Here is a 57,671-nt window from a genome sequence, read left to right on the forward strand (position 1 = left end):
AATCCTCTATACTCCTATCAGTCAGCGTGCCCGATTCTGCCCTCACCACATTTGTAAACCATACTTCATTCGTAATGAATATACAAATCATTAAACATAAAATACTTTTGCATATTATCGATGCTTTTTGCCTATTCTTCATTTGCTTCACCCTCTTTTCAGAATATTCTACCCATAAATCAGAGTATCCCATTCTAATATCCCGTTCTACCGATTTTTATTACTTAACCTTACAAAATTGTAATAAAAATCAAAGATCTACTATTGTCCTTTATCCGAGGGCAATGAAATTCATTAACAAGATTGATATGAAGTTATATGTATTGTTTCAGTTAATCCCCCTAAAATACTAGTTCGGTTAATCAATTGGATATATTCCACACTACAAATATTCATTTTATAAAAAGAAGAACCCAAACATTTTGATTAAAATGTTTGGGTTCTTTTGGCTTCCTTAAGTTTTTATGAAAAAGATTAATTATTTTATGCAGTCTGCTTAAGTAAACGTAACTATTCGTTTAACTATATTCCTTCATGTTTAACATAGAGATTTCTCTTTTTAAAAAATACATTTTGTTCAATCAGCTAACAGAACAAGATTAAACACTTAACTCGTATTAGTAATTTTTACTGTTTCTGTTGATAAATATAAAAATACTGCCTAACACACTTAATGAAAGTGCAAAATATAATAACAAATCAGGTAGAAATTTCAAAGGAATAATATCAATTAATTGTAAAACAATAATGGCAAGGATACCTAAATATAGAATATTGTACAAAGCATTATTTGTTTTATATAGAATTTCTCTTCCTCTTTCGTCATTTGCTTCATCACTTGATTGAAATTTTATTACATACATCTTACTGATCACTATTAAAACAAATAATAAAATTTTTAATAAAAACATATGTATCACTCCTCTAGATAATCAAATACGTCGGTTAACGGCTTTTCAAATGCATTTGCGATTTTAAAGGCAAGAATTAGAGAAGGGTTATATTTATTCTTTTCAAGAGTAGCGATAGTTTGACGACTAACTCCCACTCTTGTTGCCAGTTCTTCTTGAGTCCAACCTTTTTCTGCTCGACAAACTACAATTTTATTATGTAACAATAGTAACACCTCTTTAGATAATTGTAATTTATTTTTTACAAATTGTAAATTATTTCTTACAATATATTTTAAAAATTAAAAATCCTCATAAAAAAGGACATAAAGATTTCTCTCCATGCCTATTAATCTTCTACTTCTTTACTGTATGTACATAATGGGCTGTTTCAAAAACATAATAAAAAAGAGAACTACTCTTCAAGCACTTCTCTCTTTCATCCAAACGATAAATATAAAATAAATTATAAAAAATATACTATATAAATTCCATAACGTGGGTATTGCAGCTACACTAAAATAAAGAGTTCCTGGTAACAAGCAATCATAAAAGTCTTTTTGTTTAAAAGCGATGTTTTTTTGCCATCGGTTCTATATATGTATTTAATATCCACATTAATACTTTCCATACCTTTTGTTGGCTAGGTGGGAGATGAGCGTTATACACATAACTGTATTCAATTTGCTGTGTTGCACCACGATTTCGTTTGAACTCTCCAGCCCCAGCACTACAATGACAAATTAAATCTTTTTCGATAGAATCCATTGTAATAAGGAGGGAAAGTATACGGTATAAACCTTGTTGCTGATCAGAGTTTGTATGATAGCCAAGGATTGGCGTTGTCATAACTCCATCCCGAATAAAATAAGCAATGACACCATCAATTGTATCCCCTTTTTTTATGGCCTTTATCTCAAATAAACGATGCTGAAGAGCATTCCATAAATAAGCGGGTGTAAACATTGGGTTATGGGCGGAATATTTTTCAATATATAGTTGGTTGTATAGCTGGTAAATTTGTAAAATATCATCTTTTGTTAATTCTTCATTCGTAATGATTTCATAATTGCTTTTCTCTAATAAACTTTTATCATTTAATAAGTCTTTTCGTTTTTTTCTATTCATTTTTTTATAGTGTTTCGGATCAAATAAGTATATAGAACGAGACATAATTTTATTATAACCGACTGTAGCTAGTGCTTCTGTCGTTGCGGGATATAATTTGTTATTTAAAGAGCGAAATAGAATGGTATGCTCTGGAAATTTTCCAACTAATAATTTCGTTATTTGTTCGATTTGTTGTTCGTTGATAGAGTGATAAAGATTTGTTGAAAGCATCCAATTATTTACGACAATGACTTTATTTATATTCGTTCGTCTTAGCCAATTTCCCATAAGATGAATCGGATAGGTTAATAGCTTCTCTAGCCATGGTTTTTTCAACTCCCATAGTTCTTCTAACGCATAAGATACGTAATGCGTATAAGGAGAACATACATATGAATTTTCGAACTCTGCGTTATTAAGAGTAACTGGCAAGATGAGATCATCAATCTCTAATAGAAAGAGCTCCGTGTTAACATTTTTAATAAATGCTGTAACGCCCTTTTGAAAAAGAGGCAGGAAACTATCTCGCACATATGCTCCATCTTTTTTTGATTCCCAATCAATACTATGCAAGGAATGAACATCATGTAACTGAATCATTTATGTTCACCACGTCTTACAAGGCTTTCTATTCTTTTTAATTTTTTATCATATACTTGAATATCGTAATGCGAAAAGAAGAACTGTGGTATCGTACACTTTTTAGTAGACCATAGTGTATGTAATTCTTGCATTACCTTTGATTGACATAATTCGAGATTTTCAGGTAGTGCTTTAAGTTTAATTTCAATTTTGTCTACGCTATGTTGTATTACTTTAAATTCTTGAATGTCACTAGATGCAAACAAAATTGCTCTTCTAATGAAATCTGGAAAAATAAATATTTCACTATTATCCAATTCACTTATTCCAATAAATATATCATCGCATCGACCATCAATTCGTTCTAATGCTAAGAAAGGTGAGCCGCAGCTGCACGGCGTTTTTTCCTCAATTAATATGTCATTGAGACGATAGCGTATAATCGGCTGTGTTTTCCTCATGAAATCAGTAATAATGGGAACGAATATCCCCTTCTCTTGATCTAAGTATTCTTTTTCAATATGAACGAGATCTTCATTCATGTGTAATGTCCCCTGCTCGCAGGTGGTAGCAAGAAAACCTTCTGTACATTGGTAAACTTGGTGTACTGTCTGCTTGAAAGTTGCACGAATAAAGTCTCTATCAATATCTTCAAGCACTTCTGCTACAGAGATAATTTTCTTTGGACAAATTGTAATCAGTCCTTCTTGCTGCCAGTAAGCGATTTTCCGTAACATAGACGGAGGTGCAATTAAAATAGATGGCTGTATTTCATTTAATCGCGTGATATGCTGCTGAAACGAATCTAGTAAATCAAAAAAATGAAATGAGATTCGCTTATTTTTTGTCGCTTCATATAAATTGCTATTTGCACGTAAGAAAAAAGCAATCGTGTGTTTATGTAGAATGCTAGAAGGAAGCACCTTTCCAATAATCGAGCCAGCCCACAACGTTTGTTCTTCCTCGGAAACGAGAAAAACCCCACGATTTCCACTAGTGCCTGATGATAAACCGACAGTTATATTACGAATGGTTGGTGAGAAATTCCGGGTCTTTTCTGCTTCAAATGCTACATGAAACGCTTCTTCCTTTGAAATATGTACTGTATTTAATGTATCAAAATGTTCCATCATTACTTCTTTATCAATAATCGGGAGTGCAGCCAAATTCCCCTTTTGAATTTCATGTAAAAACGGCGTATATAACTGGCGATAAAAAGGCGACGCCTCTATCGTGAACAAAAGTTGTTTTTCTATTTGTTGTTTATGAAACTGTTCCAACTGTTTACGATTTGAAAATCTCGAGCCATATTTTGTTTTCAAGTATTGCTTGAGAATTCGTAGTTTATTCATAGTACACCCCTGCTTTAATTTTATCCCATGTATGTTCACAATGAGTTGGTACAATTTCAATCTCAGGTGATGTTTGTGATAAATGGTGTAGCTTCTCGATATTCTTTCGGTAAGATTTTGGATCGCTCGTTAAAAGGTTGGCAATCTTACTAGGAAATACAAGGTTTTGATACGTTTTACTTAGCCACACTGCGTCTGCACAAAGAAAGACAATTTTATTACTCTGTAAATGAACGAATAAACCAAATTGTCCCGTTGCGTGTCCTGTTAAATCAACAGCAAATAATGAGCCATCCTCAAATACATCATACCCCTCTTCAAACTTTCCATATGTAGAAGGTAAGTTAAGGGATGGAGTTTGATCAATGAATGACATTCTTTTCTCTAAATCCATCGGCAGTGTATCTTTTAGACACCCTTTTAATAGAGCACCAAATTTACTTCTCTTTTTAATATCCTCATAAGCTTTTGCGAAGGTTAGTATTTTCGCTTTTGGAAAGTCAGGTAAACCAGCAGTATGATCGCCATGAAAATGAGAAAGAATAATATATTTAATTTCTTCTGGCTGAATACCATCAAGAAGAAGTTGCTGTTTAATCGATTGCTCTTCCGTGAAATGAACAGGCGTAAGTTTTGCATATACAGAGTAAGGAAATCTTTTTGTCGCCTCTTTAAAATGTCCTGCATATCCAGTATCAAATAAAATATATCCTAATACTGGATGCTCGAGTAACCCTACTGTAGCAGGAAAGCATATTTGTTTCCAACTGCCCTTGGAGTATGCGATTTTTTCTGGATGTGTGCAATATCCTGTATCATATAGCTTTAAAGATTTGATTTTCATTGTATTTTCCACCAGTCTACAAATTTTGTAATTCCTTCTTCTATACTGATCTTTGGAGCATATCCTAGTTCTTCTTTAGCTTTATCAATATTTAATGTCTGGCTTTTTGAAAGGACACTAACAGTATACTTTGTAAGAATAGGTTCTTTTCCGAATAAAATAGTTTTTGAGATTCCTTCTAGTATAGCAGCTAGTGAAAAAGCGGTTTTGTAGGAAATTTTTTTATATTTTACTTCCTTATCAAGACGCTTCATTACATTTTCTATGACCTCATATAAATTTACACGTTCGTCATTTGTTATATTGTACTTTTGACCTAATGTATGTTTTGGGGAATGCATACAAAGAAGTAAAGCATCTACAACATTCTCAACATACGTAATATCAACAAGAACATTTTCAGTACCAATTCTCGGTAAAGCACCCTTTTCACATACTTTAATAAGACGCGGAAGAATCGCGTTATCTCCTGGTCCGAATAAAGCGCGCGGACGTATTGTGATAACTGGTAAACCATGCATGAAAGCTTGATCAATAGCTTGTTCAGCCATGTGCTTCGTTGTTGCATAATGATTTACAAATGTAGCAGGAAGTTTCGCGTTTTCTACTACATTTTGTCTCTCATCATAATAGAAATAAATACTTGGTGTTGATACGTGGATCAGGCGTTTTATACCGTACTTTTGACTTCCCTCGATAATATGTTTCGTTCCTAACACATTCGCATTATAAAAATCTTCATATTTGCCCCAAGGGGAAGAAAGTGCGCCGCTATGAAAGATATAATCTTTATCTTTACAAACTTGTAGCACACGATCCCTATCTTCAAGAGGACAATAAACAAACTCGATTCCATTTTGTTCTAATACCTTACCGATTGTTTTATTTCTTCCCGTTGCCGTTACTTCATAGCCCATATTTTTCAGTCGAAAGGCGAGTTTTTGTCCTAGAAAGCCCGTTCCACCAGTTACTAGCATTTTCATAAATCTTCACCATCCCACGATATGTCATATGTTGTTTGCTCTAAAATAGTCCGTTCATTTTTATGACTTTCACGCCATAATTTATACATGCTAAAAAACTGATAAAAAAATGGTTTCCAATCATTGTGACGATAAACGATATCTGGATAAGAGCATAGAACTTTTAACCATCGCTTACGTTTTTGTTTACTTTTTAAATAAGGAAGTCCATATAAAAACATCGCTAACCGAATTGCGCACTCAGAGTTTGGTCTTGGAATACGTGTATTGTTTACTGTTTCATGAAAGAAAGCCGGCAATATTTCCTCATCGAATAAATGTAATCCACTTGTAGTACGTGGATTACATTCAATCGGAATTGCATCTCCATCCTCTGTAACGATAAAATCAAAAGCAATTTGCCCTGAGAAATTCAGCTCTTTTACAATATGTCTCACAAACTGATCAATTTTAGGATGATTCATATGCTGAAACGCAATGGTAGCACCTAAGCCTGCCGTAAATTCCGTTTTATACGTAGAGTTAGCTAACACTTCCCCAGATTGTGCAATACTGTAGGAACAATGCTGCGTCCCTTGTATAAACTCTTGCATAATATAATTCGACTTATGTATCATGCTTTCTTTTAGAGCATCCTCTTTTGTAATAAATTCCACTTTATCAGAAAACCGGGAGTAAATCGGCTTTAATACAAAAGGAGTATGTGCTGTTGTTTTGTGCATCATTGACCTTATCGCTTCTTTATCATCTATTCTATATGTTGCAGGTACTTGCCACCCTAAATTCGCTACGAACTGAATAAATTCCCACTTATTATGCAGTAGTGAAAGTTTTTGAAAATCATCTACTAATACATGACAAAATGCACTTAATTCCTCTCTATATTTAGATATATAAAATACTTCTTCACAAGTAGGAATAAGCAAATCTACATTGTGACGTTGAATAATGGATAGTAGCGCACGAATACTTTCATTTGTTTTCCACTTTGGAGATGGGATTTCATAAAAGTAATCCGTACTTTTTGAAACTTTACTTAACGGATACGGAATACTATCTGTAACAATAACGGTATGTCCGGCGTTATGAAACAGTCTGCATAAATGCAAAGTTGCTGGTGCACGTGCCCCTGTAATTAATACTGTTTTTTTAGTATTCAAGAAGGATGCCCCCGATAGAAAGTCCTGCAGAAGTACCTAATAATAATATTTTATTTCCGCGTTGCACTTTCTTTTGCTTAATGGCTTCAAAAAGAGCGATTGGAATAGATGCGGAAATCATATTACCGTAGTCTTCAAAAATGGTCATAAAGCGCTCCTCATCTACCCCTAATTTTTTACGAATAAGTCTCATAGCTGGTCCACTTGCTTGGTGAGGAACAATTAAATCAATATCGGCTAGAGAATAACCAGTATCCATAAGGAGCTTGTCGATAAACTTCATTAAATACTTAGAAGATAGTTTAAAAATGGCTCTTCCATTCATATCGAACAAGAAGTCTTCTTTTCGTTCCTCACTATACTCCCTAGGATGAATCATCGTTCCACCGCCACGAATTTCTGATAAATGCGCACCAGAGCTATATGTTTCCATATGGGAAGCAATAATAGAAGATGAATGATCGCCTTTTGTTATGACAACAGCTGCTGCACCGTCACCGAATAAAATACTGCTTTCATTTTGTCCCCAATTTAATCCAACAGAAGAAATTTCAGAAGAAATAATAACAACATTTTTGTATCTCCCGCATTCAATTGCGTATGAAATTGTATCAAGTGCTGTTATGAAACTTAAACATGTTGAATTGATATCAAAACATGGAATACCAGAATGCTGTAGCCCGAGCTGTTCTTGAATAAGTGATGCAGTAGAAGGAATCGCCTGTTGAATCGTTCCGCTTCCGCAAATAATACAATCGATATCATCCCAAGTTAACTTCGCATCTTCTACAGCTTTTTTTGCAGCTTCCGCCCCCATATAAGAAGACGTTTCTCCATCAACAAAATATCTTGTTTTCACCCCAGCTTTTTTTAACGTCCAGCCTTCTGGTACGTGTAACATACGATCTACTTCAAAAGAATCTACCTTTCGTTTTGGAAGATAGGTGCCAATGCCTTTTATACTAATATATCTTTTCATTTTCTATCGCCTCTTAATCTTTTTATAAATTTTAAAATTCCGTCATATTTAAATACTGTTGTGGATACATACAGATTTTTTTATAAAATTCTGCTATCCCATTATGTACATATAATCCTACCTCTCTTCAACAAAGAGCCAGTTCTCTACTTGAGAACTGGCTCTTTTTGCATGAGAATTCTTCAAATACATAATCTAGAAAAAACTTTTATATCAATTTAACTATATTATAACAATTATCCGAAAATAATTAATAGTATTTTTTTGTAAATAAAAGTGAATATGTGGTACAAACTTATGTGAGATGATAGTTTATTGAATAGCAAATATAAATATATGGAGCGTATATACATGTAATTTAAACATCTTCTATTTTCTCTTTTGATTCCACAAAAGTTACTGTAATTTAAAACCTAAAGTATGTATCTCCATATCTTTTTTACCTATTTACTATTCTATCGAGATTGAAATATGATACATCCAACATTTGTTTCTAACTCTTTGAATCTATTACCATAATATTTTGTAGCTTTTTCTACCTTTTCTTCTTGAGTCATATTGTCCGTCGCCCCTGTTATATCGCATCCATCTAAATCTATAAAAATGCTATTGAATTTACCTAAAATGCCTAAATCAACAGTTTTACTCCAGTAGCCTTCACCATCATTATCGATTATTATCAAAGTATCCTCCATTCTACTTTGTTCGTTGCATAAGAAAAAGTGAGTCTTTCTTAACAAGAATCACTTCCATTATTATACAAATCATCTCTCATTAATCCTCAATTTCAATTCCAGCTTGTTTAAATGGTTCTAATACTTTTGGGTAACACATTGAAATATATTCCACTGTTTTTAGATTTTTTAAATTTTGAAATCCTTCAACAGATATTACATCAAATAAACTGTCTTCACCATCCCAATCTGGCTTTAAGATATGATAAATTTCATTTCCTCCATCAAAGCAAAGGGATTCAATCTTTTCCAAATCACTTGTTTCCAAAATTAACTCTTCTAAAAAATCTCTAATTTCAACAATTGGGCCAGCTCCTGAATACCATTCGAAATTATTCGTATACTTATCTATTAAGTCTTTTAATCCTTTTAAAAATAATGGCTCTTTATCTAATAAAGCTTCAATTACTACTAATTTAAAATTAAAGTCCTGAAACATCTCACTCTTCCCCATTTTAAATTCCTCCAATGTTATAACATCCTTATCCAAATTATTATAAGTAAAACATATCCAATTGCAGCTTCTTTATTTCTTTCAATATCACATTAAAAAGGGATATGCTTAATTGCATGTCCACAATCGAGAAAAGATACATTATACATATTTTCTTACTACTTATATTCTTTATATACTTACCTTCGCTTCTCTATCATCCTGTTTCTTAATTAAGTCTAAGTAAAAATGCGAGACAGTTGTGTTGTAATAAGGGGAAATGAATATGAATGATAGATTAAATGTAAATATGCCTATAAATGCAGTTAATAAAAACCAACCAATAAAAGATAACCAAAGAACAAATAACTTGAACTTATGTCCTTTCATTATTCTTTTACTCTCCCTTAATGCTTCACTTGCTGTATAATCCGGATTCTCTATTAAAATGTAATATGCCATTGAATAAGAAAAATATTTAATACTACCTGGAACAATTAATAACAGACTCCATAAAAATAGAAAAATAGCCTGCAATACTCCTAATTTCATTGATCTAAACAAATTGTTCTTCCTAAACCCTACAAATACATCGTCCACCTTAGCATCTTCATTTTTACCTAAGCGTAAGGTGAAAACAGAATACCCATAATTAAAGATACCTTGTATGACACTGTAAATAAAAAAACAAATCAGTCCTATAAAAAAATAACTTAGAATAAGTAAAACTAGTGCTGTTGGATCTACTTGCGGCTGCCCACCAATTGAATAAATAAAGAAAACATCCAAACCAATTACCCCAATAAACAGGCCAAATATTAAATATATAAAACTAGCGATTGCTGATGTACTTAAAGTTGGTACAAAATAGTATAACGCCGATCCCCCTATACTTACTCCCCATTTCCCATCTAACGAATTAAGTACTGCTTTCTTTAAATTTCTTATCAAACTTACATCCTCCCTTTTCCCATATTTTATCCAATATAAATTTTACAAATAAAAGAACTTGTAGCAAGCCCCACTACAAGTTCTTTTAGCTAAACATTTTAGCTTATCCAAACAGAATATAATTTCTACACAATCGGGGTTAATTTCTAAAATATGGTTTATTAAAATCATTATATAACATAATTATTAATTTTGTTGAATATTCTGTTTCTTTATATAAATACACCCCACATTCTTCCTGATATTTATTTAGATGTAGTAACTCATGTAGCAATATACCTATCATTATCTTTTTCAATAAATCCCATCCTTTTGTTTTCCACAAAAAAAGACACAGAGATTCCTCCCCATGCCTACTAATTCCTTACTTCTTTACCGCATGCACATAATGTACCGTCTCAAAAGCTTTTAAATAATCGTTTCGTCCTTCAAAATATAATGTATGAATATCATCTGGCGATAAATGTTCATAAATGAGTAAGCCCGCCTTCTCTAACAGTGCTTCCATTTCGGCATAAGAAAAACATGATTTCATCGGTTCTCCGCCTACTGCAGCCATTTTCACCATATTTTCCACTCGATTAGATAATCCTTTTTCCGTAAACAAGTTTTCATCTGAATAATCGAAAACGATAGAACTTCCTTCTGGAACCATCGCAAATAGACATTCTATTAAACTAGAAAGTTCCTCTTTCGTTAAATAGTACGAAACACCTAAAAGGCTAAAGAAAGTCTTTTTATTTTCAAATCCTTCATTCTGTAACTGTTCACTGGAAAATCCTTTCGTGAAGTCCATCGAAACAAAATGAAGGTTGTTTGGAATTTCAAACTCTGCTTCTTTTATTCTTTCCTTCTTAAACTGCTGCGTAGAAGGATGATCCACTTCAAATATTTCTATTTTATTCTCTAACTCTCGGTTTCTAAAGCTGAACGTGTCTAAGCCTGCACCGAGTATGACGTATTGTTTCGCTCCCAATGTAATTTCATGTAGTAATACTCTTTCACAATATGCCGCACGCGCTAAAGGTGTTGGTGATAATTGAACTTGCGTAATCCATTTTAATATTTCTTTCGGATTATCTTGAAACTGCTCTGCAATGTCTGTATTGAAAAAATGTATTCCTTGAACCATGTTCGTTTCAATGTCGTTACGTTCTTTTTGTGAAATGAACTCTTTAGCTACATAATCATCAAAGATTTTCGGACTATCAAATTCACTGTGATATGCCCTTCCGAAAGCCGATACTAGCGACGTTATACTTGCTTCACCTTTTTTCACGCACATACACTCCTTCATTTTGACAATAAAAATAGGGTTCCCCTGGCCAGGAGAACCCTATTATACACTTTATTTTCGTATTGGTAAATTATAGCATAAATAAGTTTTTTTGTCAAGTTTCCAGCCTGCTATCACTCCGACACTTTATATATTCTCTGGCAGGAAAATTGTCAATCTACATTGAATATTCCAGATTATAACAACACACATGGAGGCCAATATGAAACGATTCGTCATTATTACAGTAGGAAAAACACACAGCGGAAAAACTACATTTGCAAGAGCATTAGAAAAAGAGTTATCCCATTCTTTCGTTATGGATCAAGATAACCAAGCTGAATTTATTAACACGCATTACGAAAAGTTACAACCGGCTGAAGGTGCTAATACTTTTAAGCACGGTCTTTCTAAATTCATTGTTGATTATGCAAAAGAACATACAAATTTACACCTTATTATTAGTAACTCCAATCGCAGTAAAAATGGAAGGCTATATTTACTAAACGAGTTATTTCCACAAAATGGATATGTACGCATACTCGTTCACTTTGACATTCCAGATAATGTACTTTATGAGAGAGTAGCTCGAAGCACGCGAAGTACGAATATTTTTAGAGGTGGATATTCTAGTTTCAAAGAAGTACTTGAACGACAACAAACTGAATCACTTCACGATGATGTGGTAGATCCTATAGAAAACGAGGCTGATTATTTGTTTGTTATTCGCAATAGTAAGGATGTAAACTCTACTATAGAAGAAATTGTTCATCTTTCTAAAGACTTGTCCCCTACCCCAAAATAAGAGACTATAAGAATTACATAATGATAGATTATTATGCAAATACTTCCTCTAGACATCGTACATGGTATATAATGATAAGATAATCTACTTCTATATGCTCATTTTTACACAAAACAGTTCATGCATATGAAAGAAAAGAGGTACAAAAATATGAAAACAAAACAAACAATTGCTGCGTCTACACTAGCTTTAGCAATGATTGCTGGCGCAAACTCTGCTCATGCAGAAGTAACTGATGCTACTCCTCAGCAAAATACTGGAGATCGATTAGCTGAAATTAAGCAACATAAACAAGAGTTAGATGCGAAATTGCAACAACACAAAGAAAACGTGGATCAAACATTGAATGAACTTAACAAGGTTAAGGAAAATGTTGATACGAAGGTGAATGAACTACATGAACGCAAACAAGTTGCTGATGAAAAAATCAACGAAATGAAACAACATAAACAAGAGTTAGATGCAAAACTTCAGCAAGACAAACAAATCGCCGAGGATAAAATCGCTGAAATTAAAGAGCATAAAAAACAAGTAGATGACAAAGTTGCTGAAATAAAAGAACATAAGGAAAATATTGATACAAAGGTTAATGAGATTAAAGAACATAAACAAACTGTCGATGAAACAGTAAATGAAATTAAGCAACATAAAGAAAACATCGATCAGAAGGTTAATGAACTTAAGGAAGTTAAAAAACAAGTAGATGAAAAATTAGCTGAGTTAAAGAAAGCGAAACAAACTGCTGAGGATAAACTTGCTGAGCTAAAAGAAAATAAGCCGAATACTGATAACACGTTAGAAGAACTTAAGAAAATTAAAGGAAACTTAGATAGTCTTTCTGCTAACTTAGAACTAGCTAAACAAGATGTGAAAAATAAGCTAGCTGAATTACAAAAGGCTAGACAAGACTTACTAAATAAAATTAACGAAATTAAACAAGCGAAACAAACTGTTTCAGACGATTTAACAAAGAAAAAACAAGACTTAGATATTAAAATCAACGACTTTAAACATACTGAGAAAAAAATTGACGACAAATTAGCTGAGTTACATACAACGAAGCAAAATGTTGATAACAAAATTAATGAAATATCACAATCGAAACAAACGCAAGCAAATAATAGCACTAAAAACAATAACGCTAGAGAACTTCCTAACGCTGGTAGTGAGCAATCAAATAATATGGCTTTAGGTATGTTATCTGTATTAGGCAGCGTTTTATTAGTAACACGAAATAAAATTAAAACGTTATTCTCAAAATAAAGCCATTATACTTATTAAAAACAATTATACAAAGGCCAACCGCATGTGCGGTTGGCCTTTTTCTTTATATTAACTGTCCATCTCTAAGCGTCAATATACGATCACATACATCAAGCATTCTTTCATCATGTGTAATCATAATAGCTGCTTTTTGGCTCTCTTTCACTTCACGTTTCATCATTTCAACGACTTCACGTGCACGTTTTGAGTCTAAGCTTGCCGTTGGTTCATCTGCTAGTATTAAATCTGGGTTGTTCATGAACGCACGAGCGATTGCCACCCTTTGTTTTTCTCCACCAGATAGTTGATTTGGATAATGATTTTTTCTTTCTCCTAATCCAAATGCCGCTAATAGGTGATCCGCACGCTTTTCAGACTCTTGTTTGTTGTCTTTTTTCAGCTTTGCAATATAAAGTAACTGTTCTTTCACATTTAAATACGGAACAAGGTTTGCGAACTGGAAAATGAAACCGATCTTTTTCAAACGTATATCTGTCATTTCCTTTTCGGATAACTGCGTAATATTTTGTTCACGAATGTATATATCCCCTTTTGACGGCGATAATAAAGCACCCGCAATTGATAATAACGTACTTTTCCCTGATCCAGAAGGACCGACGATTCCGATAAATTCTCCAGCTTTCACATCAAGCGATATCGGATGAAGGGCTGTTACTTCTGTATTCCCTTCTCCGTACACTTTACTTACTTTGTCTAATTTTAATAATGAAGTCATTACATCCCGCCTCCAATCGCTTCTAATGCATCAACTTTTAATACTTGATATAACGAAATAAGTGTTCCTAAAATACTAATGACGATAAAGATTGCTGCATATTGTGCAATCATCGGTGTTGTTAATAAGAACGGCATACCTGCTGGTAAAATTTGTTCTAATCCTTGTACAAGAACAATACTGATTACCATCGCAACGACTGATAAGAATAACGCCTGCACGACTAAGCTATTTGCTAAATACGAGTTCTTAGTACCAATTGCTTTTAATACGCCTAATTGCTGTGTTTTTTGCAACGTAATGACGTAGAAGAATACACCGATTAATAACGCAGCGATAACAAGTAAGAATGCAATGATCATCGTTAATGTTCCTTGCTCTTCTTTAAATCCTGGAATACTTTGCAGTACTTCTTTTTTATCGATAACGTGAGCATTTTTAATCTCTTTATCTGTATTCAGCGCAATTGCACTATAATCTTTTTGGTTTGGTTGTGAAATAGATCCCCATACATCTTCATTTACATATACAACTGGTGTATGGCTAAACATTTGGTCTTTCGTAAATCCAACGATTGTAAATTCTTTCTTTGAAACAGGATCGATAATTGTATCCCCAATATCGATTCCTTTTTCTTTAATGGATTCGTCAGCAACCATTTCATTGTTCGCTGTACCTAATTTCTCCCCCTCTACAATGTTCGGTTCTAAAAATGTATCACGTTCACTTGAGAAAATGGCGATATCAACCTTTTTCGAACTATCTTTCTTTTCATACGTTGAAACTTTCACACGAAACGGAACTGCCTCTTTCTCGCCTACTTGATTTACTACGTTATCTACATCATCTTTCTTAATTTGTGAACGAAGTAATTTATTTTCCGCATCATCTGCTAAAACGAACTTATTTGCCTCCATATTTTGAATCGATGACGCATTATCATATGATAATCCATTTGCTAATCCTGAAATAACAAGGACTAAAAATGATAATAACACCATAATCAGTCCGATTAATCCGTATCTTAATTTTGATTGTTTCAATTCACGCAGAGCTAAAAACATTTCGCTCGCTCCTTCCTCTTTCTTTCTATGCACTTATCATAAAAAAGAAATATGAACGGAATATGAACAGAAGATTACAGAGATTAAGATTTAATTTTCAGAAAGTATTGAAAATATTTGGAATCCTTGATACAATTCAGTCAAATAATCTTGACCGAGTAATTTTATTAAAGGAGTTGATCATTTTGAAGCCCGTATTAACACTCACTACTTATAGCCAACTAAAAGCATTAAGCGATCCACTACGTGCCGAAATGATGATACGTCTATGCGAACGTCCTTATACTGGACAATTACTATCTGAGAAATTCGGCATTTCAAGGGCGAAAATTCATTATCATTTAAAAGAATTAGAAAAGAATGGTCTTATAGAGATTGTTTATACAGAAGAAAAGAATGGCATTGTTCAAAAGTTTTATCAATCTGTCGCTAAAGGCTTCACCCCTGCCACAGATCTATTACCTCATTTAGAAATATTAAGCGAATCAGGTCGCCAAATCTTTTTACAAATGATAGAAAGAACGAAAAGCCAAATTCTCGCTGCACCAGAGGAAGCTTTTACATTACGAAATGCAAGTGAAGACCCAGCTAAGTGGAATTACGTTTCATCTTGCTGGGAATTTGATGCTACGCCAGAACAATTTCAAGTGTGGGTAAAAAAGTTTTATGAATTGATGGCTGAATTAAGCGAAATTACAAAAAGTGCAGATAAAGATCCGAATAGTAAACCTTATTATATTTCTACTACTGCACTTCAAATTGCTGAGAGAACAATGCACCAATTTATTAAAGAAGAAGAAAAATCGTAATACGATTTTTTTTACTGAGACGGTCAAATTTATTTTACCGAATAAATTTATTATAAAGGAGTAGATTAAATGGACATATTAAAAAACCGGAATTTCCTCTTATTATTTTTAGGGAGAATTTTTATAAACATAGGAGATAGCTTGTATTATGTAGCAGCGATGTGGCTCGTATATAGGCTAAGTGGCAATCCTTTTTATTCTGGATTAGCTGGTTTCCTTACGTTATTACCTTCTGCATTACAATTTCTTACCGGTCCATTCGTTGATAGATGGTCAATAAAAAACACCCTCGTCATCACACAAGTTTTGCAATGCATTCTTATTTTAATCATTCCTATTACACACTACTTCGACCTATTAACAGTCCAATTACTACTCATCATCATGCCCATCGTAGCCTTTATCGAACAATTCGCCTATCCCGCACAATCGAAAGCTTTACCACTTCTACTGAATAAAACACAATTATTAAAAGGAAATTCACTCTTCTCATTTGCGTATCAAGGCATCGATTTAATTTGTACAACTCTTTCTGGCATATTAGTAGCACTACTAGGTGCCATTACTTTATATGTGATCGACTCTCTTACATTCGCGATTACTGCCCTTTTATTTTTTTCATTAAAAATGCCAAAACAAACCGAAACGGGCACATCACTATCAACTAAGCAATATTTCTCTGATTTAAAAGAAGGTTTTTCAATCGTCTTCCGTTCATTAATGAGCGTATTCTTAATCGGTTCAGTAGTCGCTAATTTTTCAATCGGTATGACGATGGCCATACTCCCTTCTTTCGCTGATTCTTTAGGAGGCGTGAAATCATATGGCTTCTTCTTAGCTGCTATATCAGCAGGTAGTCTCATTGGTGCATTATTCAGTTCCTGGGTTGGCAAACGTAATGTTGGCCATGTCTCTATTATTGGCTTTGCGACTGGCGCTATATTTTGGTTTCTCTCTACAATCGTACCGTTTCAATGGCTATCTATTCTCTTATTCGGCCTAGCTTGGATTCCAATTGGAGCCACGAACATATTATTCGCGACAATTAGTCAAATTGTAATTCCAAATCAATATATTGGACGTATCAATTCAGTGATGCGAAGTATGGGCACAATCGCTATGCCGTTCGGTTCTCTAATTGGTGGATATACGGCAAATGTATTTAGTAGCCAACTCATTTTCGCACTCGCTAGTATCGGAATTTTATTCATTTCTCTTGTATGGCTGCTTCATCCGAAATTACGGGCTTTGCCGAGAGCTGATGAGATTACAACGGATACTTTTGGGGTTCGGTTTAAGGAAGAGCGCGGGAAAGGTGCGGCTTTATAGCAAACCAAACATAACCCCGTTCTAAATTGGGGACGGGGTTAAAAATATAGTTATTTCATTTTGGATGTAAAATACTTCACTAAAAATATAACAATAAAGTCGTTTGAATATCTAAATTTTATTCAACAATAGCACCAACTTAAAACGGCAGTTAACGCTTTGATGGCCAAGCACTCTGCATTTTCCTTAATTGAATAATTTGTCCTGTATGATAAGCATCGTGAAGCATAATATCCAGTAACTTACCCTCAAGTGAATTTTGTTCAAGTTCTTTTTCAGAAATTGCACTTAATACCTGTCTTAAATTACATTGAGCATTTTCAGAACGTTCAACGACCTCCTTCCATTCCTTATCACCACTAGATTGCTTAGTAAGATAAAAGGTTTCATCACCGTCGAGATTATGTGTCCATTCACGGCCTTCCAAGTTTGCAGCAAGTCTCTCTTTGTAATAAATAAGATGATTAACGTTCTCCCAAATGGTTTTCATTCCCTCTCCAGATGGTTTCCACATAGCCTGTTCGGCTGTAAGTCCTTCTATAGCATGTTTAAACGGTGCATACCAACTCTCTTTATCGAATGTTGAATCTAGTACGTTTAAAAACAAGTCAACTCGTTTCAAAGTAATTTCCTCCCTAAATAGTTAAAGTTTCAATAAAATCCTTATAACTCTGTAGAGATTCTACATTTTTAAATAAACTTCCTCCTAATCTTATTCCACAAACAAGTCCAATTATAGAATAGGATTACTCGTATTTTTTCACTTTACATGTAGAATAACGGACAAAAAAAGAAGAGGCGTTCGCAAACAGCCTCTTCCATCTATTTCGGAAGTTCAACCCGAACAGTCGTCCCTTCCCCTTTCGTACTATACACCGAAACTGCCCCTTTATGCAGTTCAACAATTTTCTGCACGATTGATAATCCTAAGCCACTACCTTCTACGTTTCTTGCCCTTGCCGTATCTACTTTATAAAAACGATCAAAAATACGGTCCATTTCTTCTTTTTCCATACCGATTCCGTTATCGGATATAGAGATAATGACACTAGATTCTAACTCTTCGACAAAAAATTCAATCGTCCCACCATCATTTGAAAACTTAATGCTATTCGTAAAAATGTTACTCCAAACTTGATGTAGTAAGTTTTCATCACCTTTTATAGTAATGTCCGGCACATCAAATTCAACAGCGATATCTTTCTCACGCCATTTCCATTCGAGCATAAAAATGACGTCTTTAATTTGCTTTTGTAGATTGAATTCTTTTATTTGTAATACTTTTTCTTCTTTATCTAAAGAAGCTAGCGTAAGTAACTGTTTACATAAACTAGACATTCGCTTACTTTCGCCCTCGATAATTTGTAAGTAATGGTTTCTTTCTTCTTCACTCATCTTTTCTGTTTGCAATGTTTTCGAAAATCCTTGTATGGAAGAAAGCGGCGATTGAAATTCATGCGAAACGTTCGAAACGAATTCTTGTCTCATTTCATCTAATTCTTTTATACTTTTCGTCATCTTTTGGAAGCTTGTAGATAACGTTCCTATTTCATCTTTTCGTTTTACGTCTAATTCAATTTCATATTCACCACTTGCAATTTTTTGCGTAGCTTTCGTAAATTTACGAATTGGGCGAACGATATATCCTGCTGCAATCGCAATAAAAATAATACTTAATAGAACGATAAACCCAAGCAATACCGCTAAGAAAATTCGCATCTCACCAAATTGGTTCTGAATGTCAGGACGAATAAATAAAGCATATTGTTTATCACCGTGTTGCACTGGTACACCGACACTATTAATTAATTCATTATCGAAAAAACCTGTAATAAAGAGGCGTGTTGGATATGTGGAAACGCCGTTAAACGTTTCCCCTTGCAATACTTTATGAACGGTATCATCACTAATTGACGTTTTACGGAACGCATTACCGATACGCTTTCCATTCTTTTGATCATCAACAATATAAATTTCATATCCTAATTTCGCAATAGAATGCAAGTACGCCTCTTGATTTCCTTCACTTTGCTTTTCATATAATGACTTAACTTCTTTTGCATACGTTAAAATCTTTTCACTATTATACGGTTTTAACTTCACTTGATAATATACGTTCGTTAATAAAAAACCGATAATACTACTAAGAAGCATAATACCGACTGTCATAAAAACAAATCTAGAATATAGTGATTTCATCTTATCTCAGCTCCAACTTATAGCCGAGTCCGCGCACTGTCGTAATTTGAAAATCATCTGTTCTTTTTGAGAAACGATCTCGTAGTCTCTTCACATGAACGTCAACCGTTCGTTCGTCCCCTTCGAAATCCATTCCCCATACTAATTCAATTAACTCTTCTCTTGAAAATGTTCTTCCAGGATAACTAGCTAATTGCGATAATAATTCAAATTCCTTCAGCGGAAGCAAAATCGTTTGACCGTTACACTTTACTTCAACACCTTTACGATCAATTGTCGTCCCGTGAAGTGTAATAATGTCTGCACTCAACATTTGATAACGGCGCAACAAAGCTTTCATTCGAAAAATGACTTCAGCTGGCTCAAACGGTTTTACAATATAATCGTCCGTACCAGAAATGAATCCTTTTTCTTTATCAACTAACTGATCTTTCGCAGTTAATAAAATAACCGGTATATCATGATACTTCCGGATTTCTTCACATAACGTATAGCCATCAACAAACGGCATCATAATGTCTACTATCGCAAGATGAATATTTTCCTTCTCTAAAACGTCTTGCGCTACCTTTCCATCTTCCGCTTCAAAAACTTTAAACCCCTCTTTTTGTAAATGGTAATGCAATAATTCTCTAATATGCTTATCATCATCAGCTAATAAAATATGTATCATCTTCATTAAACCCTCTCTCGTTCATCCTTCTACATCCTTACATTAAGAAACAATTGGATTTTTTGCAAGAAAAAGAAAAACAAACCAACATTTTAAGATAAATAAAAAAGAATCTATTTTGAAAAAAGATTATTCAAAATAAATTCTTACGTTTTAGTATTAAGATTATTTTAATGAAAAGTAATTTCTATGCTTTAGAAATATCAACAAATCCTTCTCCGAACACATCACGAACATCGTGTATAGCGATGAACGCAGCCGGATCTGTAGTTTGAACAATCCGTTTTAGCTTCACTACTTCTTGCTTATTAATAACAACATAAAGAATTTCCTTCGGAGTTTTCGTGTAATAGCCATGACCTGAGTACACAGTAACCCCTCTGCCCATTAAGGTAGTTACCTTCCCGGCAATTTCATTCGGGTTATCAGAAATAATCGTAATGGCTTTCTTCGGATTTAAACCTTCAATTACAAACTCCATCACTTTCGTTGCTACATATAGCATAATAATTGTTATCATCAGTTTTTCTGCACCAATGATGAAATAAGATGAAAACGCAACAATTAAATCGAAGAACAGTAAACCATAGCTAATGCTCCATCCTAAATATTTATGCGTCATCCTTGCTAAGATAGTAGTACCTGCAGTTGTTCCGCCAACGCGAATAATAAGGCCAATCCCGCACCCAATAAATATTCCTCCGAAAATGGCATTTACGAGCATTTCATCAGAAGCAATCGTCCAACCTTCTGTTAAATGAAGAAATAGCGAGTTCGTAACTACAGCGATAATCGTATAAATTGTTGTGATCTTGTTTAAAAATTTATAACCAGCTATTAACAAAATCGCATTTAAAATTAAGTTGACTAAACCTGGTGACCACTCAAATAAATAGTACGTAATAATCGTGATACCTGTTACCCCGCCCTCACCAAACTCGTTCGGGATAACAAACAAATTGACACCTAACGCAAAAAGAAATGCACCAATAATAATAAAAATAATGTCTGTCGTTCTTTTTTTCATACAGTACCTCACTTCTTATGTAAATATTTATTCTGCCATAAACTCTCACCATTATATCGTGGAATATTCAAATCGAACAGTGGTCTTTCTTTATTTTAATATAAGATAATAAACAACCTTTATTCTTTGTCCACATGTAAACTTTCTTCGTGAAATGTATCATACATATATATGATTTATTTCCTTTTATCCTAATGGTAGTGTAAATAAAAAATACCCATCTAATTGTTATACACATGATAATTAGATGGGTACTTTTTATTTTATTCTTACTCTACATATATATTCGGTTTATACATTTGTTGTTTAGAGAAAATTGCAAATAACGACTTATACTCGCCTTATTAAGACCAGATCCATACATCATCATTATTTTGCGTATTGTTCTTTGCTTCATGAACTTTTTCGATATGATCAACTGTGTTCCAGTTAATAGAACTTCCGCCCCATCCTACAAACTTCATATCAATTTTTACTTTCTCACCAGTATGAAATACTTGTCCCTTTGTTAAGAAAACGTCAATACTATCTTTCTTCCCATTTAGTGATGGATACTCAACTACGACATACTTAGTAGAACCGTCTCCCTCATCTTCCATCGTTCCTATTTTTGATACTTCGCCAATTACATAATCAGGTGAGCCATCTTCTTTCATGTGCATACCTAACTTGTTTGTTGTATTTTCAACTGCAGTTGCAACCATATATTCTGTAAAATTACGCATCATAGATCCAGTCGCTTTTACTTCGTCTCCTACTTTCACATTTGAAAGTGAATCCATATACACACTAACAGGCTCCTCATATTGCTTAGATTTCACAACAATCACACCATTATCCACTTCTACTACTCGTCCTTCTAACGTCGAGAAATTCGATTCAATAGAAGCCGCACTCGCTTTCGTTACTTCTAATCCTGGTACATTCGTTCCTGATAATGCTGCGATCCCTAAAGCACCTGCTAAAATTATTTTTTTCATACCCATATGTAACCTCTCCATTCATGATGATTTTATTTGTTTGATTGGCTAAGACCAACCTGTAATCATTATAGTTACAGGTTGTAAAAATAACAACCACTTTTCTCATGCAATGTTGCATACTGTAATTTTTAAATATAAATCGATTATTCCTATATTCAACACTACTGCTAAATTCTTGAATATCAGCAGGTAAACGGATTGATGATGAAGAAACTACTGTCATGCATCATATTTTTCAATGCTACGGTTTGTATAATCGTAGTTCATTACATTATGTAGGGGCGGAATTCATATGTTAATAAAACCAAAAAGATTACAGCCAGGAGATATCGTAGCAACAGTAAGTGCTTCATGGGGAGGAGCGGGTGATTCTAAGCTAAGATGGCGTTATGAGCAAGGAGTAAAGAGATTAGAAGAAGTATTCGGGCTTACAGTTATCCCAATGCCAAATAGTTTAAAAGGTAGCGAATACCTTTATAACAATCCAGGGGCTCGTGCGGAAGATTTAATGACAGCATTTAAAGATACGCGTGTTAAAGCAATTATTACGAATATTGGTGGCGAAGATAGTATCCGCTTACTACCTTATATTGATTTTAATGTGATACGTGAAAATCCGAAAATCTTTATGGGGTACTCTGACGATACCGTTTCACATTTATTTTGTCATAAAGCAGGAATTTCCTCTTTTTACGGTCCAGCAATCTTAACCGATTTTGCTGAAAATATAGAGATGGATTCATATACGATTGAAACAGTGAATCGAACTCTCTTTTCAAATGAGATTATTGGTGAAATTCAACCAGCTAACGAATGGACGAGTGAGCGTTTAGAATGGATAGAAATAAATAAGGATACAAGACGTACGATGCAGCAAAACAACGGATATGAGGTCCTTCAAGGATCTAGGACTGTACGAGGGCGTTTAATTGGTGGTTGTATTGAAGTATTGGAATTCGTAAAAGGAACGGAACTTTGGCCTGAGAAAAAGCATTGGGAGAATAGTATTCTATTCTTTGAAACATCTGAAGAACATCCAGAACCAAATTATATAAAGTATTGGTTGCGAAATTATGCAGCGCAAGGCATTCTGCAAAAAGCAAAGGGAATCATCTTCGGTAAACCGAAAGACGAAACATATTATGAAGAATATAAACAGGCAATACTTAAGATTATGAAGGAAAATAATTTAGAAGATTTGCCGATTCTTTATAATTTAAATTTTGGCCATACTGAACCGAAGTTTATTTTACCTTACGGTGCCATGGCAGAAATTGATTGTGAAAATGGATCTTTCTCTATTTTGGAAAGTGGAGTGGAGTGAAACTTTCAATAAGTAAAGCCATAAGTTTTATAATTATGTTTTCCTGATCCTAGCGTATTTTTATTTTATTAGCTTGATAGCGATATGGCAGGACTCAAATCAATAAAAACACTCCTATGAGATATGACTGTGAATTGTTACTTTTTAAATGATATGGAGATTACTTATCTAATGATAAAGGGGGATTTACGTGTATGGAAGTAACATTTACAGTAAGGAAATGGGATGAAAAACCAATTGATGATACTAGAAAAGATTTCCCTATTAATATTGCCCATGTTGAATATGATATTGATGGGGAATTAAAAGGAAAAGCTTTTGTTGAATACTTATTATATTATTTAGACTCAAATATAAATGATGGTCACTTGGCTACTGCTAAAATTTCTGGATTTTTACACTTTGAAGGAATTTATAAGGGGCAACAAGGAACATTTACAGCTATAGAGCAAGGAATATTTGATAAAGGAAATTTAAATTCCCCAGGAACAATTATTAAAGCTACCGGTAACTTAGAAAGTCTGAGAGGGTCCTATAACTATCAGTTTACAGGTCAAACCAGTAAACTAATTTTAGAATTTGAAATTTAGCAAAATACCCTATAATTTAGTGGAAAGGACATTTCTTGTAATACTAAGAATGTCCTTTTTATTGACGAGCTTATTCAACTATTTTCTAATCGTTAAGAAAAGAACAGAGTATAATACATAAAATTTTCGTTATGGGTGGGAATTAAAACTCTAAGCCTGAGAGGCATGGGCCCCCACTTATTCATTACTTCTCCTACCAATTAAAGAATAATCCCTGAAAAACTCCCCTTCAATACTTCTTTTTCAAGTTGATTCATACATGTAAACATCGCAATAATCTTCGTACGATTTTTTTCATCGGGTTCAAATTTTTCAATTGTTACGTCACATCGAATCGTATCCCCACTAAAAACGGGACGTAAAAATTCAAAATCCATCTTGCGAGCTAGTACGTTATAATCACCGCCAACTTTCGTAGGCAGTGTTGATGTTAAAAGTCCTTGTACAACAAATCGCCCTTGTTCATCAGGTGTAACATGATGAACACCTTCATCTTTAGACATTTCCGTAAATAACGCAACATCTTCTCTTGTAAACGTTCGCTCAAAGGTGATTTTTTCGCCTACTTGCAATTTCATTGATACCCCTCCTCGAAAACACTTTTAAAATAAGAAAAACCGAAACTAAAAATCATTTCGGTTTTTCAATCTAAAGAAGTCTATATTTACTTTAAAGAATGTACAAACAACCCACTGCGCAGTTTCGGTTCAAACCACGTTGATTTTGGCGGCATGACTTCCCCAGCGTCTGCGATTGCTAATAAATCTTCCATTGACGTTGGATATAATGAGAACGCTGCTTTATATGCACCGCTGTTCACAAGGCGCTCTAGTTCTTCTAACCCGCGTATTCCGCCTACAAAATCGACGCGTGAATCAGATCGCGGATCATGTATTTCAAGTACTTGGCTTAATAGATGGTCTTGCAGAATAGACACATCTAAACCTTTCACAAGATCGTTCGCATCAAACGTTTCCTCTTTCACAGTGAGCTTATACCACTTCTCGTTTATATACATACCAAATGTTTTCGGCTCATTCGGTTTATACGGAGAAACATTTGCTTCTTCTACATAAAAATACTGCGTAATTTGCTTTAAAAACTGTTCCTCTGATAAGCCGTTTAAATCTTTCACAACTCGGTTATAGTCCCAAATTGATAATTCATCGTGAGGGAATAGAACGGATAAGAAGAAATTAAATTCCTCTTCTCCTGTATAATTCGGATTTTGTTCTCTTCGCATAAGTCCTACTTTTGCTGCTGATGCAGAGCGATGATGTCCATCTGCAATGTACAAGTTCGGAATATCTTCAAATGCGTTTACTAAAGTGACAATTACACTTTCATCTGCAACCTTCCAAGCAACATGCTCAACACCATCTTCTGCTGTAAATGTATAAATTGGCGCATGTTCTTCTTTCCAGCTGCTAATGAAACGTTTCACTTCATCTTTTGTACGGTACGTTAAAAAGATAGGGCCCGTATTTGCATCACACACATCAACGTGACGGATGCGATCTAATTCTTTTTCATGACGCGTTCTTTCGTGTTTTTTAATTGTATCATCATCATACTCATCAATAGATGTACAAACGACAAGTCCTGACTGCGTTCTTCCTTGCATCGTCAGCTCATAAATGTATAATGCTGGCTCCTCATCTTGAATGAACACTTCTTCTCGTATAAATTGCTTTAAATTTTCACCCGCTTTTTCATATACGCGATCATCGTACGGTGAAAGTGCCGGATCTAAATCGATTTCTGCTTTATCAACGTGTAAGAAAGAATACGGATTGCCTTTTACAACTTCTCTTGCCTCTTCACTATTTAATACGTCATACGGTAAAGCCGCAACTTGTGCTGCTTTTTCTTCTACTGGACGAATGGCCCGAAACGGTCGGATTTTTGCCAACTTCCTCTCTCCTTTACACAATCATTCGAACGGCTACAACACCTGAAATTTTGCTTATATTTTCCACAACATTCTCTTTAATTATATCATCAATTCCGTTATCAATATCAATCATTGTATACGCCCAAGAATGTTTACTACGATTAATCATATCCGCAATATTTATATGATGTTCTGCTAAACATCCTGTAATTTGTCCTACCATGTTCGGAACGTTTTGATGCATAATTGTAATACGTTTCTTTCCGATATACGGAAGTTCTACGTTAGGATAGTTGACTGAATTACGAATATTTCCTGTCTCTAAATATTCACGTAATTGACGTGCAGCCATTACTGCACAATTTTCTTCCGATTCAGATGTAGATGCACCAAGATGGGGCGTCGCTGTTACATTTTTCATCTTAATCACATTTTCATTCGGGAAATCCGTTACGTAATGTGTAATAACATCTTCTTCTAATGCTTTTTGAAGAACATTTTCATCTACAAGTTCCCCTCTTGAGAAATTGAATAGACGCATTCCTTTTTTCATCGTCTCTATAGCATGTTCACCAATAAGCCCCTTCGTTTGATTCGTAAGAGGAATATGAAGTGTAATATAATCACACGTTGCAAAAATTTCATCTAGGCTAAACGCTCTTTGCACATGTGTAGAAAGGCGCCAAGCTGTTTCAACTGAAATGTAAGGATCATATCCGACAACGTCCATTCCTAAAGCTAGCGCATCATTCGCGACTAAAGCACCAATTGCACCAAGGCCAATAACCCCTAGACGTTTCCCCGCAATTTCTGATCCAACAAATTGTTTTTTCCCTGATTCAACAAGCTGAGGTACTTCTTCACCCTCTAGATTTTTCGTCCAGCTTACCCCATTAATAATGTTACGTGAAGACATAATAAGACTTGCGATAATAAGTTCCTTTACGGCATTCGCATTAGCCCCTGGCGTGTTAAATACTACAATTCCCTTTTCCGTACATCGATCGACAGGAATATTATTTACACCCGCACCAGCTCTTGCAATCGCCTTTAAATCTTTTGAAAACTCTTCTTGATGTAAAGAATAGCTGCGAAGTAAAATGCCGTCTGGATGATCCATTCTATCCCCTACTTCATAGCGCTCCCCGCCAAGAACTTGCAAACCTTTTTCTGCAATTTGATTTAACGTTTGAACACGAAACATATCCCCATCTCCCTATCTATTTTCAAGCTCAAATTCTTTCATATAATCTACTAATTGCTGCACACCTTCCACTGGCATCGCATTGTAAATACTAGCACGCATGCCACCTACTGAACGATGTCCTTTTAACGTAACGAACCCGCGTTCCTTCGCTTTTTGTAAAAACTGATTATTTAATTCTTCTGACGGTGTTGTAAACGGAATGTTCATAAGTGATCGATACGTAGGATCAACTGGTGAAGTAAACAATTTAGATTCATCTAAGAAATGATAAAGAAGTGACGATTTCATTCTATTTTGTTCTTCAATCGCAGATACCCCGCCTTGTTCTTTTAACCACTCTAGTACAAGCTTCGTTACGTAAATACTAAAGGATGGCGGTGTATTATATAAGGAGTTATTTTTACTATAAGTTTCATAGTTTAGCATTGTAGGACAAGAGCAATCTGCCCCGCCAATTAAATCTTTTTTTATAATAGCAATCGTTAAGCCCGCTGGCCCTAAATTCTTTTGTGCTCCCGCATATATGAGGCCAAACTTCGTAACATCATATCGTTCTGATAAAATATTTGAGGACATATCCGCAACTAGCGGCACTTCTTCGAGATGTGGAATATCCACATATTTTGTCCCCTCAATTGTATTATTCGTTGTTATATGTACATAATCTAGTTTTTCATTACCGAGTAAACCATCCAATTTAGGAATCGTAGTAAACTTCTCTTGTTCAGAAGAAGCAATCACTTGTACTTCCCCTACTTTTTCTGCTTCTTGCAGTGCTTTTTTAGACCATGAGCCAGTCAGTACATAACCTGCTTTTTTGTACGTATTCATTATATTTAACGGTATCATAGAAAATTGTAATGATGCACCGCCCTGTAAAAATAAAACTTCATACTCATCAGGAATGTTCATTAATTCACGAAGCAGGCTACTCGCTTCATCAATAATACTTTGAAAATAAGAAGATCGATGACTCATTTCCATAATAGACATGCCTGTCCCGTTATAATTTAAAAGCTCCTTTTGCACCTTCTCTAAAACTGGCAAAGGGAGTATTGATGGTCCTGCAGAAAAATTATACACTCTCTCCATCACCCGGATGACCTCCCTATTTCTCATTTTGTTATTTTTTAAACTTTCTGAATTATACCCCACAATACAATATACGGTCAATTTCTTTTCTATTATTATGTCTCAAGACGCGATGGAATCGCTTGCACGTGCATACTATATGTAAACATATAAAAAAGTGTTAAGTACATAATCGTACTTAACACTTTAATAATAGAAGAATAATAGCTAATTGTCCGTAAAGAACCGATCAAAAATTTGATAAATAGCAGAAAGACCAAAGAGCCAATAAATAGTGTCCACAAGCGCCGGCATAGAACCAAACCATTTCTCAACTACATTGTAATCTAACGCTACAAACAACCAATTCAAACCGCCAAGAATCACCAAAATTACTGTAAGGTAAGACAAAAATTTCATTATGATTGCCCCCTAGGTGATAAGATGGTGAAAGGCCTTTCACTAGAAATATATGTAGGAAACTTCAAAACTTACCTATTTTATAAAATTTATTTTCGATACCATCCGTTAATAACTGCCTCTGCTTCTTTACTATGTATTTGATACGCATGTGTACTATCATTAGAGCCAATAAACCAAATTGAAAAACCTTTAAAATATGGTTTCGGTTCTAATACATCTCGGTAAGCGCGCCAGCCATTTAATTGTACATCCTTTGAAAATACATTTGAAACATCTGGATTCCATGGATTTTGTAGTCCTAGTTCACGCGCTGGTACGTTAAATCCACCAAAATAAACTGGCTTTCCTGTTGCATTATGTAATTGTTCCAGTTGTTGAACAACATTTTGTCCACGATTATATACTGTTGTCGCGAATAAACTTTGCTTCACTTCTTCGTATGATGGATTCCTTTTTCCTGAAACTTCAAACCAACTATCGATACTAACAATATCCACCTTTTTTAAATACGGACGATTTATTTTCTCTTTAAACTTCGCTTCATACGAAGGGTCCCAGCTTGCTGTTAACCACCAGTTCATTTGATACAAAACATTTCCTTTATACTGCTGACGGACAAAATTAATCGTATCGTTCCAATATCCTTCTGCATATTCCATATTAACGAAATTAGAAGCAATCTTGAGCCCGTACACATTGTATTTACTTGTAATCGAATGAAAGATGTCTTGTAGAATAACCGTTTTCCAATTCCAGAAGAAATCATTAATATTACTTGGATTCCATTCTGTTTCTCCAACATTCCCCTGCTGAATATATGGGAACGGTTCCACTATAACTTGAATATTACGCTTTAATAATTCTTGAATTAAAATGATAGCCTGTTTCTTTTGCGCCTGATTAATTACCATGTTAGCAGAAGTCACATTCGGAATATCTACTTGAATCGGTACATTTACTGTATTTAAATTTAAGCGCTCTACATCAGCTAACACTTTCGCTACATTTCCAACTTCCCATACCGTTACGTTTCCTGATTTTATTTTTCCAGGTTGAACAGTATTTACATCTGCCTGTACGTTTCCTTGAAAACAAAAAGAAAACAACATAATAAACACTCCTAAAAAACTTATTAAACTCTTATTTTTCTTCACAACTTTCCCCCTATAATTTTTGACTTTCTTGATTATTTTATACAATGTTTCACATATATTCCAGAAAAAATTACATGAAGTTTTCATTAATAAAAGCATTATTCATATAATTCTCCTAAAAATAGTAAGATAAATAAAAAGAGCGGATTTCCGCTCTTTTTTATCCTTTTACAATTGAAATTATTGAATCCCTTCTGGTAACTTAATTGAATCAAATTTTTCATATGAATCAATCTTTATACTCACAACTGCATCCAACTTTTCCTTATCTGTACTAGCTTTTTTATCTGCGTTACTTTCACTCACTTTTATAGTTGTTCGCATCTCTTCAAATTTATAATCTTTTGTTATTATATATTCAATGTTAAACGCATCCATACTAAATCCTTCCGTTAATTTTTTGTAACGTATCTACTGCTTCTTTTCCTTTTAATTCAAGTGTAAGTTTATATGTGTCCCCATCCTTCTTTGCTTTCATTTTCTTAGCCAAAGCTTCCGGTAAATCTAACTCATTCAGTAAATTTTTACTGACCATTACATCATTTACATTAAATTGATCATTAGGTATCGTAACTAACTCTCCTGTATCAGGGTTTTTCACTTGAGCAGCGACCTTTCCATCTACTTCATACGTTACAATATCTGTACCACTTATTTTCATTTCAGCTCTAGAATTCTTCAGTTTCGGCTCCATCTGTATTTTCATTTTAATCTCTTCTGATTGGCTGCTCCCCTTCATTGACATAAGAGATGTCAATGTAAGATATTCCTCTTGTTTTAATCCGTCAGCTGCTTTTTTAAAAATATCCTTCGCTACTAACTCTTTTTCTTTTTTTACAGATACTGTTTTAGGTCCACTTGTTTTTTCACTGCTACAACCAGTTGTTAAACCTACTATTAGAGCCAAACTAGATATTACAACCATTTTCTTCATACTGATTCTCCCCATTTCCCGCTTAAAAATATTTTCATTTCATGTATAGTAAATCAACTGAAATAAATATATATACAATAATTATTTAACCTCTAAACTAAACCAGTTATTCAATCCGTATACTAACGTAACTAATGCTCCTATTACACCAAAAACAACAATATTTATACCAATTGATGAACCGAATAAAACAGCCATCATTGACACCATCAGTAATAGCATGGCGATACTATTTATCTTAATTTCTACTATGTCGCCATCCTTTACTTTCTTTTCTTTACTTCCAAAAAAGAATTGTTTTACTTTAATATTCGCTTCACCTAATTCAAAAGGAAGCGTATATTCTTCGTTATTCTCAAGTTTCATTACTACTTCGTTATCTACCTTTACTGCAACTCTTGCTGCTCCGCCCATTATCCCTGTTGCTCTTATTACTTTAATGCTCATATTAAATCCCCCTATTAGATTTCACTGCAACTATTAAGAAATTCCCCTTGTTGCACACTACTTCATCCTCCGTTTAATAAACACAATATTCCAAAAGGTATTATAACAAGTCCCTGTACAATATTTTGTCAAAATTTGTCGCGTTTCTACAAAAAGGATATTTTATCCATTATCGTAGAAAAAAGACTCTTACAATAGTAAGAGTCTTTTTTCTAAAGTAACACTTTCATTAGCGGAAGGGTTATTACTTCATTAAGCAGTCTCATCCGCAAACAAAAACATACTATCACTTCGGCTGTAAAGTTAATACTTTCCCTTCAATTCCATCTGTATTTAAAGTAGCCATATGATACGTGCCATTTACCCAATCATCTATTTGATCATGATACCAATCGCTTCTAAAATGTCCTGACTGTCCTGGCCCTACGATATGATAACCGTTTGACATATCTTTCGTATCTATGACAAATCGCCAAGAAGCACCATGATTTACAATACCGTTATCGCCGTAACTCGCTGCTTGAACGGTAACTTGGCTTCCGCCAATTGGAACTGGCTTCTCACGATTAAAAGCAAATAACGCTAACATACTAGATGATTTCGAAATTGGATGTGTAAAAGCAAGTTGATGGTAATCGCCCCACTTCCACTCTGCAACATCGGTTCCATACTCCTTCTGCAATTTCTTCATTACATTCTCGTACGATGTATGCACAACTTTTGTGAAGCCTCCATACTTAGAAAACCATACACTATTTTCCCCGGCTACTTGTTTCCGAATCAATTCATCAACAACTTGTGACTTTCCTTCAAATAACTCCATCACATCTTTCGGTATTTCTTTTGAAAATAACGTATTCGAAATCTCTTTCATTAACAAATGAAAAATTAATGGTGCCGCTTCATCTTTACTATCGTAAAAATTCCACTTTGTTAATTGTTTTACGCCTTCTTTCTCTACTTCATTTAAAGTTGTTTTATGTAACTCTTTTAAAAATATTGGAGTAAACTCTTTCCCGTATAAATTCTTTTGATCCATCTGTAATTCTTCTAAATCTTTCACCGTATACTTGTCCTTCTCTTGCAAAAACTCTTGAATACGCATTTGTCTATATGGCTGCGCCCACGTATTGCTAATATGGTATGGATAATTATCATCCACAATTTTATTATTCGCAGTTGAAATAAACCCTTGTTTTGGATTTATTACTTTTGGCAGTTGATCATATGGGACATACCCTTCCCATTCATATTCATCAGTCCACCCTGGCACTGGCAAACTCCCATCACCTTTTTTACGCACTGGTATATTTCCATTCGCTTTATAAGCAATCGTGCCATCGTTTGATGCAAATACAAAGTTTTGAGTTGGTGTATGAAAATCTTGAAGTGCCGTTTCAAACTCATTCCAATCTTTCGCTTTATTCATATTTAATACAGCCTTTAATTCAGCAGAAGGCTCCAAAGCAGTCCATTTCAAAGCGAATACTGTTTTCGTTTTCTCTTTTCCTTTATCCGCAAACTCTGAAATGACTGGACCATGCCTCGTAACCGTCACATTATACGGAATTGTTTTCCCGCCTTTTACTTTAATAGATTCGTCAACAACAGTAGCTTTTTCCCATTTATCGTTATACAAAAATTCATTTTCATTATTAGGGTTTCTCTTTTCAATATATAAATCTTGCACATCAGGACCGGTATTCGTAACGCCCCATGCTATTTTGTCATTGTGTCCTAATATAACACCTGGCACTCCAGCGAATATAACGCCACTCACATTTAAATCTTTCATTTCAAGTCTCGTTTGATACCATATAGAAGGTGTCGCAAGAGATAAATGAGGGTCATCCGCTAAAATTGGCTTACCTGACGCACTCTTCTCACCGCTCACAACCCAGTTATTACTACCGTTAAACTCCGGCGGAATGATCGTTTTTGAAAAACTTTGTGCTACGTCCACATTTGTATTTTTCAGTTCAGCGAGCAATCTAGGGGCATCTTTCGGATATGTAGGAAATAGCTCATTTGCTTGCTCTTTCGGAAGATTTTTCAGCGCCCAATAACGAAACGCTTGCCCGTGCCAATGTCCTCCTAAATCAAACGCCATATACTTCCCAATCGTTAAAGTATCAACAATTGACCATTCAGCAGGTTCATAACCTAATATAGTAAACTCAACTGGCAATCTCTTTTCCGCTTTCGCTTCACGTATAAAAGCGTTCACCCCATCAGCAAATGACTGCAAAGCAAATTTTGCTTCCCCATCATATTGACTAACAGACGCTTCTGCTGCTCGCCGTAAACCGAGCGTTCGAAACAATTTATCTCTATCAACGGCTGCTTCTCCAACAACTTCACTTAACATACCAGAAGCTTGCCTTCTACTTAAATCCATTTGAAATAAGCGATCTTGTGCTTGCACATACCCTTGCGAAAAATATAAATCATGTGCATTTTCCGCTTTAATATGCGGTACCCCGTTACTATCTCGTTTCACCGTAACAGCATGTTGTAAATCCTCTAGCTTTATCGTTCCATCTATCTTTGGCATAGATCTCAGCGTATATACGTTCAAAAAAATCACACTGCAAATAATCAATAAAAGAACGATACTACTAGACCAAATAAAAATTCTCTTACCTCTAGTTCGTTTCTTCTTTATAACAACTTCCATATAACCCCTCCTTTCTCAAACTATTCGCTTCTATTTTGAAAGAACCTTTTAAAATAGAAAAATCCTTATATGCTACGGATCATACAAAATGAATCCTTCCTTTTCTTCACTTAAATCTACTTGCCCTTTCTTACACCAATTCCTCAAAATCCCCTTCACATAAGCGAACGTTCGCTTATTATGTTCAAACGCAATTTTAAGTGCTTCTAGTACTACCTTTCCTGAAACTCTTTGTATCCAATCCTTCAATTCTTTCACGATATATGGGGATAAACTACTAATATGTTGTTCATAAAACTTGTACACTTTACTATTGGGAACGGCCTCTTCTATACTTTCTACCTCTTCTACTTCTTTCTCTTCAATAACTTCTTGTAAACTACTAGTATCCTCTTCTTCAGGCATACCAAAATGCTGCAATAACAATGGAATCTTCCATTCTTCTTCAAGACATTTACGTAAAAACGTATGTATGAATTCTTTATTTTTCACAGTCTTTAACTCACGTAACACACACTTCTCTACATTCGTATTTAAAATAGGGTTATAGTGTAGCCAATTTAGTATGTATAACTCTTTCGTTTCCGCATCGTATAAAATCTTTCCGTATGCAACAAACCTATTTAACAGCTTCTCAACAGTCTCCATACTGTAGCCCGTTTCCAGTTCTGCCACACGCTTCGGTAATATGTAAATTCCACATTGCTTCGTTTTCGTACCAGTTAACAAATATATGTAAAAATAACGCTCCTCTGGCGTTAAATCTAATATGAATTCATCTTGCCAAAAGTTCACCTGCACATTACGGTACACCGCCATCTATTTCCCTCCACTCTTTGCTAGCAAATAAGAAATCCCAATCCTTCAATATAAATATAGGAATGTGGGAGCCGTTTTGGCATTCGAATTACAATTTTTTTTACTACTTACTGTAAAGTAACAAAAAGGTTATTTAATCTTGCTACCAAAAATACAATAGACATCTGTCTATGTAAATGACAGATGTCTATTAAAGTCGTTTAAAAATCTAGTTGTTTCATAGACAATGGATTTTTAGGTGAATAATAAAGTTGCTTCATTTGAGAACCAAATAATGAAAATGAACCCTCATAATAAACATAACAAATAGAGTATTTGCATTTAAACTTTATAAAACTCAAATGTATTTTTTTCTAGACATATTGCTTCATCGGAACTTTTAATAATAATATCAAAACGTTGACTGTATGGATGCATAAACACTTTATACTGAATCCGACGTTCTGCATGAGACCGCCTTAAATACTTGATATCGGTTCCCCTTTCAGCAATATCTCGGCTAGACCTTCTCATTAATTCCGTTTCATCATCTGTATAGAAGTAAATTTTTAAATCAAATAGATCGGGATTAATAAATGCGACACACATTCCTTCTACAATTGTCACTTTGTTTTTTGAAGAAATAAACTCGCTTTTCATATAATGCGTATCTATCGTATAAAAATCTAAACCAGCCCTTACCATCTGAACATCTCTTTCTAAAGCAGACAAATGATGCGCTGATGGATGACAAGCCGTCATTTTATAATGATGATTTTCGTTTTGATATGTATAGTCAATAATTGCATGCTTTCGTATGTCTGAACTAACAATATATGGATCTGTATTAATATAATTCACTTCATTTTGATCTAGTAGGTCTACAAGCATATTAGCAAACGTTGTTTTTCCAGCAGCGCCATGTCCTGAAACACCAATAACAACCTGTTCATTAGTCCTACTAATCCAATTTATGATTTCTTGCAATAACTTATCCATCCTTCTCCCCCTTTTACTGATATACTGCCCTTATTTTAATTAGTTAAATATTGAGATGTCCTCTCATCTTATTATACATGAAAGAAAAAATAGCATAATGATCCATCGTACCATCTCTAATTTTATACAACTATATTATTTGTGAACACTTACAACGACGTTATTATGTTTTCGCGCTTATTTTGTTCTTGTAGTTGTTTTTGTTTTTGTTTTGTTTTTTCTTAGTGATTTATTACTTGGTAGGTGCTTATGAGGGGCTTGGAAGGGGCTATATAGCGTTTTATTCCCGTCTAATTTTTAATTACACACGCCTCCTACAATCTTCTTATACTGTGTACACCCATAAAATTATATTCTTTCCGAAAATAAAAGTACTGAATTTTCTTCGTAGATAATCCAGTACTTGACGATTGAAAACTTATAAATGAAAGTGGCTACTATTAATAAGGTTAGTTGAAATACACTTCTACAAATCATTTTAGTAACGATACGATTATACATACCGAATTATCTATAACGGAACGTTCTGGGCGTGATTTCATTAATACTGTTAATCCTATTAAAGACGTAACTAATGTTTGCGCTACTGCTTTAGCGTTCAAATCACTTTCCAGTTCTCCGGACTGAATTCCTTTCATAATTAATTCTTGAAATATAACTGAGAGATACATTTGATGTTCTCTAGTTAGCACTTCAAACTTTTCATTATGAGGAGCAAGCTCAACCATTGTGTTAATACAAAAACAACCTTTACTTAATTCTTTTTTATATTCTTCTTCCACTATATTTTCAAACAATGTCCGAATTGCTTCTTTTACAGATTTTCCGCTTTGAAGTTTTGTTCGTATACGAGCCGCATGTAAATTTGTGTATCTCCTTAATGCCGCTTCAAATAAACCCTCTTTATCACCAAAGGCTGAATATAAACTCGGCTTTTGTATTTCCATTTTAGCAGTTAGATCACTTAATGAAGTAGCAGCGTACCCCTTCTCCCAAAAAAGTTGCATAGCAGCATCCAAAGCTTTTTCTTCATCAAATTCGCGTAGTCGACCCATTTAAAACCCTCCCCTTCTCCATCTACTTTTTAAGATTATACATTATCACTTTATGTACCAATCAGTATATTATATATCGTATTAAATTATAAACGATGTGTCAAAAGAAAACGTTATTAATTCAAAATAAACTTGACATATCTATTTCTTCGAGATTATATTTTACTTACGAAATAACATACCGTTCGGTACGTTATTTCCAATCACACAAAAAGGAGCTGATTTTATGAGTAGCAAAGAAAAAATGATGACCACTCTAAAACATACTCATATACATTCACCTGTTCATGCAACCATGTCACGCTATATGACTCTATTATTCGCAATAGCTTGCGGGATGGCTGTGGCGAATATCTACTTCGCTCATCCACTACTTGATTCTTTATCAAATGAATTTAAGATTAGTCATTCAACTATCGGTATTGTGATTACGATTACTCAAGTTTGTTATGCACTCGGATTACTTTTATTCGTCCCACTTGGTGACTTATTAAACCAAAAGAGACTCATTATTGTTCAAATGCTTTTATCTGTTTTCGCTTTAATTGTAATTGGAATCGCTCCCTCCAGCACCATACTTTTTATAGGTATGGCCTTAGTAGGACTTCTTGCAACTGTGACGCAAACACTCGTCGCATACGCATCAATTTTAGCTAATCCAGCTGAACGTGGACGCATAGTAGGTTTCGTGACAAGCGGCGTTGTAATAGGTATTCTCCTTGCTCGTACATTTGCAGGCACATTAACAGATTTAGCTGGATGGCGGTCCGTTTATCTCACCTCCGCTACCCTTTTACTCTTCGTATCTTTTTTATTACATCGGAATTTACCTACTCTTGAACAGAAAAGAATGACAACTATGCCTTACCAAAAATTAATACGTTCTGTTCTCTTATTATTTGTAGAGGAACGACTCTTACGCATTCGCGGAATATTAGCATTGCTCATTTTCACTTCATTCAGTATTTTATGGACTTCTTTAGTATTACCTCTAAGTGCTACACCTCATAATCTATCACATACAGCTATTGGTGCATTCGGCCTTGCTGGAGTTGCAGGTGCATTAGCTGCTACGAAAGCGGGACAATTAGCTGATAAAGGATTAGGACAACGAACAACTGGCATAGCCTTATCTTTATTAGTACTTTCATGGCTCCTAATTAAATTTATTAACTACTCTCTATTGTTACTAATTTTCGGCATTATCCTTTTAGATTTAGCTGTGCAAGCTGTACATGTCACCAATCAAAGTATGCTTTTCACAGTGCGCCCTGAAGCAAGAAGTCGAATCACTGCCAGTTACATGATTTTTTATTCTATCGGTAGTGCAACGGGTGCCATTCTTTCAACAAATGTGTATGCAAAATACGGATGGAATGGAGTATGCCTATTAGGTGTATCTATTAGTGCTTTTGCTCTTTTATTTTGGGCAATGACCTTACGACGATCATCACAACTAAAAGAAGAATAATTCATTTGTATATTTTCTAATTCGTATTTTTCTACAAGACTATAAGAATAGCATTTATTTTTCAAAATAAATCAACGGCATTTTCATATTAAAAATGCCGTTGATTCCAAACTTTTATGTATGCGATTCGCCATTTCATGATAATTAATCATAGACTAGTGAAATACCTCTATTTCAAATTACCTTTAACTTGTCCAACAATCTCATTTATCGTATTTCGATCAAACTTATCACTAATTTCGTATGGCTTACGATCTTCTACTAATTGTACCCCTACGATGTCTTTTCGGTCCTTACCATATTGCACTTCAATAATAGATCCGCGCTCTATTTGTTTCCAAATGAGACCTGCTTCATCTTTATTATCTAAAATAATGCAGTCCTCAATACTTTCGTCAATCCCAATTAACTTATTATCATCCATATATCCAATCTCGTATTGTTGCCGTTCTTTCGCTTTGCCACTTACTAATATACCTTTGCTACCATATGAGTAATCCGTATAATCCTTTTTCTCCACTTGTACCGCTTTCGGCTCTTTTGCTTCCGTTTTTTCAGCAGTTCCACAACCCGTAATAAGACCAATCGGCATAACCACCGTTAATACTACTCTAGTAAATTTCTTTATCATTTGTAACCAACCTCACATGTTTAACTTTAAATTCCATTTATCCCCTTACCAAATAATAACATAACACTACAGAGAAAATGCCAAAGATAAAATATTATTTACATTCTCCCACTTTAAAAACCGATGCGGAAAGTTATACATCTATTTTGTCTCTTTCCCGTTTACCTTAATGTAATATTCTCATGATTATAATTAGATGGAAGGTCAAAATCACAAACTGAATTGCCAAGGAATTATAGAAAGTAGACATCCTACTCACATACGATTAGTATTAAATTTGAGAGGTATGGAAAACTCGATAAAAAATATAAACTATATCATTACAATTAAAATGGTCTTTATATTAAGGAAGGAAGTGCACAGCTATGGATTTTAAAACAGTTATGCAAGAGCTTGAATCCCTCGGTAAGGAAAGAACGAAAAAAATATACATATCTAACGGTGCACACGAGCCAGTTTTCGGCGTAGCTACGGGCGCTATGAAACCAATCGCTAAGAAAATAAAATTAAATCAAGAGTTGGCTGAGGAACTTTATGCCACAGGTAACTACGATGCTATGTACTTTGCAGGCATTATTGCAGATCCAAAATCTATGAGTGAGTCTGATTTTGATCGCTGGATGGACGGGGCATATTTTTATATGCTATCCGATTATGTAGTGGCAGTAACTTTATCAGAGGCAAATATTGCACAAGATGTTGCTGATAAATGGATTACAAGTGGGGATGAGCTTAAAATGTCTGCAGGCTGGAGTTGCTACTGCTGGCTTTTAGGGAATCGCAAAGACAATGAGTTTTCTGAAAGCAAAATTTCCGATATGCTTGAAATGGTGAAAAATACAATTCATGATTCACCAGAACGAACAAAATCCGCTATGAATAATTTCCTAAACACTGTGGCAATTTCATATGTACCGCTACACGAAAAGGCAGTTGAGACTGCAAAAGAAGTTGGTATAGTTGAAGTAAAACGTGATAAGAAAAAAAGCAGTTTACTAAATGCTTCAGAAAGTATTCAAAAAGAACTTGATAGAGGCAGACTTGGTTTCAAACGTAAATATGTAAGGTGTTAAAAGTATGAAGGTGTCAATCTAAGTGAGATTGACACCTTTTTTTATGGACATTACTAGATTAATCGGACTCAAAGTTAAAGAGAACCAATCATTCATTTCCCTCTATACATCTAAAACTTCTTCTTTCAATTTATATACTCTATCTCTTTTCTCATCATCTTTGATAAAAATAAGTTTTCCTTCTTTAACAAAACCTTCTAATATTAAGCATACTTGACCATATGCTTTAGGCTTATTTGTTGTGAATCTTTCATCGGGTATTTTACCAGATCGTATTAATCGTTCGCATAGCTCAAGTGCACTTATTTCTTCAGAATTAAGTAATTCCAAAATAGCTTTTTGCAATGGCGATAACGGTACGGGTATCTCAGCTACCTCCACCTTCTCTTTTTCTTCTTCAAATAAATCTTCAAATGAAATTTGATTCATTACATCTTTTCCTTTCTCACAATTGATTTATATAACATGAACTGAATCCTATATGTACTGGAACTTTAAATATTATGTATTGTTATGTAGTACTTACCTTATTACATGAATTTCAAACTCATGTCCGTAATTCCATATAGTATGTTTCGATTATACCAAATATACGTTCTGTCTTCTATTGTAGAATTTTTTATAACAGGAATGAAAGTAATAGTGAATATTTATCTCCTTTTTAGTTTTATAAACCATGTAAAAAAACAGAAAAAGTTTACATAACAAAATTATAGTTTCCTATTAATTTTCTATGCTAAAACGCAAAAAAGCACTTTTTGCCTTTAATTGACAATCAAGTGCTTTAAGTTCATATGTTTTTAAGTTGCGTAAATTTGTAAGTTTTGTAGTAACAATATGACACCTTTTGTACATCATGACAAATACTATATTAAAACTTACGAGTTTGTACGAGTTCGTTAGTTTAATATACATTCTATGTGTTTATATTTATCACCCGGTAAAATGTCATCTCGCCTAAGCTCATACTTTGTTTTCTATTCTATCATTGCACATAATACTCTATGATGGGACAACCATCATGAAGTATCTATTTTTAAACACCCTATTATTTTTTCCTATCCACTTCACATAAACTTTATTTTTCATTCATCATTATATTTTTTAATCGTGCAATTCACTTAAAAAATTAGTAAATGTATCTGCAATGTAAAATACATTTTCTCTTGCCAGTTCTTCTACTTGTGCTTCTGTTAAACCTTCTTGACGCATTAACATTTCTTTTTCGCCAGCATTCTCATGTTCCCAAAATACCACAACAGGGTTATTTTTGGCATTTTTATAGTCAAAACATATTAAATTCCCTGCTGGGTCAAAAGCAAAAGGAACTAACTCTTTAGGTATAGTAGTGGCATAAGTACGATATACTTTAACAATATATTCGCTACTATCCGTATCATAAGAGAGCAATGTCCCAAACACTCTTGTTACTCCATCCACCTCAAACTTATATGGTAATACCGCTGAACCATTATTAGTAATAGCACACTCTACATAATCACTTGGAAATATAAAACCCATCTGCTTACCCACTTCATATATATATTCTGCTGAAACCGGCTCATCTGGTACTGGCCATGTTAAATCTTTTCTCATCTAATTACGGCCTCCCCATACGATTAAAAAAGCACCCGTTGCCTTTATTCAACAATCAAGTGCTTTAAGTTCATCTATTTGTAAGTAGCATAAATTTGTAAGTTTTGTAGTAATAGTATGATACCTTTTATATATCGTGACAACGACTACGTTAAAACTTACGAGTTTATGCGAGTTCGTTAGTTTAATATACATTCCATGTGTTTATATTCATCACCCATTAAAATGTTATATCGCCTAAGCTCGTACCTCGTTTTCTTATTCTATCATTGCACATAGTACTCTATAATGGTACAACCATCATGAAGTATGTACTTTTTAACAGCCTATTTTTTTTCATCCATCTTCTGCTTTAAATATTCAGCAATTTCTGTTTGCCCTCTTTCAATAGCAAATGCATAAGCATCCATATCTTTCATGGTGTCACCAGAGTATTTTATAGATATATCTATATTGTTCTCAACTAACAATTTAACAATCTCCAAATGCCCACCGTATATTGCAGCAAACAGAGGATTTCTATCTGGTTCACTAATATCAATCTCTACATTCCGACTAATTAGATATTCAGCAATATCTAAATGTCCTTTTGTAGTTGCTCTTTCAAGAGCATTTGTAGAGAAAGTTCCACCTTGTGCATTAATTTCTATTCCAGCATTAATAAGATATTCTACTATCGCTAAATGTCCATGAGCTGCCGCTACATGTAACCATGTACCAAAAGGTGTCATCCATGTTAACATTTCTGGTTCTTTCTCAAGTAAATCTCTTAAAGTATCCAATTGACCACTTTTTATGGCACTTCTAATATCTTTTGCAAATTGAGTCTTATCCATGTTAATTTCTCCTTTAAGTTCTATTTCCTAGAAGCAGCTTGTTTTCCAAGGTCTTCTAGTATTTCAATAATATCATCTAAATCTGCACCTGCCGCATCAACTGCTTTCAATTGATTTACAACATTCTCTAAAGCTGCAATACTATGTTGTCCGGCAACTCTATTTGGCGCCCAAACTAAATTTTCTTTACCAATTATAGGATCAATACCATATTTCCTTAATAATTCTTGACCTTCTTGAACAAGTTTTTGTTGAGCCTCACCTAAACCCTTTTTAAATAAAATATGATGTGCATGTGGATCTATCATAGCAGTAGGTGGGTCACCTATTAGTCCTCTAAGATATTTACCAAAATCAAGTTTAATTAATGCTTCATTATATTCTTTATTAATGCCTAAATCAGACATCTTTTTACTAATCTCAGACAACTCATCTACACTAAAAGTATTATTTTGAATAGCATTTTTAAGCTTATTCATCTTTGTGGCATTGACACTACCAGCCTCGACTATATCATCAAGATAATTGCTTACAGTGTTACCCGTACCCTTAGCAAGTTGATAAGCGTCATCCTTAGCTGCCGTACTTGCCTTTGAAAACTTTCCAGCTACTTCTCCAACAGTTGAAGATTCTATATAAGGAAGCTTCATTCCTATTCCAGTATCCACCGTCCTAACTGCTACTGGAATAGGAGTATTTTTCATAGCATCTAGTGCATTTTTTAAAGTCTTATTTTCCTTAAGCGATTGTACCACATTTTTACCCAAATTTGGATTAAAACCAGGCATTCCTTCTTTGAATTTTAATAATTTGGCTAAATCAGCTAATTCACTCGTTCCTTTGAATGCTTTTACTCCTTTTCCTACTGCTCCAACAACTGGGATTGCATCTAATCCGCCAAAAATGATGTTTCCTACCCGCTCTTCTTGGCTCAATTTCCGGTGTGTTCCCCAGTCTTCTCCGTCGATACCGCTTTTTATTTGTACAGCGCCGTATACAACTGCGGCAGCGGCCCCGAGTGGTGGACAAAGGATTGTTGTGATGATGATTCCTGCGCCTATTCCTATGTCTCGTATCATTTCTAGTTTTTTCTGTTCATCTTCTATCGATTTGTATTCAAATCCTCGTGTGGATGGGACTACTTTCTTGTATTCTTCATAATTTAGTTTTGCATCTGGGTTTTGTTTTTTTAGTTCTTTGTACTCCGCTTTCAGTACGTTATCAAATGCAGGTGAATCTTTAAAAATATCTTCTACAGTTATTTTATCTTTTTTTGTTTGTATTGTTTGCGGTACACTTCCGTATCCCGCGTGCGCATCTGGTAATACTGTCGTTGTTGTAGAGCCAATTCGGTTATTTGTTTCGAAGCTAAGAATAGATGTATCTCTCATTTTTTGAGCGAATTTATCCATTTCTACTAAAAAAGGTTTATCTATATGTTCAGACACCAATCGCCCTGCTTCTCCGCAATATTTTTGTAATGTCGAATAGCTATCAAGTAATTCCCCTATTTTTTGCGATTGATCTTTTGGGCTAAAATGTATACTACCATCTGAGTCTAAATCTCGTATTCTTCCATCAATTCTTTTTAATGATTCATTTGCGTCCCGTAATTTCATGAGTGCATCTTTTGTAATTCGATTCATACCATCTCCCATGTTTTGCCATGGTTCAGGTCTATATTTCACATCCATTTCGTTTTCATCCCCCAGCCGTATGGTGATTTCTACAACTTACTTAATCTTTCACGTAATTGTTCGTCCTTTTCAAGCATTTCTACACATACATTTCCTACAACTTTCGCCGACCTCAAATAGTGTTCAGACAATTCAAGTGTTTTGTGTAATATATCAGGATATTTTTCAATTACTCTCATCGCTTCACCTTTTTGATAAAAATCACTGCTTAATAAACTCTCAATATTTGTTCCAATGACGTCTAAATGGATTTTATATATATTTTCTAACTTCATTACTATATCAAGTAGTTCTTGAAAATTAACTAATACTTCTTCTCCACCACCAGAACCACTATCTCCCATTGATACTTGCATTATTGAATACCTCCTAACGAGAATTGTCTCGGGTCAATTAACTTTTTATATGGCATTTTTAACACGTCATACAATTTCTTATTAACCGCATAGAGGCTCACCCAGTCATATCGATTACGATCTACATCTATTTGAACGAAATCTTCTCCTTCAGTGAAATATAAGAAACATTCCCATTTTCCTCCTCTATTACTTCGAGGCCTCGTATACGTTTCTATCGCTATAACGTCTTTATTTGATAAATCTTTTCCCTCAAATGTTTGTTGTTCTGTTTCTGTCATTCTCTTTGAGAAAAATGTATCTTCTATTTCTCTCGGTTCTCTCAATAAGAAAGGGATGCGTGTTAATAATGAAAAATATACGTCTGGCTTTGGTATGTAGTCGATCTCGTATTTTTTATTTGGCTCTACTTCTGTTAATACAGCCACTCGGTCTTTATCATGTTTCAAAAAGCCAATTAATACATTATTCATTCTCGTGTATTCATGACAATTTTCATATTCCTTTAATAGCTCAATCATTTGAAAAGCTGCAGAGGTAATTCCATTTTCACTTGTAAGTAAGCCTTTTTCTTTTAAACTCATAGTTGCTTTCGTGACACATTCTTCATCAAGTAAAATAATTACGTCACGGTTTGGCAATCCAAATATATCCGTAACCCCGGCTGCACCTGCGAGAACATATAATTCAGCTGGTGCAAAATTCCTTTCTTTTCCCATTCTTTTATCCCTCATTTCTCCATCACAACTGTTTTATCGCCCTTACTTCCGATCTATCTCCGTACGTTTGAATACTTTTATCTAACTCTTTCAAAGCTTTCGTATGTCCTTCAAATGCATCTACCAGTTCTGAGTTATATTGAATGATTAAATCTAGATAACTTAAAAAGGCATCTCTCGTTTTTCCATTCCAGTTCGCACATGTAACGTATGCTTTTAAGTTTTTCGCTTCGTTTAAAGAATCCTTCATACCATTTTCTATGTTTTGTGCGTAAGAAATGGCACTTGCAGTGTTACTTCCTATAATTTCAACCTCTTTACCACTCATGTTGGTTCCCTCCATTCTTTGTATGCTTAATGGATAAGTTTTTCAATTTCCTTTTTCTTTTCTTCAAAAGCCTTAGTCGCTGCAGCGTATGCTGACGCTTTCTCCGCTTCTGCTTTAGCTTTATATTCCAAATACTTTGCATAAGCTGTACCTTTTGCAGATCCAACATCGCTTAATGCACTTTTAAAATAGGATACTAATGTATTTAATTCTTCATCCTTTTCATGACGTTTTTGTTCAAATTCAACTGCCGGAATTTTATTAGCTTCCAAGCCATTACTTTTACTCTCATAATCTCTCTTCGCTGATTCAGCCTCTTGAATGAATTGCTTTAACTCTCTTTCTTTATCTTTTAAATAATCATGTAAATCATCATACCGATCTCGTTTCCTCGCACTTTCTGTAAAACCAGACGCATTTAAAAAAGCATTGTACAATTCATCTAACATCTTTCTCCCCCTTTATTACAATAATTATGTAGTTAAATTCGTATATATAAACATGAATATTCATTACATTAAGAATTAACAAATAATTATTTTTGCATATTGCTATTTTATCAAAGGGGTTTTAACATTTCCATATTTTATAAATAGCTTTCGCATTTTTCTTCAATTGTAATACCTGAAAAGCAGGCAGTCTTTAAGGCCTAATTAAGTAAGTATTCTATGTTACGAATGAAAAAGGATCTGATATAAATATCAGATCCTTTTTCATTGCTTCTTTTATAAATTTAATTCCTTAATACATACATCGTTTCATACGATAACTGGTTCATACGTGCTCAAATTATCATACACAGTTTTTACAATACTAGGCGGAAGGTTAACACATCCTCAGATCCACCTTTTCCTGTGGCAGTGCATAATTTTTAATAGAATCCAAGTGTATTTTTACTTGCCTGACTTAATTTTTTCGCTATACTCTTCTAAAGTTAACCCTTTTTCTTTTAGATACACAGCAACTTCTTTTCCTACATAACGATAATGCCATGGCTCATACTTAATGCCAGTAATATTCTCTTTATCTTTCGGATAGCGGAGAGTAAACCCATACTCTGCAGCATTCTTATCTAACCATTTGAATGCATCAGTCGTTTCAAATTTTGCATTTAAATCTTCTACCGTATTCTGCCATTCAACTGAAATAATGTCTAACGCTAATCCCGTATGATGTTCACTTGCACCAGGATACTGAAGATATTCCAATGCCTTAGCACTAGCCTCTTTATCCGACAAACCTTGAGATTTATAGCTTTTAACTGAAGCATCATAATAAGTTTGTTGTAATTTTATAGCTCGATAACCTGATCTTAAATAAAGATTGATTCCCTCTTTTTTTGCAGCTGCTACCATATCCTGATAGGAAGTTGCAATTCTACTATCTATTTTCATATTTGGCTTCGCATTTTGGGTAATACTTGTTAATTCAATTCCTAGTTCCTTTGATAACATATGCTCTCTATTTACAAGGATAATTCTCCAATCATTAACATCAGAGATAGGTAAAACATCTTTTTTATTCGCATTTATCTCATTTTTATTTTTATCGTTATTATTAGTAGTTTCCTGAGATGTTTGCTTTCCACTACAAGCAGCAAGGCTCCATCCCATTGCCAATACCAATGCTAAAATTATAAATTTTTTAATTGTATCTCATTCCCTTTTTGTTTATTAGTCTTTATACCAATTTCCCAACACATCTCTAGGAATCTCCTTGAAATTCTCTAAAGAAACGGGGCCGACAAATTTTTTAATCCCATGATTTTTAGAATCTTCATCCGAATAATCTTTTAAAAATTGAATTTTAAATTGTTTCTTACCATCAGCATAGTCGGTTACTGTCGGTACGAGTGCCGCTTGTCGTATACCAAAAGTTTTATCTTCATACTTAACAAATTGTATATAAGATAATCCTCCTACCAATGTTTCTAATTTTTCTTGAGCAGAAATAAGATTTCCAAGAGAATAATAGATTAGCGTTTCATGTCCATCTTTATTTTGTTTCCACTCAATTGGTTGAATTACATGTGGATGATTTCCAATTACTACATCTACACCTAAATCTGTTAAATATTGAGCAACTTCTTTTTGTTGCTTTGAAGGTGTAGAGGTATATTCTACTCCCCAATGCACCATAACAATCACCATATCAGAGCTACTCTTTGCCTTTTCCACATCATTTTGTATCGCTTTTTTATCCATTACATTTAATGCCCAAGACTTATCAGCTGGAATTTTAATTCCATTCGTACCGTATGTATAATTTAGTAACGCAAAACGAATACCATTTTTTGTAATCGTTTTTATTTCATTACGCTCATTTTGATTCTCATTAATGCCTAATGGGATAACATCCGGATATTTCTTCCAGTATTCTCTTGTATTCGCAACACCTTTAATACCCATATCCATAGCGTGATTTGTCGCTTGCGTCACTATATTGAATCCAGTGTCCACTAAAGATTGACCTACTTCTTCAGGTGTATTGAAAGTCGGATATCCCTGTACTTTTAGATTATTTCCTGCTATCGGAGTCTCCTGGTTCACTATAGCAAGATCACTTGATTGAACAGCTTTTTTGATATTTTCATAAATATAGTGATAATCATATGAACCGTCTTTTTGTTTGCCATCTTTAATTACTGCATCATGATATAAATTATCACCCGTTGCCATTACATTCACAACCGATTTTACTTTTTTATCTTCAATAAAATTAGGAGACTGTTGAATAGGACTTTTCTCTACCCAATTTGGTGCTTTTAATGATGTATCTGTATTTGATTGAGCCGGTGGTGATGAAGCTTTAGATGACTTAACATCTGTATTATCACAAGCGGTTAAAAGTACTAAAAAAATAAGACATAATAAAAATTTATTTTTACTTCTCTGTAAATTATGTAACATGTAATCCTCTTTTCTGTTCTATTACTTATAACCAATTTTAACAAATAACTTTTTAAACAACGTATTTTGGTTTTACACTTCATTATGGAAGGACACTCTGTTACATCTGCTTCGGAATATACGGATAACCGTTTTCCACTTTCTAACAATCTATCGATTCTATTAGAATTGATAGATTGCTAAAAAAGCATTATCCACCAGGATGCCGACTAGATTCCAATCAACATCCTCCATATATTGAATTTGATATACCTGTTCCAATTGTAGTAGCTGGTTAATCTAAACAAGAGAGGAGATATAGCCTCTTCTCTTGCTTTACATTTGTGAGTGGCTCCAAAAAGAGGGAATCGTTGACGTCCCCTCTTTAGATAGTGCAAAATTTTTGTACCTATTTTCTTTAAGTCGAGCGACAATCATTATACGAATCACAATAAGTAAGACCCAAGAACTTATTTTACCAATATATTAAAAAAGTAGCAATATCACCTGCGATTCATATAAAGAAGACAATTAGGAGAAATGAAAAAGGAAGTCGTTATCTCTATCGTACAATTGATAAAGATGATGTAGCTCAAGTATTAAAAAAGTTAATCTGTACTATTAACAACAGTTAAAAGAAAAAAATAGTTATTTCCTATATCGAAAATTATGTAAATGAATACTGGTATGAAACGACTATACGATGGCACCGTTATATTTCCATAAAACTAACAAACTAAAATACCACGTAACATTACAAGAGTTACGTGGTATGTAAACGATGAAATATTAAATTTTCACTGATTGTTCTTCTTGATAAATAATTTCACCATCAATAATAGTTATTTCTACTTTTAAATCTTTAATTTGGTTTGGATTCACACTTAAAATGCTGTCATTTAATATAACTAAATCCGCCAACTTTCCGACCTCTATGCTTCCTTTTATCTCTTCTTCAAAACTCGCATAAGCGCCATTCCATGTGTATAGTTTAATAGCTTCCATTACACTTATAGATTGATTCACACCAACCTCTATTCCAGACTTCGTTTTTCTATTGACAGCAACATGAATTCCTAATAAAGGGTTATAGTCGGTAACTGGTGCATCCGAACTACCTGCTGCAATGATGCCTCGATCAATATAATCACGAGCAGCGTACATATGATTAACACGATCACCATAGTGCCGTAAATATATCTCTCCGAATTCATATGGAAATGGAGGGTTTGGAATTGGAACTATCTCAAGTTTTTTCATTCTCTCTTGTAAATCTGGTGAAGAAATTCCCGCGTGCTCGATTCGATGACGATGATTTTTTCTTGGTGATTCCTCTAACGCCCTTTCTACACAATTTAAATACATTTCAATAGCTTTATCACCTTGTGCATGCACAGTGATTTGATAACCTTTTTTGTGTGCTTCGCCTAACACTTGATAAATTTCTTCCTCATTATAATAAAGAATGCCATAATTGTTACGATCACTCGAATACGACTCACGGGTTGCAATTGTAGGTCCAGTACTACTTCCATCTGTAAACAGTTTAGCTGGTCCAACCTTGAACCTCTCATCTCCCGTACCAGTTATCACACCAGCTTCGACCATTTTATTAACAAATTCATGGGAGTTATTTATTTGACATATCATTGCATATATTCGGACACGAATATCCCTACTCTTCACAGCTCGTTGTAGTAAACGAAAACTCTCAGGTCCATCTCCACCTGCGTCATGTATACTCGTTATACCAGCTGCAACGAAATGATCTGATGCAATTTTCACAGCCTTCATCATTTCACTTTCTTTATAACTTGCAACTTCACTCATCTCCATATTTGCTGCTTCAATTAACCTTCCTGTAAGCTTTCCTGCCTGATCCTTTTCAATAACTCCCCCACTCGTGTTCGGTGTGTTCTCGTTAATTTGCGCAATTTCTAATGCTTTGCTGTTCACTACGCTTATGTGGTGACAAGTACGAGTTATAATAATAGGATGGTCAACTGAAATGTCATCCAGCTCAGTAATTGTTGGATAACGCTTTTCCTTCACAGCGGTTTCATTAAAGCCCCAAGCACGTATCCATTCACCTTTTGGCGTTTCTAATGCCTTCTTTTTTAGGTCATCTAACAAAGCTTCGATAGAATCAATATGTTCAGCTTTACAACTGACAGCCAACTGATTTTGTCCATAAGAAATGAGGTGAAGATGGGAATCAATGAATCCAGGAAGAAGCGTTTTTCCTTGCAAGTCAATTACATCCGTTTTTTCTCCTATAAAACTCTTAACCTCCTCATTTGAACCAACAAATGCGATACGATTATTTTGTATTGCCACAGCTTCGACTACTGTATTCTTTTGGTCGACTGTAATAACTTCTCCATTTAACAAGACAACATCAGCTTTCATAAACTCAACCCTTTCGGAATTACCCTTTTCGAGTAATTCATTCCGTATTTACAGTTACATCTCTCAATAGGATCTTCCGCCTTTTAACAAATTAAAGTTGAGCTAAACACTCTTTTATTGTTGTAACGATAAAAGTAAAGTCTTCCTCTGTAATGCTTAATGGCGGTGCAAGTTGCAAAATATTATTGTAACCGGCAACAGTGTCACCATTTTTACCGATAATTAGACCTTTTTCTTTACAAGCATTGATGACTTTGTTCATCTTTTCAATGGAAGCCGGTTCTTTTGTTTGCTTATCTTCCACTAGTTCAATACCTAAAAGAAGACCTTTTCCGCGAACATCTCCTACGTTTGGATGTTCTTTTACATCCTCTAGTTCATATAACAGTCGTTCACCCAATTCCTTGGAACGGTCAATGAGTTTCTCATTCTCCATAATTTCTAAATTTTTCAAAGCTAAGGCGCAAGCTGCAGGGTTTCCTCCGAACGTATTCACATGGCGAAATCGATCATAATCTTCGCTGCCTACGTACGCCTCATAAATCTCTCGTTTAACTGCTGTTGCCGACAAAGGAAGATACGCACTTGTAATACCTTTTGCCATCGTAATGATATCTGGTTTGACACCGTAATTCATAAATCCAAACGGCTTCCCTGTCCGCCCAAATCCACATATTACTTCATCACAAATGAGCAACGCACCGTGCTTCTCGCAAATTTCTTTTACTTTTGCCATATATTCATCAGGAGGCATCAAAATGCCGCCCCCAGTAATAATCGGCTCCATAATTACGCCGGCTACTGTTTGACTTAACTCCCATGTCATGACACGATCGATTTCATCAGCACTTGCCAGTGTACGAACATCTTCTGGATTACGATACGTATCAGGCGGTGCTACATGCAAGAATCCTTGCCCAAGTGGTTCATATTTATACTTTCTTTGTGCTTGTCCTGTTGCCGCAAGAGCCCCCATTGAGTTACCATGATAAGCACGATAGCGTGAAATAAACTTATAGCGTCCATGATCACCTTTTTGCTGATGATATTGACGAGCAATTTTAAACGCTGTTTCATTTGCTTCCGATCCACTGTTAGAGAAGAAAATAACGTATTCATCATCAAGCCATTCATTCAATTTCTCTGCTAATTTAATAGCAGGAACATGACTTTGTGTCAGAGGAAAATATGGCATTTCTTCCAGTTGTTCAAAAGCCGCTCTTGCAAGCTCTTTACGGCCATATCCAACATTCACGCACCAAAGACCGGACATGCCGTCTAAATAACGGTTTCCATCAATATCCGTCACCCATGCTCCTTCTGCTTTTGTAATAATTAAATTCGTTGGATTAGGGGATGCTCCTTTCATTGCATGCCAAAGGTACTTTTCATCTGCTTGTTTCAAACTTTGTGTTTGCTCTGTCACTTGCACAATCACCAACTCCATTCTATCCGTTTATGATTTTCTATCACTCTATCAATAACGAGCCGTAAGCATTTTCTTGCGCGTATAAAATTCTACGCCATCTTTTCCATTTGCATGGAGATCACCATAGAAGGATTTCTTATAACCTGAGAATGGGAAGAATGCCATTGGAGCAGGAACCCCAAGATTGACCCCAAGCATACCTGCATCAATTTCTTCACGGAATTCACGAATTGCTTTCGCGCTATCGGTGTATAGGCATGCACCATTTGCGAACGGTGATGCATTAGCAACATGAATTGCTTGCGCCAAGTCTTTTACGCGTATAATAGAAAGAACCGGTGCGAAGATTTCATCTTGCCAGATTTTCATTTCCTGTGTCACATTGTCAAAAATCGTTGGACCGACAAAATAACCGTCACCGTTTGCTGCATCATCTTCACGTCCGTCACGAATAAGTGTCGCTCCCTGCTCTATACCAGATTGAATGTATCCGTGTGTACGCTCTTTATGGCCGTCACGAATAACGGGACCAAGAAAAACATCTTCTTCCAGACCATTACCAATCGTAATTGCATTCGCCTCTTGAAGCAGTCTATTAACGAGCTCATCTGCAACGTCTTCTTCCACGACAACAACAGCCGCCGCCATGCATCTTTCACCCGCTGAACCGAAGGCAGCACTTGTAATTTCTTTCACTGCAAAACTAAGGTCCGCATCTTTTAATACGATCGAATGATTTTTTGCACCTGCAAGAGCTTGTACACGTTTGCCGTTTGCTGCTGCTGTTTTATATATATACTCAGCGACAGGTTGAGAACCAACGAAAGATACAGCCTTCACATCCTCATTGTCAAGAATGCCATTCACGACGTCATGTGCACCATGTACAACATTTAGTACTCCATCTGGAAGACCTGCTTCTGTAAACAGTTCAGCTATGCGATTCGCCAGCAACGGTGTTCTTTCAGATGGTTTTAATACAAACGTATTTCCGCATGCAATCGCGAGTGGGAACATCCAGCATGGCACCATCATTGGAAAGTTAAATGGCGTTATTCCTGCGATTACTCCGATTGGATAACGATACATCCCTGATTCAACACCAGTAGCAATATCAGGAAGTTGCTCTCCCATCATTAAAGTAGGTGCACCTGCTGCAAATTCAACACATTCAATCCCTCGCTGTACTTCACCGTAAGCTTCTTTATAACTTTTTCCATTTTCCAAGGTAACGAGTTTCGCTAACTCCTCCCAGTTTTCAATCAAAAGCTGTTGGTAGCGAAATAGAATCCGAGCACGCCGAGGTACAGCAACCTTTTTCCATGTTTGGAATGCTTCTTTCGCAGTTGCTACAGCTCTATCCAAATCTTCTTTAGTCGAAAGCGGCACACGAGCAATAGTCTCTCCTGTTGCTGGATTTGGTACATCTTCTACTTGTTTACTTTTAGATTCTATCCATTGTCCACCAATATAATTTTTTAACGTTTGTACATTTTTGGTTACTACCATGGTGAAACCTCCTAATTTTAAGATAGCCGTCCTATGTATGTATTGCATTCACAAAAAAAGAAAGCGCATTCATTAGACGGTATATAAACTTACTTATATACATTTCTCTAACATTACTAATCTTACTCTTATCGATTGCATATGCAGGAGCAGTCATCTGCTTAGCATTTGTCCACTCTCCAGTTCACATTATTTCAGATTAATCTCATGGTTCATCTTATAATTCTTTTTCAAAAATACTGGGCAATCCCATTCACAAACAAGGTCCTTATCCAAGGAAACAACCCAGCCCTTTGTAACATGATACTTTTTTCCATCAACAGTAATAAACACTTCACCGTCTGTCACATAGAAAACTTCCTGTTCTTCTACATGCCACGTTCCTTTATTTGGTTCACCTACCCATGGTTCCCATGTGTTGGCACCTAGTTGCTCTGCTTCTTCTGCTGTAATTTTTTTCGCAAAAAACATGATGATACCCCTCTCTCTTATTAGTAATTTTGACGGAATACGTTCCTATACATCTACTGTTTTAACATTGGTATCTGTATTAACATTGGTAACCTTTAAACGTTTGAACTCTTTTCTCATAAAGTATATGGCAATGAGAACGCCTGGAATTTCGGCAGCAGGAGCAGCGTACCATACACCTTCTACACCCCAGAACTTCGGAAAAACAAATAGAAACGGTATCATGAACAACAATATTTTGCTAACACTAATAAACGTTGCGGACCAGTTTCTCTCCTGTGATTCAAAATAACCAGAGACAAGCAAGCTAACTGCACTAAGTGTAAACAAACAATTGAATACAACCGTCGTCCAAATGCCCAGTTTTTGCAATTCAGGATTACCACCGGAAAAAAATGACACAATTGGATCTGCAAAAATGATTAATATAGCTGTCACAATTACAAAGAAGGAAACTGTAAAAATGAGTCCCATCTTAATTGCTTGTTTCACACGATCAAGGTTGCCTGCACCATAATTATAACTAATAATCGGTTGAAGCCCTGTCATTCCACCGAGCGCCGCTAAAGCGAGAAGATTTGTAATGTAACCATTTTGAATCGTGAAAGCTGCAACGTGCAGACCACCTCCGTAGCTTTGCAGTAAATTGTTGGTGAAAATAATTGCTATAAACATCATGAACTGACTAGAGAAAGATGCAAACCCCGTCCAAACTACTTCACCAATCTTCTTAAGATTAATCATCACATCTTTCATTTTTGGCTTCAGTTTTGTTTTACCAAACCAGAAATAAAAGATTAAGAGAACAGGAATCGATTGCGAAATCGTATTAGCCCATGAAGAACCCATCATCCCCATGTCATACTTCACTACCATAATCCATTCCATAACTCCAGCAACAACTGCTGCGACTAACCAACTGTTCATTGACAATATAGGTTTTTCATCGATATTAGCTAAAATACTTAATACAACGGCCAATATCGTTAATGGCAACGAAATCCATAGTAGTCGGCTATATTGCACCGCATACGGAAGTGCTTCATCACTTGCTCCAAATAGAATCATAATATCAGTTTCAAAGACCAATCCAAGTACAGCTATCAAAGTGGAAAGGAAAAGAGTAAACCATAAAGTTTGTCCCATAATACTTCTAGCTTCTTCTATCTTCCCTTTCCCCATTCGAAGTGAAATGACCGCTCCGGCTCCTATCCCCAAAAGAACCCCAATCATACGGGTAATAACCATGACCGTAAATCCAATTCCGATTCCTTCGATTTCTAGCTCCTGAAAGCCACTGACGAAATAGCCATCAATAACCGATACAACTCCTAGAATTACATTAGCCATAATTCCTGCCAAAGCAAACCGTAAATATAGTAACGGAATACTTTTGGTTCCGAGCACTGAATCATCCACCGACTTATTCATTCCTTCTGGCTTCTCTATGTTCGATGACGGACGGTTGTCCACTATTTTCATGAGCATATCCCCTTACAAATAATTTATATAGCAAGTTAAGCTCAATTAATTCACATACCAACCTACAGGCTTGGCATGCTGGTGGATATTGATTTGCTTCGTTTCCATAAAGTGCTCCAGCCCGGCAACACCTAAAGCCCTACCGATTCCACTTTGCTTATACCCGCCCCAAGGACCTTCAACATAAGCAAGATGATAACTATTAATCCAAGTAATTCCCGCACGCAATTTACTAATGACACGTTTTGCTCGGTCCATATCTTCAGTAAATACAGCACCGGCTAATCCATAAATGGAATCATTCGCTTTTTGGATCGCATCTTCCTCATCTTTAAATTTCTGTACAATAAGGACTGGTCCAAAAATCTCTTCCTTAACAATACGCATATCTGCATTTACATCAGCAAAGATTGTTGGTGCGATAAAAAAACCTCGATCAAGCCCATTTTCTGTTAAACGTTTACCACCACAAACTAATTTTGCACCTTCTTCCATTCCACTCTTTATATAATGTAAAACGTCATTCATATGAGACTCGGTTGTGAGAGCTCCCATTTCGATATTCTCGCTTTCTCCGTTTCCAACTACAATTTTGTTCGCACGTTCGGCCAATCTTTCAACAAACTTATCGTAAATGGTCTCTTGTACAAGTAAACGGGATGCAGCTGAACAAACTTGCCCAGCGTTGTGGAAAATACCAAACATCGCATTATCGACAGCAGTTTCAAAATCCACATCGTCGAACACAATAAGTGGAGATTTCCCCCCTAGTTCCAGTGTAATTTTTTTCATATTGCCCGCGGCTGCTCGCATAATACTTTGACCTGTTTTTGTTCCACCTGTAAAGGCAATTTTGTCAACATCATGGCTCTCTGCAAGCTCATTCCCAACCTTTGAACCAGGTCCCAACACTAAGTTTGCCACTCCGTCTGGAAGCCCAATCTCTTCGATAATTTCAAATAACTTGAATACGCTTACAGGAGTGACGTCAGCAGGTTTAATTACAATTGTATTCCCTGCGGCAAGTGCAGGAGCAATTTGCCAAACAGCTAGCATAAGCGGGAAGTTCCAAGGTACAATCAGTCCACAAACACCAATCGGTTCATGAATAACAATCGTTTCTGAAGAATCATCACGATTGTAAGATTCCTTTTTTATACCTTTAATCAAGTCAGCATAATAGCGGAAGCATTGAACCGATACTGGAATATCTACATAGGTTGTTGCACGAATAACCTTACCGTTATTTGCAGTTTCCAAACGGGCAATTTCAGCTGTCTTCTCTTCAAGACGATCTGCAATCTTATATAGATAATCAGCTCTTTCATCAGCCGATAAATCTGACCAAATTCCGCTGTCAAACGCTTTACGAGCCGCCTTTATTGCTAGTTTCGCATCATCTGCTGATCCATGAGCGGACGTTGCAATAACCTCTTCAGTTGCAGGATTGATAATATTTCGTCTAGCACCCGATAATGCTTCTACCCATTTTCCGTCAATGAACATGTTTATTTCCATAAACACCTCTCCTTTACGCAATAATATCTACCAACTTGAAACCAATATGTGCTATATTGACCAGCATCGTTTTCTGATTATAGAATGGAAATGATTTGAGACGTTCCTTTTCAAATCGATATCCACCTGCATTCCCCGTAACGATCCATTGTGCCAATAACTTACCAAACAATGTTGAGAGAGACGCGCCGTGGCCTGTATAACCAGTTGCAAAATATGCACCTTCTTTAGATTTACCGATAACCGGGAACGTATCAATTGTCACACCGATAAATCCACCCCACCTGTAATCTATCTTGCTTCCTTCTAGTTTTGGCATTATTTTAACCATAGCATCGTACACACTTTGATAAACGGCATCACCTAAGTTCGGACGAATATCACCACCGCCAAATACGATTCGATTATCTGGTGTACGCCTGAAATAGTAAAGGAAACTACTCGTATCAAAAACCATGCGATCTTTAGGAATAACGCTATTCAAAAGTGTTTCTGAAAGCTGT

56 protein-coding genes and 2 pseudogenes (2 of these 58 only partly in view) are annotated in these 57,671 nt (G+C 35.0%); 8 read left to right on the top strand and 50 right to left on the bottom strand.

The window, feature by feature from the left end; all coding sequences use genetic code 11:
• The 13 genes and pseudogenes from G9F74_RS11775 to G9F74_RS11835 all read right to left on the bottom strand — a co-directional run.
• Window positions 1-142, bottom strand: the 5' end (the start) of a protein-coding gene (locus G9F74_RS11775) for a serine hydrolase domain-containing protein (protein WP_033668543.1). The gene continues 1,400 nt to the left of window position 1, outside the view; 142 of the gene's 1,542 nt are visible here — the first part of the coding sequence; its start codon is at window positions 140-142; its stop codon lies off the left edge, out of view.
• Between the two features lie 475 nt (window positions 143-617).
• Window positions 618-911, bottom strand: a complete 294-nt coding sequence (locus G9F74_RS11780; protein WP_016108765.1) for a hypothetical protein — start codon at window positions 909-911, stop codon at window positions 618-620.
• Window positions 912-916: 5 nt separating this feature from the next.
• A complete protein-coding gene (locus tag G9F74_RS11785) occupies window positions 917-1,117 on the bottom strand; it encodes a helix-turn-helix transcriptional regulator (RefSeq protein WP_000903048.1) in 201 nt (66 codons plus the stop codon).
• Between the two features lie 337 nt (window positions 1,118-1,454).
• The gene (locus tag G9F74_RS11790) at window positions 1,455-2,600 is read right to left on the bottom strand and encodes a hypothetical protein (RefSeq protein WP_016108766.1); all 1,146 of its coding nucleotides are present in this window, start codon (window positions 2,598-2,600) and stop codon (window positions 1,455-1,457) included.
• Window positions 2,597-3,934, bottom strand: coding sequence for a F390 synthetase-related protein (locus G9F74_RS11795; RefSeq protein WP_016108767.1), 1,338 nt, complete (start codon window positions 3,932-3,934; stop codon window positions 2,597-2,599). The genes G9F74_RS11790 and G9F74_RS11795 overlap by 4 nt, the downstream gene beginning before the upstream one ends.
• On the bottom strand, window positions 3,927-4,778 hold the full coding sequence (locus tag G9F74_RS11800; protein WP_016108768.1) for an MBL fold metallo-hydrolase: 852 nt from the start codon (window positions 4,776-4,778) through the stop codon (window positions 3,927-3,929). The genes G9F74_RS11795 and G9F74_RS11800 overlap by 8 nt, the downstream gene beginning before the upstream one ends.
• The gene (locus G9F74_RS11805) at window positions 4,775-5,761 is read right to left on the bottom strand and encodes an NAD-dependent epimerase/dehydratase family protein (RefSeq protein ID WP_016108769.1); all 987 of its coding nucleotides are present in this window, start codon (window positions 5,759-5,761) and stop codon (window positions 4,775-4,777) included. Before G9F74_RS11805 ends, G9F74_RS11800 begins: the two co-directional genes overlap by 4 nt.
• Window positions 5,758-6,921 (bottom strand): ATP-grasp domain-containing protein, encoded by a 1,164-nt coding sequence (locus G9F74_RS11810; RefSeq protein WP_016108770.1) that lies wholly within the window; start codon window positions 6,919-6,921, stop codon window positions 5,758-5,760. Before G9F74_RS11810 ends, G9F74_RS11805 begins: the two co-directional genes overlap by 4 nt.
• Entirely contained in the window at window positions 6,911-7,900 is a 990-nt protein-coding gene (locus G9F74_RS11815; RefSeq protein WP_016108771.1) for a beta-ketoacyl-ACP synthase III, read from the bottom strand. The genes G9F74_RS11810 and G9F74_RS11815 overlap by 11 nt, the downstream gene beginning before the upstream one ends.
• 473 nt (window positions 7,901-8,373) lie before the next feature.
• Window positions 8,374-8,583 (bottom strand): annotated as a pseudogene (locus G9F74_RS11820) (hypothetical protein); the annotation flags it as partial.
• A 91-nt stretch (window positions 8,584-8,674) separates the two neighbouring features.
• Window positions 8,675-9,088: a DUF6892 domain-containing protein gene (locus G9F74_RS11825; protein WP_016108773.1), complete on the bottom strand. Its 414-nt coding sequence runs from the start codon at window positions 9,086-9,088 to the stop codon at window positions 8,675-8,677.
• 171 nt (window positions 9,089-9,259) lie between these two features.
• The gene (locus G9F74_RS11830; RefSeq protein ID WP_016108774.1) at window positions 9,260-10,018 is read right to left on the bottom strand and encodes a DUF975 family protein; all 759 of its coding nucleotides are present in this window, start codon (window positions 10,016-10,018) and stop codon (window positions 9,260-9,262) included.
• A gap of 364 nt (window positions 10,019-10,382) precedes the next feature.
• The gene (locus tag G9F74_RS11835; RefSeq protein ID WP_016108775.1) at window positions 10,383-11,297 is read right to left on the bottom strand and encodes a class I SAM-dependent methyltransferase; all 915 of its coding nucleotides are present in this window, start codon (window positions 11,295-11,297) and stop codon (window positions 10,383-10,385) included.
• A 220-nt stretch (window positions 11,298-11,517) separates the two neighbouring features.
• Here G9F74_RS11835 and G9F74_RS11840 point away from each other — a divergent pair, with 220 nt between their 5' ends.
• Window positions 11,518-12,099: an ATP-binding protein gene (locus G9F74_RS11840; RefSeq protein ID WP_016108776.1), complete on the top strand. Its 582-nt coding sequence runs from the start codon at window positions 11,518-11,520 to the stop codon at window positions 12,097-12,099.
• Between the two features lie 150 nt (window positions 12,100-12,249).
• Window positions 12,250-13,362: an LPXTG cell wall anchor domain-containing protein gene (locus tag G9F74_RS11845; protein WP_016108777.1), complete on the top strand. Its 1,113-nt coding sequence runs from the start codon at window positions 12,250-12,252 to the stop codon at window positions 13,360-13,362.
• Window positions 13,363-13,426: 64 nt separating this feature from the next.
• Here G9F74_RS11845 and G9F74_RS11850 read toward each other — a convergent pair whose 3' ends face one another.
• Window positions 13,427-14,098, bottom strand: a complete 672-nt coding sequence (locus G9F74_RS11850) for an ABC transporter ATP-binding protein (RefSeq protein ID WP_000202590.1) — start codon at window positions 14,096-14,098, stop codon at window positions 13,427-13,429.
• Window positions 14,098-15,162 (bottom strand): ABC transporter permease, encoded by a 1,065-nt coding sequence (locus G9F74_RS11855; RefSeq protein WP_016108778.1) that lies wholly within the window; start codon window positions 15,160-15,162, stop codon window positions 14,098-14,100. Before G9F74_RS11855 ends, G9F74_RS11850 begins: the two co-directional genes overlap by 1 nt.
• A 185-nt stretch (window positions 15,163-15,347) precedes the next feature.
• On the opposite strand from G9F74_RS11855, the gene G9F74_RS11860 reads away from it, so the two are divergent.
• Both G9F74_RS11860 and G9F74_RS11865 read left to right on the top strand, forming a co-directional pair.
• Complete coding sequence (locus tag G9F74_RS11860; protein ID WP_016108779.1) at window positions 15,348-15,971, top strand: ArsR/SmtB family transcription factor; 624 nt, start codon at window positions 15,348-15,350, stop codon at window positions 15,969-15,971.
• Between the two features lie 69 nt (window positions 15,972-16,040).
• The gene (locus tag G9F74_RS11865; RefSeq protein WP_016108780.1) at window positions 16,041-17,300 is read left to right on the top strand and encodes an MFS transporter; all 1,260 of its coding nucleotides are present in this window, start codon (window positions 16,041-16,043) and stop codon (window positions 17,298-17,300) included.
• A gap of 151 nt (window positions 17,301-17,451) precedes the next feature.
• Here G9F74_RS11865 and G9F74_RS11870 read toward each other — a convergent pair whose 3' ends face one another.
• The 5 genes from G9F74_RS11870 to G9F74_RS11890 all read right to left on the bottom strand — a co-directional run bounded on the left by G9F74_RS11870 (window position 17,452) and on the right by G9F74_RS11890 (window position 22,185).
• On the bottom strand, window positions 17,452-17,922 hold the full coding sequence (locus G9F74_RS11870; protein WP_016108781.1) for a DinB family protein: 471 nt from the start codon (window positions 17,920-17,922) through the stop codon (window positions 17,452-17,454).
• 200 nt (window positions 17,923-18,122) lie between these two features.
• Window positions 18,123-19,499, bottom strand: coding sequence for a sensor histidine kinase (locus G9F74_RS11875; RefSeq protein ID WP_016108782.1), 1,377 nt, complete (start codon window positions 19,497-19,499; stop codon window positions 18,123-18,125).
• A gap of 1 nt (window position 19,500) precedes the next feature.
• A complete protein-coding gene (locus G9F74_RS11880; RefSeq protein ID WP_000781963.1) occupies window positions 19,501-20,178 on the bottom strand; it encodes a response regulator transcription factor in 678 nt (225 codons plus the stop codon).
• 181 nt (window positions 20,179-20,359) lie between these two features.
• The gene (locus tag G9F74_RS11885) at window positions 20,360-21,199 is read right to left on the bottom strand and encodes a YitT family protein (protein ID WP_000747488.1); all 840 of its coding nucleotides are present in this window, start codon (window positions 21,197-21,199) and stop codon (window positions 20,360-20,362) included.
• A 344-nt stretch (window positions 21,200-21,543) separates the two neighbouring features.
• Window positions 21,544-22,185 carry a F0F1 ATP synthase subunit alpha gene (locus G9F74_RS11890; protein WP_016108783.1) on the bottom strand — a complete coding sequence of 214 codons (642 nt, stop codon included), beginning with the start codon at window positions 22,183-22,185 and terminating at the stop codon, window positions 21,544-21,546.
• Window positions 22,186-22,474: 289 nt separating this feature from the next.
• Here G9F74_RS11890 and G9F74_RS11895 point away from each other — a divergent pair, with 289 nt between their 5' ends.
• Window positions 22,475-23,506 carry a S66 family peptidase gene (locus tag G9F74_RS11895; protein WP_016108784.1) on the top strand — a complete coding sequence of 344 codons (1,032 nt, stop codon included), beginning with the start codon at window positions 22,475-22,477 and terminating at the stop codon, window positions 23,504-23,506.
• Window positions 23,507-23,700: 194 nt separating this feature from the next.
• A complete protein-coding gene (locus G9F74_RS11900; protein WP_000454077.1) occupies window positions 23,701-24,096 on the top strand; it encodes a DUF3224 domain-containing protein in 396 nt (131 codons plus the stop codon).
• Window positions 24,097-24,296: 200 nt separating this feature from the next.
• On the opposite strand, the gene G9F74_RS11905 is transcribed toward G9F74_RS11900, so the two are convergent.
• The 12 genes and pseudogenes from G9F74_RS11905 to G9F74_RS11960 form a co-directional block, all read right to left on the bottom strand.
• Window positions 24,297-24,674: a hotdog family protein gene (locus G9F74_RS11905; RefSeq protein WP_016108785.1), complete on the bottom strand. Its 378-nt coding sequence runs from the start codon at window positions 24,672-24,674 to the stop codon at window positions 24,297-24,299.
• 86 nt (window positions 24,675-24,760) lie between these two features.
• Window positions 24,761-26,008, bottom strand: coding sequence for a DUF1015 domain-containing protein (locus G9F74_RS11910; protein ID WP_016108786.1), 1,248 nt, complete (start codon window positions 26,006-26,008; stop codon window positions 24,761-24,763).
• A 13-nt stretch (window positions 26,009-26,021) separates the two neighbouring features.
• Window positions 26,022-27,194 carry a 3-phosphoglycerate dehydrogenase family protein gene (locus G9F74_RS11915; RefSeq protein ID WP_000490244.1) on the bottom strand — a complete coding sequence of 391 codons (1,173 nt, stop codon included), beginning with the start codon at window positions 27,192-27,194 and terminating at the stop codon, window positions 26,022-26,024.
• A gap of 12 nt (window positions 27,195-27,206) precedes the next feature.
• Complete coding sequence (gene serC, locus G9F74_RS11920; RefSeq protein ID WP_016108787.1) at window positions 27,207-28,289, bottom strand: 3-phosphoserine/phosphohydroxythreonine transaminase; 1,083 nt, start codon at window positions 28,287-28,289, stop codon at window positions 27,207-27,209.
• Between the two features lie 207 nt (window positions 28,290-28,496).
• On the bottom strand, window positions 28,497-28,688 hold the full coding sequence (locus G9F74_RS11925; protein WP_000670800.1) for a DUF378 domain-containing protein: 192 nt from the start codon (window positions 28,686-28,688) through the stop codon (window positions 28,497-28,499).
• An 89-nt stretch (window positions 28,689-28,777) separates the two neighbouring features.
• Window positions 28,778-29,845 carry a glycoside hydrolase family 113 gene (locus tag G9F74_RS11930; RefSeq protein WP_016108788.1) on the bottom strand — a complete coding sequence of 356 codons (1,068 nt, stop codon included), beginning with the start codon at window positions 29,843-29,845 and terminating at the stop codon, window positions 28,778-28,780.
• 180 nt (window positions 29,846-30,025) lie between these two features.
• Window positions 30,026-30,779: pseudogene (locus tag G9F74_RS11935) on the bottom strand (hypothetical protein).
• An 81-nt stretch (window positions 30,780-30,860) separates the two neighbouring features.
• Window positions 30,861-31,226: a hypothetical protein gene (locus G9F74_RS11940; protein ID WP_000025021.1), complete on the bottom strand. Its 366-nt coding sequence runs from the start codon at window positions 31,224-31,226 to the stop codon at window positions 30,861-30,863.
• A gap of 286 nt (window positions 31,227-31,512) precedes the next feature.
• Window positions 31,513-33,903 (bottom strand): penicillin acylase family protein, encoded by a 2,391-nt coding sequence (locus G9F74_RS11945; RefSeq protein WP_016108791.1) that lies wholly within the window; start codon window positions 33,901-33,903, stop codon window positions 31,513-31,515.
• 72 nt (window positions 33,904-33,975) lie between these two features.
• A complete protein-coding gene (locus G9F74_RS11950) occupies window positions 33,976-34,722 on the bottom strand; it encodes a DnaD domain-containing protein (protein WP_016108792.1) in 747 nt (248 codons plus the stop codon).
• 321 nt (window positions 34,723-35,043) lie between these two features.
• Entirely contained in the window at window positions 35,044-35,700 is a 657-nt protein-coding gene (locus G9F74_RS11955; protein WP_016108793.1) for a uridine kinase family protein, read from the bottom strand.
• A 473-nt stretch (window positions 35,701-36,173) separates the two neighbouring features.
• The gene (locus G9F74_RS11960) at window positions 36,174-36,755 is read right to left on the bottom strand and encodes a TetR/AcrR family transcriptional regulator (protein WP_016108794.1); all 582 of its coding nucleotides are present in this window, start codon (window positions 36,753-36,755) and stop codon (window positions 36,174-36,176) included.
• Window positions 36,756-36,981: 226 nt separating this feature from the next.
• Here G9F74_RS11960 and G9F74_RS11965 point away from each other — a divergent pair, with 226 nt between their 5' ends.
• Complete coding sequence (locus G9F74_RS11965; RefSeq protein WP_016108795.1) at window positions 36,982-38,226, top strand: MFS transporter; 1,245 nt, start codon at window positions 36,982-36,984, stop codon at window positions 38,224-38,226.
• A gap of 169 nt (window positions 38,227-38,395) precedes the next feature.
• Here G9F74_RS11965 and G9F74_RS11970 read toward each other — a convergent pair whose 3' ends face one another.
• Window positions 38,396-38,857 (bottom strand): hypothetical protein, encoded by a 462-nt coding sequence (locus tag G9F74_RS11970; RefSeq protein ID WP_016108796.1) that lies wholly within the window; start codon window positions 38,855-38,857, stop codon window positions 38,396-38,398.
• A gap of 365 nt (window positions 38,858-39,222) precedes the next feature.
• Here G9F74_RS11970 and G9F74_RS11975 point away from each other — a divergent pair, with 365 nt between their 5' ends.
• Window positions 39,223-39,930 (top strand): DNA alkylation repair protein, encoded by a 708-nt coding sequence (locus G9F74_RS11975; protein WP_000346354.1) that lies wholly within the window; start codon window positions 39,223-39,225, stop codon window positions 39,928-39,930.
• 102 nt (window positions 39,931-40,032) lie between these two features.
• Here the strand turns inward: G9F74_RS11975 and G9F74_RS11980 are convergent, their stop codons facing one another.
• From G9F74_RS11980 to G9F74_RS12060, 17 genes are all read right to left on the bottom strand, one after another.
• On the bottom strand, window positions 40,033-40,359 hold the full coding sequence (locus G9F74_RS11980; RefSeq protein ID WP_001071903.1) for a DUF3895 domain-containing protein: 327 nt from the start codon (window positions 40,357-40,359) through the stop codon (window positions 40,033-40,035).
• A gap of 675 nt (window positions 40,360-41,034) precedes the next feature.
• Window positions 41,035-41,526, bottom strand: a complete 492-nt coding sequence (locus tag G9F74_RS11985; protein WP_016108797.1) for an SMI1/KNR4 family protein — start codon at window positions 41,524-41,526, stop codon at window positions 41,035-41,037.
• A gap of 326 nt (window positions 41,527-41,852) precedes the next feature.
• The gene (locus tag G9F74_RS11990) at window positions 41,853-42,362 is read right to left on the bottom strand and encodes an ankyrin repeat domain-containing protein (RefSeq protein WP_000361849.1); all 510 of its coding nucleotides are present in this window, start codon (window positions 42,360-42,362) and stop codon (window positions 41,853-41,855) included.
• Window positions 42,363-42,382: 20 nt separating this feature from the next.
• The gene (locus G9F74_RS11995) at window positions 42,383-44,056 is read right to left on the bottom strand and encodes an AHH domain-containing protein (protein ID WP_165406226.1); all 1,674 of its coding nucleotides are present in this window, start codon (window positions 44,054-44,056) and stop codon (window positions 42,383-42,385) included.
• Window positions 44,057-44,088: 32 nt separating this feature from the next.
• Complete coding sequence (locus G9F74_RS12000; RefSeq protein ID WP_001198200.1) at window positions 44,089-44,415, bottom strand: hypothetical protein; 327 nt, start codon at window positions 44,413-44,415, stop codon at window positions 44,089-44,091.
• A complete protein-coding gene (locus G9F74_RS12005) occupies window positions 44,415-45,134 on the bottom strand; it encodes a DUF5081 family protein (RefSeq protein WP_016108804.1) in 720 nt (239 codons plus the stop codon). The genes G9F74_RS12000 and G9F74_RS12005 overlap by 1 nt, the downstream gene beginning before the upstream one ends.
• Window positions 45,135-45,156: 22 nt before the next feature.
• A complete protein-coding gene (locus G9F74_RS12010) occupies window positions 45,157-45,462 on the bottom strand; it encodes a WXG100 family type VII secretion target (protein ID WP_000014533.1) in 306 nt (101 codons plus the stop codon).
• Between the two features lie 26 nt (window positions 45,463-45,488).
• Window positions 45,489-45,911 (bottom strand): hypothetical protein, encoded by a 423-nt coding sequence (locus G9F74_RS12015; RefSeq protein ID WP_000883458.1) that lies wholly within the window; start codon window positions 45,909-45,911, stop codon window positions 45,489-45,491.
• A gap of 444 nt (window positions 45,912-46,355) precedes the next feature.
• Window positions 46,356-47,087: a M15 family metallopeptidase gene (locus G9F74_RS12020; RefSeq protein ID WP_000241997.1), complete on the bottom strand. Its 732-nt coding sequence runs from the start codon at window positions 47,085-47,087 to the stop codon at window positions 46,356-46,358.
• Between the two features lie 48 nt (window positions 47,088-47,135).
• The gene (locus G9F74_RS12025) at window positions 47,136-48,371 is read right to left on the bottom strand and encodes a CapA family protein (protein WP_000903056.1); all 1,236 of its coding nucleotides are present in this window, start codon (window positions 48,369-48,371) and stop codon (window positions 47,136-47,138) included.
• Between the two features lie 768 nt (window positions 48,372-49,139).
• A complete protein-coding gene (locus G9F74_RS12030; RefSeq protein WP_000642584.1) occupies window positions 49,140-50,759 on the bottom strand; it encodes an amidohydrolase in 1,620 nt (539 codons plus the stop codon).
• A 91-nt stretch (window positions 50,760-50,850) separates the two neighbouring features.
• A complete protein-coding gene (locus G9F74_RS12035) occupies window positions 50,851-52,206 on the bottom strand; it encodes an aspartate aminotransferase family protein (protein WP_165406227.1) in 1,356 nt (451 codons plus the stop codon).
• Window positions 52,207-52,236: 30 nt separating this feature from the next.
• The gene (locus G9F74_RS12040) at window positions 52,237-53,697 is read right to left on the bottom strand and encodes a CoA-acylating methylmalonate-semialdehyde dehydrogenase (RefSeq protein WP_000261824.1); all 1,461 of its coding nucleotides are present in this window, start codon (window positions 53,695-53,697) and stop codon (window positions 52,237-52,239) included.
• A gap of 189 nt (window positions 53,698-53,886) precedes the next feature.
• Window positions 53,887-54,168 (bottom strand): cupin domain-containing protein, encoded by a 282-nt coding sequence (locus tag G9F74_RS12045; protein ID WP_000464526.1) that lies wholly within the window; start codon window positions 54,166-54,168, stop codon window positions 53,887-53,889.
• A 45-nt stretch (window positions 54,169-54,213) separates the two neighbouring features.
• Window positions 54,214-55,650 carry an MATE family efflux transporter gene (locus G9F74_RS12050; RefSeq protein ID WP_000706168.1) on the bottom strand — a complete coding sequence of 479 codons (1,437 nt, stop codon included), beginning with the start codon at window positions 55,648-55,650 and terminating at the stop codon, window positions 54,214-54,216.
• Window positions 55,651-55,695: 45 nt separating this feature from the next.
• A complete protein-coding gene (locus G9F74_RS12055; protein WP_000405148.1) occupies window positions 55,696-57,168 on the bottom strand; it encodes an aldehyde dehydrogenase family protein in 1,473 nt (490 codons plus the stop codon).
• Between the two features lie 13 nt (window positions 57,169-57,181).
• A protein-coding gene (locus G9F74_RS12060) for an NAD(P)/FAD-dependent oxidoreductase (RefSeq protein WP_000413844.1) crosses the window boundary here: on the bottom strand, window positions 57,182-57,671 show its 3' end. It continues 797 nt past the right edge of the window; the window shows 490 of its 1,287 coding nt (coding positions 798-1,287); its start codon lies off the right edge, out of view; the stop codon is at window positions 57,182-57,184.

Source organism: Bacillus sp. EKM202B (genome assembly GCF_011066025.1).
GTDB lineage: Bacteria > Bacillota > Bacilli > Bacillales > Bacillaceae_G > Bacillus_A > Bacillus_A toyonensis.

Excerpts from the sequence above, each read along its gene's own strand:
- G9F74_RS12025 (WP_000903056.1), bottom strand. The coding sequence starts at position 48,371 with ATGTTACATAATTTACAGAGAAGTAAAAATAAATTTTTATTATGTCTT.
- G9F74_RS11995 (WP_165406226.1), bottom strand. The coding sequence starts at position 44,056 with ATGGATGTGAAATATAGACCTGAACCATGGCAAAACATGGGAGATGGT.
- G9F74_RS11950 (WP_016108792.1), bottom strand. The coding sequence starts at position 34,722 with ATGGCGGTGTACCGTAATGTGCAGGTGAACTTTTGGCAAGATGAATTC.
- G9F74_RS12045 (WP_000464526.1), bottom strand. The coding sequence starts at position 54,168 with ATGTTTTTTGCGAAAAAAATTACAGCAGAAGAAGCAGAGCAACTAGGT.
- G9F74_RS11795 (WP_016108767.1), bottom strand. The coding sequence starts at position 3,934 with ATGAATAAACTACGAATTCTCAAGCAATACTTGAAAACAAAATATGGC.
- G9F74_RS11790 (WP_016108766.1), bottom strand. The coding sequence starts at position 2,600 with ATGATTCAGTTACATGATGTTCATTCCTTGCATAGTATTGATTGGGAA.
- G9F74_RS11895 (WP_016108784.1), top strand. The coding sequence starts at position 22,475 with ATGTTAATAAAACCAAAAAGATTACAGCCAGGAGATATCGTAGCAACA.
- G9F74_RS11845 (WP_016108777.1), top strand. The coding sequence starts at position 12,250 with ATGAAAACAAAACAAACAATTGCTGCGTCTACACTAGCTTTAGCAATG.
- G9F74_RS11980 (WP_001071903.1), bottom strand. The coding sequence starts at position 40,359 with ATGAATCAAATTTCATTTGAAGATTTATTTGAAGAAGAAAAAGAGAAG.
- G9F74_RS12035 (WP_165406227.1), bottom strand. The coding sequence starts at position 52,206 with ATGGAGTTGGTGATTGTGCAAGTGACAGAGCAAACACAAAGTTTGAAA.
- G9F74_RS11805 (WP_016108769.1), bottom strand. The coding sequence starts at position 5,761 with ATGAAAATGCTAGTAACTGGTGGAACGGGCTTTCTAGGACAAAAACTC.
- G9F74_RS12040 (WP_000261824.1), bottom strand. The coding sequence starts at position 53,697 with ATGGTAGTAACCAAAAATGTACAAACGTTAAAAAATTATATTGGTGGA.
- G9F74_RS12050 (WP_000706168.1), bottom strand. The coding sequence starts at position 55,650 with ATGAAAATAGTGGACAACCGTCCGTCATCGAACATAGAGAAGCCAGAA.
- G9F74_RS11915 (WP_000490244.1), bottom strand. The coding sequence starts at position 27,194 with ATGTTTCGTGTTCAAACGTTAAATCAAATTGCAGAAAAAGGTTTGCAA.
- G9F74_RS11865 (WP_016108780.1), top strand. The coding sequence starts at position 16,041 with ATGGACATATTAAAAAACCGGAATTTCCTCTTATTATTTTTAGGGAGA.
- G9F74_RS11780 (WP_016108765.1), bottom strand. The coding sequence starts at position 911 with ATGTTTTTATTAAAAATTTTATTATTTGTTTTAATAGTGATCAGTAAG.
- G9F74_RS11990 (WP_000361849.1), bottom strand. The coding sequence starts at position 42,362 with ATGGATAAGACTCAATTTGCAAAAGATATTAGAAGTGCCATAAAAAGT.
- G9F74_RS11815 (WP_016108771.1), bottom strand. The coding sequence starts at position 7,900 with ATGAAAAGATATATTAGTATAAAAGGCATTGGCACCTATCTTCCAAAA.
- G9F74_RS12000 (WP_001198200.1), bottom strand. The coding sequence starts at position 44,415 with ATGCAAGTATCAATGGGAGATAGTGGTTCTGGTGGTGGAGAAGAAGTA.
- G9F74_RS11925 (WP_000670800.1), bottom strand. The coding sequence starts at position 28,688 with ATGAAATTTTTGTCTTACCTTACAGTAATTTTGGTGATTCTTGGCGGT.
- G9F74_RS11890 (WP_016108783.1), bottom strand. The coding sequence starts at position 22,185 with ATGGGTATGAAAAAAATAATTTTAGCAGGTGCTTTAGGGATCGCAGCA.
- G9F74_RS11850 (WP_000202590.1), bottom strand. The coding sequence starts at position 14,098 with ATGACTTCATTATTAAAATTAGACAAAGTAAGTAAAGTGTACGGAGAA.
- G9F74_RS11945 (WP_016108791.1), bottom strand. The coding sequence starts at position 33,903 with ATGGAAGTTGTTATAAAGAAGAAACGAACTAGAGGTAAGAGAATTTTT.
- G9F74_RS12055 (WP_000405148.1), bottom strand. The coding sequence starts at position 57,168 with ATGGAAATAAACATGTTCATTGACGGAAAATGGGTAGAAGCATTATCG.
- G9F74_RS12030 (WP_000642584.1), bottom strand. The coding sequence starts at position 50,759 with ATGAAAGCTGATGTTGTCTTGTTAAATGGAGAAGTTATTACAGTCGAC.
- G9F74_RS11875 (WP_016108782.1), bottom strand. The coding sequence starts at position 19,499 with ATGAAATCACTATATTCTAGATTTGTTTTTATGACAGTCGGTATTATG.
- G9F74_RS11800 (WP_016108768.1), bottom strand. The coding sequence starts at position 4,778 with ATGAAAATCAAATCTTTAAAGCTATATGATACAGGATATTGCACACAT.
- G9F74_RS11840 (WP_016108776.1), top strand. The coding sequence starts at position 11,518 with ATGAAACGATTCGTCATTATTACAGTAGGAAAAACACACAGCGGAAAA.
- G9F74_RS11900 (WP_000454077.1), top strand. The coding sequence starts at position 23,701 with ATGGAAGTAACATTTACAGTAAGGAAATGGGATGAAAAACCAATTGAT.
- G9F74_RS12015 (WP_000883458.1), bottom strand. The coding sequence starts at position 45,911 with ATGTTAGATGAATTGTACAATGCTTTTTTAAATGCGTCTGGTTTTACA.
- G9F74_RS11955 (WP_016108793.1), bottom strand. The coding sequence starts at position 35,700 with ATGGATAAGTTATTGCAAGAAATCATAAATTGGATTAGTAGGACTAAT.
- G9F74_RS12005 (WP_016108804.1), bottom strand. The coding sequence starts at position 45,134 with ATGGGAAAAGAAAGGAATTTTGCACCAGCTGAATTATATGTTCTCGCA.
- G9F74_RS11880 (WP_000781963.1), bottom strand. The coding sequence starts at position 20,178 with ATGAAGATGATACATATTTTATTAGCTGATGATGATAAGCATATTAGA.
- serC (WP_016108787.1), bottom strand. The coding sequence starts at position 28,289 with ATGGAGAGAGTGTATAATTTTTCTGCAGGACCATCAATACTCCCTTTG.
- G9F74_RS11970 (WP_016108796.1), bottom strand. The coding sequence starts at position 38,857 with ATGATAAAGAAATTTACTAGAGTAGTATTAACGGTGGTTATGCCGATT.
- G9F74_RS11975 (WP_000346354.1), top strand. The coding sequence starts at position 39,223 with ATGGATTTTAAAACAGTTATGCAAGAGCTTGAATCCCTCGGTAAGGAA.
- G9F74_RS11885 (WP_000747488.1), bottom strand. The coding sequence starts at position 21,199 with ATGAAAAAAAGAACGACAGACATTATTTTTATTATTATTGGTGCATTT.
- G9F74_RS11940 (WP_000025021.1), bottom strand. The coding sequence starts at position 31,226 with ATGAGCATTAAAGTAATAAGAGCAACAGGGATAATGGGCGGAGCAGCA.
- G9F74_RS11960 (WP_016108794.1), bottom strand. The coding sequence starts at position 36,755 with ATGGGTCGACTACGCGAATTTGATGAAGAAAAAGCTTTGGATGCTGCT.
- G9F74_RS11985 (WP_016108797.1), bottom strand. The coding sequence starts at position 41,526 with ATGAGAAAAGATTTAACATGGCCAGTACCAGATGAGCCGGTTTCAGCA.
- G9F74_RS12010 (WP_000014533.1), bottom strand. The coding sequence starts at position 45,462 with ATGAGTGGTAAAGAGGTTGAAATTATAGGAAGTAACACTGCAAGTGCC.
- G9F74_RS11825 (WP_016108773.1), bottom strand. The coding sequence starts at position 9,088 with ATGGGGAAGAGTGAGATGTTTCAGGACTTTAATTTTAAATTAGTAGTA.
- G9F74_RS11965 (WP_016108795.1), top strand. The coding sequence starts at position 36,982 with ATGAGTAGCAAAGAAAAAATGATGACCACTCTAAAACATACTCATATA.
- G9F74_RS11855 (WP_016108778.1), bottom strand. The coding sequence starts at position 15,162 with ATGTTTTTAGCTCTGCGTGAATTGAAACAATCAAAATTAAGATACGGA.
- G9F74_RS11905 (WP_016108785.1), bottom strand. The coding sequence starts at position 24,674 with ATGAAATTGCAAGTAGGCGAAAAAATCACCTTTGAGCGAACGTTTACA.